Genomic DNA, 53,454 nt, shown 5'->3' on the forward strand with positions numbered 1-53,454 from the left:
ACGAGGCCCGTCCGGCCGCCGCCCGGTGAAACGCAGGGTCGATATAGTCGGGGCCGCTTTTGAAGGGCTGAACGGTCAGACCGTCCTCGGCCAATGCGCGCAACAGGCCCAGCATGACCGTGGTCTTGCCGGTACCCGATGACGGGGCCGAGATCAAAATGCCAGGGGGGGGGTTAGTCATCGCCGTGGCTCCAGCTTGACCAGGGGCTGTCTGCGCTTTGGGGGCGATATCGGCGGTCGTAGGTTTTGGAATAGAGGCAGCTTTCGTCAAAGCCGTCGCCCGCCAAAGCCGGGCCAACAAGAATCAAAGCGGTCCGAGAGATGCTCTCGTCCAAAGCATCCTTCAGAGAGTTCAAGGTCGCACGGACAATCCGTTCGTCCGGCCAGCTGGCCCGATAGACAACAGCCACCGGGCACTCCGCTCCGTAGGCGGGTGTGAGGTCTGCGATGACCTTGTCCAGATTGCCGATGGACAGGTGAATCGCCAGTGTTGCGCCGGTGCGCGCAAAGTTCTCCAAAGTCTCCCCTTCCGGCATCGAAGACGCACGACCGGGGGTTCGAGTCAGAACCACAGATTGCGCCAGTCCCGGCAAGGTCAATTCGGTGCCCAGTGCCGCTGCTGCTGCCGCAAATGAGGGTACACCGGGGGTCACGCTCACCGGTATGCCCATCTGTTTCAGACGGCGGATCTGCTCGCCCATCGCGGACCAGACCGACAGATCGCCGGAATGCAGCCGCGCTACATCCTGACCCGCCTCATGCGCAGCTTCGATCTCGGCCATGATCTGGTCCAGATCCATCGGCGCGGTGTTCACGATCTTTGCGTCTTTGGGGCAATGGCTCAGGATCTCTTCCGGCACCAATGAGCCCGCATACAGGCACACCGGGCAGGCGGCGATGATATCGCGCCCGCGCAAGGTCAGCAGGTCGGCAGCGCCCGGTCCGGCACCGATGAAATGAACGGTCATGTCTGTCCTCCGATGGCAATGGCGCAGGTGGCCAGCCGGTCGTCTGAGATATGTCTGGGTGAAAGCAACCGCGCGCCGGGACCGGCGGCGGCCAATGCCGAGGCCTCGGCCACGCTGCCCGTGCCATAGTTGGCACGACTGCGCGCCGAGCAGGTCAGAGTGCGTTGTCCGATGAGGTCGCCGGCGGCAACAAAGTATAACGGCAGGTCGGTGGTTGCAAGAAAAGCGGTCAATGCAACGTGACCGTCTTTGTCTGCGACAGTGGCCAGCGCATCCACGGAATGCGCCGAGGATGCCATGGCGTAGGCCGCATTCAAACTGTCCAGGGTGGCCTTGCTGGAAAATCCGAAACCGGCGACAATCATAGGCTCACGCTCCACTGCACGACCGGGTAGGCGGACTTCCAGCCGCGCCGCGGACCCAGCGGACCCGACTGCGCCAATTCGATCCGTAGTAGATCACCGCCCAGCTTTTCTTGCCACTGCGCCAGCAGTGCCTCGCTTTCCAGCGTTACGGCATTTGCGACCAGCCGCGTCCCCGACGGCAGATGATCGCGCAGCCAGACCAGCAAAGCCTCGGACAAACCGCCACCAATAAAAACCACATCCGGAGCAGCCAGGCCAGGCAAGGCATCCGGCGCGGTTCCGTGCACAACCTCCAAACGATCCTGGCCTAGTTTGTCCGCATTGCGCCGGATACGGTCTGCGCGGTCCGTCAAGGGTTCAATCGAAGTGGCGGTCAACGTCGGGTCGCACATCAGCCATTCGATGCTGATCGAGCCAGTGCCTGCGCCAATATCCCACAGATGTTCTCCACGTCGAGGCGCAAGAGCTGACAGGGTCAGCGCGCGAATCGGACGCTTGGTGATCTGACCATCGGTTTCAAAGATGTCGTCTGGTTTGCCGGACGCCTTCGGGAAGGCCGTGCCTTGGCCGGTCACCTCAAGTCCAACGCAAACCGGATGATCGAACGTGCCCAGCAACGCCTCAGTCAAAGTCACGGTCTGGGTGTTCTCTCGCGGTCCACCCAACGCTTGCATCACGTGCAAGGCGCTGTCGGCAAAGCCCGTCTCGGTCAGATATGTCGCCAGTTCAGCCACCGCTTTGCCATCGCGCAGCAGCAAAATGGCGCGCAACCCCGCCGCCAGATGTGGGCGCAACCGGGTCAGGGGGGCCGCGTGTAACCCGAAAGTCAACGTGCTTTCCAACGGCCAACCCAACCGGGCAGCTGCCAGCGAAAAGGTGGATTGTCCGGGCAGAGCGGTCCATTCACCGACATCAAGTGTCCGGGCAATCACCGATCCCGCGCCAAACCAGAACGGGTCGCCCGAGGCCAGCACCACCGTTGGTCGGCCGCGAAGCCCTGTCAAAAGCGGGATACCATCGGCAAACGGCACCGGCCATTCGATCCGCTGGGCCTGAGTTTCAGGGATCAAAGACAGATGGCGAGGTGGCCCCATGATCACCTCGGCCCGTTCCAGCACTTGACGACTTGCGGGCGGCAGGCCATCCAGTCCATCCTCACCCAGACCCAGAATGGTCAGCCACGGAGCCTCACTCATGCCCAACCTCCTGCTTCTTGGCGGCACGACCGAAGCCAATGCGCTGGCCCGCAGCCTTGCCGACAGGGGTGTTCCCGCAATCTACTCGTATGCCGGGCGCGTGGACACGCCTCGCCGACAACCTCTGCCAGTGCGCGTAGGGGGATTCGGAGGGGTCGATGGGTTGCGCCAATACATACGGGACAACGCAATTACCCACGTGGTCGACGCAACGCACCCCTTTGCCGCGCAGATGAGCCGGAATGCGATTTCCGCCTGCAAAAGCGCGCATGTTCCCCTTGTTGCGCTGACTCGCCCAGCCTGGAAACCGCAGAAGGGGGATTGCTGGCAACAGGTTCCAGATATCCAAGCGGCAGTCGCCGCGCTGGCCGGTCGGGCTCAACGCGTCTTTCTGGCCGTGGGTCGGATGCATGTGCCGGAATTTGCGGCCCACCCTCAGCACCACTATTTGCTGCGATTGGTCGACGAACCGGGCGCTCTGCCTTTGCCGAACGCCGAAGTTGTCGTCTCGCGCGGCCCGTTCACCTATGAGGATGACCTTGCTCTGATAAAGCGCCATGGCACCGACCTTGTGGTGTCCAAAAACGCGGGCGGCTCTGGCGCACGGGCCAAGCTGGATGCTGCGCGGGCGCTCGGCGTACCTGTGCTGATGATCGACCGTCCCAACCTGCCGCCCCGGCAGGAACTGTCGTCGGTGGATCAGGTTCTGGACTGGTTGCCTCATTCGTGACCCTCGGCCAGTGTGAACCTTGGTGTGTAGACGATAGGCGGGCCGTCCCTCTTGATGACGCGGGTCAGGGACGAGCCGACAATCACAACGGTTTGCATGTCGGCCATATCCGGCGTCGCATCAGCCAGCGTCGAAATCCGGATCGTCTCATCCGCCCGGCTCACGGCCCGCGCGAACAGGATCAGGCGTTCGGGTTCACACTCTTCACGCAGGATTTCCAGCGTCTTTACAAAGCCTTCCGGGCGCGATTTCGAGCGCGGATTGTAGAACGCCATGGCAAAATCGCCCTGCGCGGCCAGACGCAAACGCTTTTCGATCAAAGGCCACGGTTTGAGGTTGTCGCTGAGGTTTATGGCGCAGAAATCATGCCCCAAAGGGGCCCCCGCCCGCGCTGACGCAGCGAGCATCGCGGTGATGCCCGGAAGCACGTCCACTGCAGTATCGCGCCACTCAACGGGGCCGTGTTCCATGGCCTCGAACACCGCTGCTGCCATCGCAAACACACCCGGGTCCCCGGAAGAGACGACAACAACACGCTTGCCTTCCGATGCCATCTGCAGCGCGTGCCGAGACCGGTCGATCTCAACCCGGTTGTCACTGGCGTGAAGGGTCAGCCCCTCACGTTGCGCGACGCGCGCCACATACGGGATATAGCCAACGACGTCCGTTGCATCTGCTATGGCCGCCGTCGCTTCCGGCGTCACCAGCGCGTCGTCACCTGGCCCAAGGCCCGCAATCTTGACCCAACCGTTCATGGTCGCCGTCCTTGCCCGTGGACGATGATGATCGAAAAATACGGAGTAATCTTTTCGCAGGCCTCGGACAATTTCGTTACGGTCTGGTTGGGCATCTGGGCGAATTCAACGATCCACGCGCGGTCGTACAACCCGGCAGTTTTCAGCGCGCGTTTCACCTTGTCGATATTGCGCCCGATTTTCATAACCACCAAGGCGTCGGTTTGCGTCATGCGCTGCGCCAGATCGTCCTCAGGCAGAGTGCCGACCAATACGGTCAGCACATCATCGCCCCATGTTATGGGATCTCCGGTTGCCGTCCATGCCCCGGACATTCCCGTAATGGCAGGCACGACTTCTACATCAGATTCATCTCGCAACCGGCTGTAAAGATGCATGAATGACCCATAGAAAAATGGATCACCCTCGCACAGCACCACTACGTCCTCACCCTGATCAGACAGTGATTTCAGATGCTCTGCGCAGTCTTTGTAGAAGGCCGAGAGCAGTTCGTTATAGCGCGGATCGCTCAGCGGGATTTCTGTAGTGACGGGATATTCCATCGGGAATTCCACCGCACCTTCGGGGATCATGCCGTTGACGATCTTGCGCGCTTGACCGCTGCGCCCCGGCTTGCGAAAAAACGCCACATGGCGCGCGGTGCGCAGCAAGCGGTCGGCTCTGACGCTCATCAGGTCCGGGTCGCCGGGGCCGAGGCCCACGCCATATATCTTGCCCGCACTCATTCGGCGCGGCTCGCGATGGCGTTAATAGCTGCAACCGTGATGGCGCTGCCGCCGAGACGGCCTTTGACGATGCAGGACGGCACCGGCTGCGCCTCCCAAAGCGCGTCTTTGGATTCGACCGCCCCGACAAAGCCCACCGGGCAGCCAATGATGGCGGCGGGGCGCGGGCAGTCGGGGTCTTCCAGCATGTTCAGCAGGTGGAACAGGGCGGTCGGCGCGTTGCCGATGGCCACCACGGCGCCTTGCAGGTGCGGGCGCCATAGTTCAAGCGCGGCGGCGGACCGGGTGTTGCTCATCTCGGCAGCCAACGGACGCACACGTTCGTCATGCAGGGTGCAGATCACCTCGTTATCGGCGGGCAGGCGGAACCGGGTGACGCCCTCGCTGACCATGCGCGCATCGCACAGGATCGGCGCGCCATTCTCAAGCGCGGTGCGTGCCAAGGTCACAAAACCGGGCGAGAAATGCACGAACTCTTCCAGCCCGACCATACCAGCGGCATGGATCATCCGAACGGCGACTTGTTCCTCATCAGCGTTGAACCGGGCCAGATCGGCCTCGGACCGGATGGTGGCAAAGCTTTGTTTGTAGATCGCCGCGCCGTCGGTTTCGTATTCATAAGGCATCAGGTGAAGTCCATGGTCACAAGTGTTTCGGGGCTCAGCCCGCGCTGGATTGGCTCATCCCCCGCGCGGCCCTGTTTGACAAGATCAAATCGACCGTCCCGGCCGACCAGAGTGACATCGGCAGGACCCATCCGGGCGCAGCCCTTGGCACAGCCCGAGACATGCAGGTGGCCGGGAACGCGCCCTGCCAGCGCACGGGCGATTTCGCGGGTTTCCACCTGTGCCTGCGGGCAGAGCGGGGCCCCGGGGCAGGCGTCGGTGGTCATCAGCGGGTCGGTGCCATCGGTGACGAACGCCGGAGCGGGTATCGCCGCCCCGCCTTCCATCAGGAACTGCCGCCATGGGGTGACCCGCAGGGCAGAGGCACCGCAGGTCTCAATCAACTCCGCAAGCGCGCGCGATGGCAACTGACCGAATGCGGCACCGTACAGCGCGCCCAGGTCGCAGGCTCCGAGGTCCAGTGCGGCACCAACAGGAGCGGGGGCACGACCTTGCCAATCCACCAGCAGGTCTTGCGTTGCAATGACCCGCGCCATGCGGCGGGTCTCGGGTGTTTGACGGTCGGCAAACCACCCTGCCAACGCGATCAGGTGATCGATGGCGTCTGCTTCGGTCACAGACCGCCCGGTTTCGGCCCCGTCGGCGCGCAGGATCAGCCCGTCGCGGCCGGTTTCCAGACGGATATCCGCCGAATCCGCGGCCAGCAGGCGCTGAGGCCCGGTATCGATGGCAAAGCCGAACTTGGCGGGCAGGGTGGGCAGATCGGCCAAACGGTCGATCAGTTCCTGCGTCAGTCGCGCTGTCAGATCGCCGGATTTATAAAGCGGCGTGACCAGAATATTGCGCCGCACCTCTAGGCCCGGTTCTGCGTCCAGCAGGTTCAGCGCCGCAAGCTCGGCCAGCAACGCCTGATGATCGGCCTCTGCCACGCCGCGCAGTTGCAGATTGGCGCGGTTGGTCAGGTCGATGGTGCCATTGCCGAACCGCTGGGCCAACGCGCACAGACCCAGCACCTGCGCAGCCTCCAGCCGGGCCAGACGCGGGCGGACCCGCACAACCAGCCCGTCCCCTGACATCATCGGGCGATGGGCACCGGGGCACCAGCCCTGAACAACCGGCGCGCTCATCGCAACCCCTCCAGATCTGCGCGGATCGAGTTGCGGCGCGTATTCCACAGCCCGGCCTCAAGCAGCGCGCGGAACCGGTCCTGCATGGCCTGATGGGCCTGTGGGTTCTTCTCTTGCAGAAAGGCATCGACCTCGGCGTTGCCCAGCGTAGCATCATGGTAAAGGTCGAACAGATGCGGCGCGACCGTGCCCGACAGATGTGCGAACGAGGCCATGTGATCCAACGTCGCCGCGATTTCGGCGGCGCCGCGAAACCCATGCCGCTGCATGCCCGCGATCCAATTGGGATTGGCGGCGCGAGCATGCACCACGCGGCTGATTTCCTCGGGCAGGGTGCGGGCGCGCGGGGTGTCGGGGTTGGTATTGTCCAGATGGTACAGCTGCGCGGTGCCGCCGGTGATTTTCTTGGCGGCGGCGAACCCGGCTTCATGCGTGGCATAGTCATTGGCCAGCAGCAGATCGGTTTCGGTCAGGTCCTGCAGGTGTACGAAACTGTCGGCATGGGCGACGCGTTCGGTAATGCCATCGACATCCCGCGCGATATGCTCGCCTTCCAATGCAAAGGAACTGGCATCCAGCCAGGCTTGACCGGCCTGTTCGCGGGCCTCGTCGGTATATGTCTCGGACAGGTGTGTCATGTTCAGGCCATAGCTGCCGGGGGCCGGGCCATAGACCCGCGCCGCCGGTTCCTGACCCGCATAGGGGTTCCAGTCGGCGGCCTCGTCGCGCGCGGACAACGCCCGCACCGCCTGGCCATACAGCGCCGAAAGCGTCGGGAACACATCGCGAAACAGGCCCGAGACGCGCAAGGTCACATCCAGACGCGGGCGGCTGAGATCGGTGATCGGCAGAACCTCGATCCCCGAGACCCGTTCAGTACCCTTGTCCCAAACCGGCTTGACGCCCAGCAGGTGCAGGGCCATGGCAAATTCTTCGCCCGCCGTGCGCATCGTGGCCGAGCCCCACAGGTCAACGATCAGGCCTTTGGGGTAATCGCCTTCTTCTTGCAGATGTCGCCGCACCAGCTCTTCGGCCAGTTTCACGCCCTGCGCATAGGCGGCACGGGTCGGAACCGAGCGCGGATCGGTGGTGTAGAGGTTCCGTCCTGTCGGCAGCACGTCTGAGCGTCCGCGATAGGGGGAGCCGGAGGGGCCAGCCTCGATCCGTTTCCCGGCCAGTGCGTCCAGCAAGGCCGCGCGTTCGGCATGGGCCGAGGGCGCGGGGTCGAAATCGCCGGTCACCTGCGGCACGCGGCCATAGATATGTAGCCCGTCGCCGAACTGGCTTTCCTTGATGTCACAGACAAAGCGGTCGATACGGGTGATCGCCTCAGCCGTGCACGTGGCCTGATCCAGACCCAGATCATGTTCCAGCCCGATGGCCTGCGCCTCATCCCGGATGTCTTCCTGCAGCCGGTCGCGGCGCTTGGGGTCCAGCCCGTCGGCGTTCGAGAATTCATCCAGCAGCGATTCCAGCCGCACCATCCGGTCCGGTGTGTCGCTTGTGCGCATCGGGGGCGGGATATGGCCCAGCGTGACGGCCCCGATCCGGCGTTTGGCCTGCGCGGCCTCGCCGGGGTCATTGACGATAAAGGGGTAGATCACCGGTAGATCGCGCACCAACGCCTCTGGCCAGCAATTTGCCGATAATGCAACCGATTTGCCGGGGAGCCATTCCAGCGTGCCGTGGGCGCCGATATGGATCAGCGCATCTGCGCCAAGGCCTTTGCGAAGCCACAGATAGAAGGCGACATAGCTGTGGCGCGGGGTGCGCGACATATCGTGATAGTCGTCATCGCGCAGCTCGGGCGTGCCGCGTTCGGGCTGCAGCGCGATCAGCGCCTTGCCCCGGTTCAGGGCGGTAAAGTGGAAGGCACCATCGGCAAAAACCGGGTCATCTTCCGGATTGCCCCAAACGGATTGCAGATCGGTTTGCAGCTGCTCGGGCAGGTCCGCCAGTGCGGTCCGATAGGCCTCAAGCGGCCACGACAGTCGCGCATCCAAAAGAGTCTCGGCAATCGGCGCGCCGGGTGCGGTGTCATAGCCTTCGGTCTGCAGGTCGGTCAGCATCGCCTCGGCCGAGGCCAGCGCATCCAGACCCACCGCATGGGCCATTTGCCAATCCTTGCCGGGATAGGTGGACAGCACCAGCGCGGGTCTTTGATCGGCCCTAGGTTTGTCGGTCAGGCGTAGCCAGCCGTCCACCCGGTCAATGATCGCCTCGATCCGTTCCGGCTCGGCCCGGTGGGCGAAACGGGAATATTCCAGATGCGGGTCACGTTTGCCCGGTTCTTTGAACGAAGCAATGCCCGCTGAAATACGTCCATCCACCTCGGGCAGGACCACATGCATGGCGAGATCGGCAGGGGACAGCCCGCGTTCTGCCTCGGCCCAGGCCTTGCGGCGTGCGGTGGACAGGGCGACCTGAAACACCGGAACATTGGCGGCGTCCAGCGGGGACGTGCCCGAGGCGCCTTTGCCCGAAAAGGATGTGGCGTTGATGATGGCCGAGGGCGCCAGCGCCACGGCCTGCTCGCGCAACCAGTCAGCGGCAGCAGGGGCCTTGAGGGACGGGGCGAACAGACCGATGGCCTGGAACCCACGGGAACGCAGGCGATGGATCAGGGCCGCAACAGGTGCGGTATCAGCCGAGGTCAGATAGGCGCGATAGAAAGTGACCAAGATGCGCTTGGCATCACCGTCGAAAGCCGTGTCCGCAGGGATGATCCCCCGATCCGGGCACCACGCGCCGCATTCCGGGATCGTCTTGGCCCCCATCACGGGCCCGGCATACAGCCCCGCAGCCAGCGCCATTTGCGCCAACGCCGCTTGTGCGGCAACTTCTCCGCCTGTATCGCAGAGATGCGCCAACCGCCGCAGGGTCGAGACGGGCAGGGTGGAATAGTCATCCAGCCGCGTATCCTCGCGTCCATCGGCAGGCAGCACAGCCACGGCGATGCCCTTGGCCTGCGCCAGTGCCAGAACCTGCTGCAACCCGTAGGACCAGTAGGGCACGCCACCGATCAGACGGATCAGAATGCCTTTGGCCCCCTCCAGCGTCTGTTCGACATAGGTGTCGACCGACAGGGGGTGTTTCAGCGCCGTCAGATTGGCCAGCCGCAGGGTCGGCATCCGCCCATCCGGCCCGCCACCGCGATGCCAGCCTGCCGCGAAAGCGCCAAGGTCACTGTCGGAAAAGGACAGCACCACCAGATCCGCCGGGCTCTGGCCCAGATCGGTTGGGGTCTCCGTTTCCTCTAACCCGTGGCTTTCGCGGAAGACGACATGCATGGCTTACTCGGCGGCCTCGGTCACACCCACGAGGATTTCGCGGATTTCAGCCTCTTTGATGTCGTCATGCTCGGCGATGACCACCAGGCGCGAGCGTCGGTCTTCGCCGGACTCCCATGGGCGGTCATATTGGTGACGCACACGGGCACCAACGGCCTGTACTAGCAGGCGCATGGGTTTGCCGGCGACGGCGGCATAGCCTTTGACCCGCAGGATGTTCAGCTCATTGGCCAGCCGTTCGATATTGGCGACCAGTGCAGCCGGATCAGTCTGTTCCGGCAGCTCGACAATGATGCTTTCGAAATCATCGTGCTCGTGGTCATGGTGCCCATCGTGATGGCTGGGACGCGCGTCCATATCATCCTCGGCAGCGGCCTCAAGCCCCAGCACAACACGGACATCGACGGCGCCTTCGGCCACTTCGACCACGGGCAGCGGGCGCGGGGCCTCGGCCGCGATGATTTCCTTGGCCTTGGCGACACCCTCGGGACCCGCTAGATCGGGTTTGGTCAGCAGGATGATGTCGGCGCAGGAAATCTGATCCTCGAACACCTCGGACAGCGGCGTTTCGTGGTCAATCGAGTCATCGGCCAGGCGCTGGGCATCCACCGCTGCGACATTCGGAGCAAAGCGACCGGCGGCCACAGCCTCGGCATCAGCCAAAGCTATCACGCCGTCCACAGTGATTTTCGACCGGATATCGGGCCAGTCAAACGCTTTCAGCAGCGGCTTGGGCAGGGCCAGACCAGAGGTTTCGATCAGTATGTGATCGGGGCGCGGCTCCAGCGCCATCAGCGCCTCAATGGTCGGGATGAAATCATCGGCCACGGTGCAGCAGATGCAACCATTGGCCAGTTCCATGATGTTTTCAGCCGGGCAATCGGGGATCGCGCAGGATTTGAGGATATCGCCATCTACGCCCACATCGCCAAACTCGTTGACCACAATGGCCAGGCGTTTGCCCTGCGGGTTCTGCATCAGGTGACGTACCAGCGTGGTCTTGCCCGAGCCCAGAAAGCCGGTGATCACAGTGACGGGGAGTTTTTCGAGGTTGCTCATTTCAGGGCTCCAATCGGGGGAATGCGGGCCGCACAGTTTTTGCGGAAATGTTCAGGGCGTTCGCGCCATTTCACCAGACCATCCTCGGCGGCGAGATACTTTGTTGCGCCTTCAACGATGGTTTCGACATGGTCGGTTTCATTGAGGTGCTCATAGACAAAGGTCCAGCGCTCGGGCCCGCCACGCAGCACGATAGAACAACCCTGATCGCAGTTGGACAGGCATTCTACGGCCTTCAGCGTGACACCATCGGGCAATTCGGCCTGTTCCAGCGCCTTGTGCAACAACGCGCCGGGACGCAGCGCATCCTCTTCGACGGACAAGCCGCGACGGCAGGTGGTGCAAACCAGCAGCTCGACCGGTGTGGTCTCGGTCATGTCTCTCATCCCCCCAATCCTCTTTGTGGGGGACGGGGTTTCATGCGGGCCACGTATCGCGACATGGACCCGACACCGGAACACCCCGTCCGGTTTCATCTTCGGGCGTTGGCAGGTCTCCCGGCTTGCGGATGTCAGGGCGTTTGCCCTGTCGGATGTCCCGCCTTCCCGGCACTTGGCCAGTGGCATTGGGCACCCTCTCCGGTCACGGTCGCGGGGGCGGCTGCGTTTGACGGTTTGACCGCTGACGCATTCCCTTTTCATCTGTTCTTACAGACACCAACAGAAGGGACATGCGGCACGCGCAGGCAGCTTGTCAAGCGGGTTGCAGGGCTGACACGGGCAAGGGGATGAAAAGCGACCTGCCAGGGTCGCTGGGCGGCATGACGGTACCCTGGGCGGCATGGTTTCATGGCCGAAACACTCGCAGGGAGAAGCGATCTATGAAAGTTGGGTTCATCGGGCTGGGAAATGTGGGCGGAAAGCTCTCGGGGTCGCTGCTGCGCAATGGAATCGATCTGACGGTCCATGACCTGAATTCTGATCTGGTACGCGCGTTTGCAGACCAGGGGGCGAAACCCGCAGACAACCCGGCGCAGTTGATGCGCGATTGCGACGCCGTGATCACCTGCCTTCCCTCGCCTGCGGCCTCGGACGCGGTGATGCAAGAGATGCTGCCCGAGGTTGACCCCGGTAAGATCTGGATGGAGATGTCCACAACCGACGAGGCCGAGGTCAAGCGGTTGGGTGCTTTGGTTCTGGAGCGCGGAGGGGTAGCCGTTGATTGCCCTGTCTCGGGTGGTTGCCACCGCGCCGCGACGGGCAATATCTCGATCTTCGCGGGCTGCGACCGCGCAACATTCGAACGCATATTGCCGTTCCTGACCACAATGGGGCGCCGGGTTCTGCACACCGGAGAGCTGGGCTCGGCCTCGGTCCTGAAGGTTCTGACCAACTATCTGGCCACGGCCAACCTGATCACCTGCGCCGAGGCTCTGGTCACCGCCAAGGCGGCAGGCATGGATCTGAATACGACCTACGAAGCGATAAAGATTTCGTCCGGCACGTCTTTTGTCCATGAAACCGAAAGCCAGGTCATCCTGAACGGGTCGCGCGATATTTCCTTTACGATGGACCTTGTGAAAAAGGATATCGGATTGTTTCAGGACGTTGCAGACCGGGCCGGAGTTCCCCTGGAAATCAACCCGGTGATGATCAAAATCTTCGAAGATGGAATCGCCCGTTTTGGCGACCGCGAACTCTCCCCGAACATCATTAGGCGTCTGGAGGAGTCCACGGGCCTGGACGTCCGCGCGCCAGGTTTTCCACCGGAAATGCAGGACGATGAGCCAGAAGAGCCAGGGTATGAAGTCGTACCGCAGGGGCGTGTGTCAACTTAGGCCGTGTGTGCTACGGGCGGTTGAGAGTTTTGTTGTTATGGAGGCGAGTACCGGAATCGAACCGGTGTACACGGATTTGCAATCCGCTGCGTCACCACTCCGCCAACTCGCCTTTTCAAGTAAAATCAAATACTTGCCGTGGTGTGATGGGCGTTTTAGCAGCTTTCACAAGGGGCGTCCAGAGGATTGCTGTCGATTTTGACCTTCGGCTGAAGAATTGTGGGGCTTGTAGCCTATGCGATCTTGGTGTCAGTTGCGGGTTGCGGCATCACAGCCGTTGTCGATGGATGCAGACTGTGGCACAAGCCTGACATCCAGGGGAATGAGACGAGAGACCAAATGGCAGATTTCGCAGCCCGACGCCGCACTATGGTTGATACACAGGTTCGACCCTCTGATGTGACCAAGTTTCCGATCATCGATGCGATGCTTGTCGTTCCGCGCGAGCGGTTCGTGCCGGACGCACAGCGTGAAGCCGCCTATGTCGAGGGGCTGATCGAGCTTGGCAACAACCGGTGCATCCTTGAGCCACGTACATTGGCCAAGATGTTGGATTCACTGAACATTACGAAAGATGAGGTTGTTCTGGATATCGCTCCGGCCTTCGGCTATTCGACCGCTGTGGCCGCGCGGATGGCGCAACTGGTTGTCGGCGTGGAAGCTGACGAAGCCCTCGCTTCCGAAGCGCAGTCGGTGTTGACTGAGACCGATGTCGACAATGCAATCATTCACGTTGGGCCTATGGAACAAGGCGCGGCCGAACACGGACCTTATGACGTGATAATGGTGCAAGGTGGCGTGGAGCAGGTGCCCGACGCGCTACTGGCGCAGTTGAAGGATCAGGGACGGATCGCCTGCCTGTTCGTTGACGGGCAGTTGGGCACGGTTCGGGTCGGTCGGAAATCTGGCGATGTCGTAAGCTGGCGGGATGCATTCAATGCCAGCGCTCTGGTTCTGGATGGTTTTTCCAAAGAGAGTGCATTTTCGCTATAGTCCGCCGGTTGTTGAACCAGCTACCTTGATTAGTTGAAAACAAAGGCGCAAACTGCCGGAGAGGCAGTGTAATTTCGTTTTGAGAGGATTTGGTATGCGTGGAAAGACAGCAGAAAAGCTGGTCAAAGCGCTTGCGGTAACTGCGGGCATTGCCCTGAGTGCGCTTCCAGGGCGCATGGCGTGGGCAGACAACCTGACCGATGCGTTTATCGGGGCGTATAATACCAGCGGCTTGCTGGAACAGAACCGGGCGTTGTTGCGGGCCGCAGACGAGGATGTGGCGATCGCGATTGCTGCGCTGCGTCCGATCGTCAACTGGACCGTGCGTGTGCAGCAGGACTTCACCAGGTCAAGAACGTTTGGCGTCGTCTCGACAAACGAACCGGCAAACTTCTTTACCGGTTTGACCCTCAGTCAGTTGCTTTACGATGGCGGCGCTTCGGTATTGGTCAAGCAATCGGCGCAGGAAACGGTTTTGGCGACGCGCCAATCCCTGATCGATGTAGAACAGCAGGTTTTGTCGCGAGCAGCTATCGCCTACCTTAGCGTGCTGCTGCAGGAAGAGACGGTTCAAATTCGACAGAACAACGTTGATCTATCGAGCGAAGAGCTTCGCGCCTCGAATGACCGGTTTGATGTGGGTGAGGTCACCCGGACGGATGTGGCCCTGTCCGAGGCTCAGCTTGCCAGTTCGCGCGCAGACCTCGCTGATGCCAAGGGCGACCTGAGTACGGCGCAGGCCGAATATGTCAATGTCGTCGGGAAACTGCCGGGACGAACTGCCGGACAACCCAGCCTTCCCAATCTGCCGCGGTCTCAGTCCGAGGCAATCGGTTTGGCGCAACGCAATCATCCTGCAATTCTGTCGGCCCAGCATCAGGTTCGTGCACGCGACTTGATTGTTCAACAACAACGGGCGGGTTTGGGCCCCAATGTCAGCTTGAACGCTGATGCAGGCGTGACAGAAAGCTATGATAACGACAATTACGTGAACGACGCGACGATCTCGCTGAGCTTCAACCAGCCAATCTATGCAGGTGGACGTTTGGCCGCCAACGTGCGTCGTGCCATGGCGTCGCGGGATGCGTCGCGGGCAAATCTGTTGAACGTTCAAAAAGATATCACGCAGGGGGTGACGGATGCTTATGTCCGGTTTGAGACCGCCAGCGCGAGCCTGACAGCATCGACCGAGCGGGTGCGGGCCTCGCAAGTGGCATTTGACGGGATTCGCGAAGAGGCGACACTGGGCGCGCGGACAACGTTGGACGTTCTGACCGCTCAGCAGGATCTTCTGGATGCGCAACTGGCCGAAGTTGCCTCGCGGACAGAGCGCTCGCTGGCTGCCTATCAGTTGTTGCAGTCTCAGGGGCTTTTGACAGCCGAACGTCTTGGGTTGGCCGTTCAAATCTATGACCCGACGCTCTATTATAACTTGGTCAAAAAAGCGCCGGCACAGGTCAGTAAGCAAAGCAAAGACCTGGACCGCGTTCTCAAAGCCTTGCGGCGGGACTAACCCTCTATACTATCGGTTGTGAGGACCGGATTGTTTGGCTACACTCGGTCCTAAAGATAGAGCGGTAGAGAACAATGTCGGATAGTGTCGTAAACGCGGGGATCGAGGACGTTTTGTCTTCGGTAAAACGTCTGGTCAGCGAAGACGGTCGCAGACCGGATTCTGATGCCGCAACCGTTTCGCGCAAGCCTGGGCGTCTGGTCCTGACAGACGCCCTTCGCGTCAACACTCCTGCGAAATCCGAAAGGGCCCAAGGGCCTCTAAAGCTGGAAAACAAATACAGTGCTAAGGTTTCGGCCAAGCCGATGCTGTTGCGGGCCAGTGATATTGTGCAGCCGGGCGCCGCCAACGAAGATAAAGCGGACATGTCCAACATGACGCAGGATGCGCCGGAGCAATTGGAGAAGGCGAAACCGGATGAGCTTACGGACAGCCTGAGCGCCAAGATAGAAGCGTTGGAAGCAGCGATTGCGCGAACCGAAGATCAATGGGAGCCTGACGGGGACAGCAACGATGCGTATTCCGGCACCCCGACACAGGCGCTGTTTTGGGCCAGCGGACATGCGTTTCAGGAACTGGATCACTTCGAACAGATTGTGGAAAGCTCGGATGTGTCTCTAACGGGCGCTGGCGCGGAATTCAGTGATCCGGTAGAAGACGCTCCCCAGCCTGTTGCCACTTTTGTTCGGCATGTGGGTGTATCTGCTCCTCAACAGCCAAAGGACGCGTCACCTGCGGACGAGACCTTGTCCAAGACCGAAGAAGCCGAAGTCGGAGATGTTGGTCTAACCCCGTCCGAGGAAGAAGCCCTGCGCGACATGATCGCCGAAGTGGTGCGGGAAGAGCTTCAGGGCGCGTTGGGTGAACGTATTACCCGCAATTTGCGCAAAATGGTCCGGCGAGAGATTCATCGGGCATTGGCCGCGCGGGAACTGAAGTAAGTATTCAGCTCCGCTGCGGTGACTGTGCCAAATCCAGCAAAAGGTCCAGACTCATAGCCAGTTCCAGATGATCTGCCAAATCATCCAGTGCCCGCTCGACACCGTCTTCATAAGCGGTCTCAGAGGTTGCGCCCAACGTCGACAGATATTGCGCGCGGAAAGCATCGGACGAGAAAATGCCGTGCAGGTAGCTTCCCAATATGCGCCCGTTTTCACTGGCGGCTCCTTCCGGACGACCGTCGACCTCTAGCCATGCCCGTGCGCAGTCCGGCCCTTCTGTGCGTCCCATGTGAATCTCGTACCCGCTTACGGGTTCGCGATTGGGCAGGGCGCAGGCCTGGGTCAGAGTCACCTGCTTTTTCCCGGCCATTGTAGTGTGCACGTCCAGTAGACCCAAACCTTCAACAGTGCCCGGGCGACCATCTACCCCGTCCGGATCGGCAATTGTTTTGCCCAGCATTTGATATCCGCCACACAGGCCCAGAACGTGTCCGCCTCGGCGCACATGCGCAAAAAGGTCAATGTCCCAGCCTTGCTTCCGGAAATAGGCCAGATCGCCAATGGTCGATTTGCTACCGGGCAGCAGTACAAGATCCGCATCACCGGGCAGAGCGCGGCCTGCCGGGACGATCTCGACACTGATGCCGGGTTCTGCGGACAGCGGATCCAAGTCATCGAAATTGGCCATCCGCTCCAGCTGGGGCACAACGATCTTGCACGCTCCTCCGGTGTGCGAACGAATGTCCATCATATCCTCGGCCGGCAGTTTCCATGCGTCGTGGAACCAGGGCACGACGCCCAGGCAGGGCCATCCCGTACGCGCCGCAATGTCGTCGCGACCTTCGTCGAACAAGGATACGTCGCCCTTGAAGCGGTTCACGACGAAGCCGCGGATCATGGCCAGATCACCTGCGTCCAACACCGCCCGAGTGCCCACAATCTGGGCGATCACGCCCCCGCGGTGGATGTCGCCGACCAGAACCACGGGAACCCCGGCGGCGCAGGCAAAACCCATATTGGCGATGTCACCTGGGCGCAGGTTGGTTTCCGCCGGGCTACCGGCCCCTTCGACTAGCACCAGGTCAGCGTCGCTGCACAGACGGCCAAAGCTCTCCAGTGCAGCTCCCAGCAGTTTGGACTTGTCCTTGCGGTAATCGCCCGCCTTCATTGTGCCGGCGCGCTGGCCCTGCACGATGATCTGCGCGCCTGTATCTGTTTCCGGCTTCAGAAGGATGGGATTCATATCCGTGTGGGCGGGACGGTTCGCAGCCCGCGCCTGAAGGGCCTGCGCGCGTCCGATCTCGCCACCGTTTTCGGTGACAGCGGCGTTATTGGACATGTTTTGAGGTTTGAACGGAGCCACCCGAAGCCCGCGCCGTGTGAACGCGCGCGCAAGCCCGGCCACCAGAACCGATTTGCCGACATTGCTGCCGGTGCCTTGAATCATGATGGCGCGAACCATGGTCGTCTCCTATACCTTGAGGGGCAGATGACCTGATTTGGCACCAAAGGGAAAGCCCCTGATGAACACGCCTGCGCATCTTTTGATAGGGGCTGCAGCCTTCGCGCGACCGGCACGTGGGCGCGTTCTGTGGGCCGCAGTGACGGGTTCCCTTTTGCCGGACCTTTCACTGTATGTGATGGCAGGCACATCGCTCTACATTCTTGGAATTCCGCCGCATGTGGTGTTTGACGAGCTCTATTTTTCGCCCGTCTGGCAGACTGTGTTTGCCATCGACAATTCTTTCATCCTGTGGGGGGTGGCGCTGACGCTCGGGCTCTGGCGGGGCTGGCGGTTTCTAACGGTGGCCGCATCCGCAGCATTGCTGCATCTATCGATGGATTTCGGGCTTCATGCGGGTGACGGGCGGCCTCAATTCTGGCCTCTGTCGGATTGGGTTTTTCACAGCCCGGTCAGCTATTGGGACAGCACACATCATGCGCTTTGGGTGATGCCGGTTTCGGTTTCTCTTTGCGCGGGCTCTTACGTGGTTCTCTTGAACAGGGGGTTGTCCGCCTCTGGGAAGCTATTCTTCGCCATCCTTCTGGCAGCCGAAATCTGGGTCGCCCGCCAGTGGCTGTTGTTTTTCTGACCGCGCAAAAGAAAAACGCGCCCCGAAGGTCGGGCACGCGTTTTTTCTTTGCGAATGTGCCTTGGATCAGGCGGCTTCGGCTTGCTGAGCGGCATTGCGACGCTCGCTTTCTTCGCGCGACAATGCGACCGAGGTTCGCACGCCACGGCCAACGAAGTCCATCAATCCGCTGACTACCCGCTCATTCGGGTCGATACCCGCGCAGGACAAAACCTCGCGCCCATCGCGCGAACGCGCCCAACGGGCGATTTGTTCGGGGCCATTGCCGTATTTCTTGTCATCGGCGATGGCATCATCAAGTGCAGCCAACACAACGGCCGCGAAAAGTTTGCGTGCACGATTGCCTTGCTCGTTGTTAAAGGCAGTGCCGTCAACGAAATCTCTCATCTCGTCTTCCTTGTTGTTCTTGCTCTTGCATTTTCGGCGTGACGGCTCTTATGACCTATTAGCTGCGATTCGGATACAGCTAAAATGCATAGTTGCGTTGCGTCACTTGCATGGCTCGCTGCATGTGCAGCACTAGGTGTCGTTGTCTTGTCAGGTGTGATCCCGCCAGATATAGGGACGGGAACTGACGCATCAACCGTTTGTGAAGGATTTATGTAATGCCCAAGATAAATGGGAACGAAATTCGCCCCGGCAACGTGCTTGAGCATAACGACGGGCTGTGGGCTGCCGTAAAAGTCGATCACGTAAAGCCCGGTAAAGGTGGTGCTTTTGCCCAGGTCGAGCTGCGCAACCTGCGCAACGGCTCAAAGCTGAACGAACGGTTCCGCTCGGCGGACAAGGTCGAGCGTGTGCGGCTTGAGCAGAAGGATCAGCAATTCCTGTACGAATCCGATGGTATGTTGGTGTTCATGGATTCCGAAACCTATGAACAGATCGAATTGCCGTCGGAACTGCTGGGTGAACGTCGTCCGTTTCTGCAGGACGGCATGACCATTGTGGTCGAATTCTACGACAGCGAAGCACTGAACGCGACGCTGCCACAGAAGGTCACGTGCCAGATCGTTGAGACCGAGCCTGTGGTCAAAGGTCAGACCGCGGCAAACTCGTTCAAACCGGCGGTTCTGGACAACGGCGTCAAGGTCATGGTGCCGCCCTTCATCGGCCAGGACGAGATGATCGTCGTGAACACCGAGACCATGGAATATTCCGAACGCGCCTAGTGCATCGCTCCTACCGTTTTCCACAAGACTGCGCAGCGACAGGCAAGCGCGGTCTTTTTATGTGCGCAGCCGATATCGCGCCGGATCGGGACCAAAGAGTTCCAGCATAAGTTCATATTTGATGCGGTTGGCGCTGACCTGCCGGTAGAACGCGATCAGGAAGGCGGTCGGGCCCTGTATGCGTGTCAAACCGCTGGTGGCAGCAACAACCGTGCCAACATCCGTGCGACCCTGAAGCACCAACCAGCCACCCAGCATCAGTACGCCGACTGTGCCTGCGCCATTGATCACGCTCAGCAGGAACTTGGCAGAGAGTTTCCACAGGAACATCTGACGACGGGTTTCGTATATCTCATCGAATAGGGCGTTGATGTCCTGCTCGACGGCATCGATCTCTTCGGTGGTCAGTTGGTCGGTCGCACTGCGCAGGATACGGACACGTTCGGCCACGAAGACATTCACTTTGCGCTGCGACACCAGGACAATGATGATCTGCGGGACAATCATGGAGAAAGCGATAAGGCCCAGCCCCGGTTGGGTCGACGAGATATAGCCGATCACGCTGATCAATGTGCCAATCTGAACCACAGGGTCCGAGTACGCACCGCCAGCAAATTTTCCCAACTCTTCGGCCTCGGCCGAGATTGCGGTGGTCATTGTGCCTTTTCGGACGTTCTCACCGGTCTCAGTGATGTCTGACGACCGCCAAAGCAGCCGGTTGCGGATCAGACGGATCATGTCTTCTCCCAACGTCCCCGCGCGATAGCCCAGCACCCATTTCAACGCGAGGCTCAACAGTATCACCGCCATCATGCCCAGACCCAGCAGGATCAGCCGTTCGGTTTCTACATCGCCCGAGGTCAGGTGATTGATGATGTCGCGCTGAAACTCCAGCGGAACCGCGGCCAGCGCGGCCACGGCCAGCGACAGAGCGATGAGGATGATTTGCCGCCCGGCACTGGCGCGCCAGATCGCGGAATAAAGTCGGAACATGCGGGCATCCGTGTTGTTCGAATACCCGCACTGTGGCAGCCGAAGTGCCACGGTTCAAAGGGTCCGTGGTGTCGCCGCCAAATGCACGTGCCGAATTGGCAACAAGCGTCAGTCGACCAAGCGGATTGTCGCTCCGTCGGCTTGCATGTCATTCCCTGCACGATCCAGGCGCAGATAGGCAATTGCGTGACCACCCGATTGGGTGAACAGGGTGCCCGCAGGTTTGCCGTTCGATAGAATCGCGCTGCCGATAGGGGCGGCTCCGTCGATGGCAACCCGCCGTAATCCTTTGCGCAGTTCAGTTTTGTGCTTCATTCGCGCGGTGACTTCCTGACCCACATAGCACCCCTTTTTGAAATCAACGCCGTTTAGCGTTTCAAACCCGGATTCCAGAATGTAGCTGTCCGTTGTCAGTTCGATGCCGGTTTCAGGAATACAATGACGTACACGAATGGCATCCCAGTCGGTTCCATCGTCGCTTTCTGGGTGCGGTTTGTAGTGACGCCACCCCATATCCGCATGGCGCGGATCGGGCAGGGCACCCTCGGGGGCCGCGCCAGAGCCACGGTGAAGGCTCAAGCCCGAGTCCTCGATCGTCACGTCCGCGCGCAGCTTGTACAGACTCAATCGTTTGAACAAATCGTCGGCCAAGTTTTCAGCCACGTCCAGCAGTACCCCATCGTCCTCACGCGTCAGGAAGAAATCGGCCAGGTACTTGCCCTGAGGGGTCAACAGCGCGGCGTAAACCAGTCCTGTATCCAGCCCGCCGATGTCGTTGGTGATCAGATCCTGCAAGAAGCTCTCGGTATCCGAGCCGGTCAGGCGCAGAATGCGGCGGGTGGGCATGGCTTGGTCCTCGTCATTACCTCTGGCCTCGTGATATAGGAAGTTCCGCCGCCAAGACCAGAGGTTATCAAACGTGCCTGCCCCGATCAGCATCGTGATCCCGACACTGAACGCAGAACATGCATTGCCCGCGTGCCTTCAGGCTTTGATGGAGGGGCTTCATGCCGGTCTGGTCCGCGAGTTGATCATCAGCGATGGCGGCTCGACCGATCGGACCCTTGTGATCGCCGAAGAAGCCGGGGCCGAGGTGATTGACGGGCGCGCATCGCGTGGTGGACAGTTGCGTCGGGGCTGTGCGCGGGCCAAGGGCGATTGGCTGCTGGTTCTACATGCGGATACGGTGCTGCAGCCGGGATGGACAACCACAGTTGCGGATCACATCCCTTCCAAGGCCCCCGCAGCCTTCAGGCTGGCCTTTCGGTCCAGCGGCATCGCTCCGCGCTGGGTTGCAGGCTGGGCCAACCTGCGCAGCCGTGTGTTCAGTTTGCCTTATGGAGATCAGGGTTTGCTGCTGCCACGTGCCCTCTATATCCGTGTCGGAGAATACGCGGATCAACCACTGATGGAGGATGTCGCGCTGGCGCGTGCGCTCCCTCGCATCACGTTGTTGGACGCTCAGGCTGTCACGAGTGCGGAACGCTATGAGAGGGCGGGTTGGCTGAGGCGGGGCGGTCGGAATTTGTGGACTCTGACGCGGTATCTTCTTGGGAGCGATCCGGAACATCTGGCGCAGGTCTATCGTCGATAAGGGTGGTGCGTAGTTCGACAATGGATTTTCCCAGCCGGAACGGGGCGGCAAAGCTGACCAGGCACAAGGCCACGATCTGCAAGACTAGAATATGTGCATTGGCCTGCAAATACTCCCACTCGTCCTGCAGTTTGCCCACCTGTTCGATCAACTCGTCATAGCTTTGCGCCAATATCAGGTAGTCGCCCGCAATTGCAGGCACCTTGCGCCGCATATTGTCGATGGCGGTCTGCGTTTCTTCATCCAATGATGTAAAAACCAGAAACTGATCAATGTCGAATGCATTGGCCTTGGCAGCCATCCCCTCCATTTCAACCTTCTCCTGCCGTCCAAACAGGAAATGCAACCCTTGGAGGGGCGCGACCTCGTTTGTCACGGCAATGAACAATGGCAGGTCGGCATTGCTGGCGGTCGAAGCCGAAAGAAATTCGACCTTTTCGCACAGTACATTTGTGTCGGGATCGTAAGCAGGATCGCAGAACCGAAGTCGAAACCGCGCCGCATCCCGGTCAAAGGCAGATGAGGCCGCATAGGCCACATCAATCTGCCGGTCCAGCCGCGAACTGTCCGCCGTATAGAGCCCGGCCAGAACCGCCACGAGGGCGCCAATACCACCCAGCACGACCCAGACCAGATCAGCCAGCTTCCAGGCCCTGTGCCCCGCCGGTTTGCGGAACAAAAAACCTGTTCCTAGCGATCCGATCAGGAAGAACAGGATCAACAGAGGCAGCTGGTTCTCGGTCACAAAAGTCATGAGATCAAGTTTAGGTGGTCCACCCTGTTGCGCAACCGGGATCACGCGCAGTTGTTTCGTCTTACAGGATGCTCATACTGATTGTGCAAAAGCCGGAGGTTTTCATGGCCAAAGACATAGTTTTGATCCACGGCGCGTTTGCGGGCCCTTGGTGTATGGAGGACTACGCGCAATTCTTTCGCGATCGCGGTTGGAGCGTTCATACCCCGGCGCTGCGATATCACGGTGGTGACCCAAAGGCTGAACCGGACCCAGGCCTGACTGACACCAGTGTAGCGGACTATGCGGACGATATCGCAGCCTTCGTTCAAGGGCTGGGCGGCAAACCGGTCCTGCTGGGTCACGCGATTGCTGGGGTGGTGGCGCAGCAGGTGGCGTCTCGTGGTCTGGCCAGCGCGCTTGTCCTGATCAACCCGAACGCCCCTTGGGGCACGCTGCCGGAAACGGACGATGAACGCGCCGTACCACGTGCCTTGATGGAGGGCGGGGCCTTCTGGAAACACCCCATGCGCGTTGAATTCGACCTGATGGCGCCGTTCGCGCTCAACAAAATGCCCGAAGCGCAGCAACATGCGGTGTTCGACCGCTTGGGTGCAGAAAGCGGGCGCGTCATGTTCGAGATGTTCTTCTGGATGTTCGACGACCACCACGCGATGAAGGTCGATATCGACAAGGTCGACTGCCCGGTGCTGATCGTCTCGGGCACCGAGGACCGGGCGGTGAACCCCGACACCTGCCGCGCGCTTGCGAAGCTCTACGGAGACCGGGCGACCTTTCTGCCCGTTGAAAACCACGCGCATTTCCTGTTCATGGAGCCGGGGTGGCAAAAGCCCGCCGTTCAAATCGCCAACTGGCTGCAGGAAACGCTGGAATAGATCGCGCCTTGCCGGGATCCCGTATTGAGCTTGCCCAACCGCTGTGCAAACTGCGCGATTGACCCAATCAGGGCCAAGACTCAACGCGGAAGGCGCAAGCGTGACCCTGTTCGTCATACTCATCATTCTCACGGCGGCCCTGCTGCATGCGGTGTGGAACGCGATTGTGAAAACAGCCGCGGACCGGACGACAACGCTGGGCCTTGTTGCGCTGGGGCACGTCATCCCGGCCTCAGGGATGATCCTGCTGCTGCCGCTGCCCAGTGCCGAGAGCTTTGTCTACATCGCGCTGTCGACCGTTGTGCATTTCGGGTACTACTACATGCTGGGCAAAGCCTACCAGCATGGCGATCTGAGCGTGGTCTACCCCATCGCACGCGGCATCGTACCCGCGCTGGTCTCGCTCTGGGCCATGGTGCTGGTGGGCGAGGTTCTGCCCTTGCAGGCCTGGGGCGGGATCGCGCTGATCGCTTTGGGCATTCAGCTCAGCAGTTGGAGCGCGCTGCGCTCAGGCGTCGGGCGCAGCGCGCTGGGTTTCGCGCTGGGCACGGGGTTTTGCATCTCGATCTATTCGGTGGTCGACGGGATCGGGGTGCGGCTGTCGGGCAATACGCTCAGCTACTGGGCCTGGGGCGCGTTTTTGCACCTGTTCATCGCGGGGTTCGTTGGGGTGCGCAAGCGGGACACGTTGGCCGCCCTGCGTCCCAAGGTCTGGATGATCGGCATCCTTGGCGGGCTTGTGTCGATGACGGCCTACGGTCTTGTGCTCTATGCCAAGAATTTCGCCCCGCTGGGCGCGGTCTCGGCGCTGCGCGAAACATCCGTCATCTTCGCCGCCCTGATCGGGTTCATCTTCCTGCACGAGGGCAACTGGATGCGCCGCTTGGGCGCGGCGGTCCTGATGGCGGGCGGAGTAGCCTTGATCGGGTTGTCCGTCTGATCAGGGCGCAGGTCTCAGTTATTGGTCGAGAACGTGCTCTGCGGCTTCCATTTCAGCGTGCCGTCATTGTCGCGATGGCAACGCAGCAAGCGTTCCTGAACCGTGGTGACCGTGTTGGTGACGGTGTTGTCGCCGACCATCAGGACAAAGGCGTCTTCGGAATAGGCCATGCCGTCATAGTAGCAGAACCGCGTCTCGGCCCCGTCTGGAATGGGGGATGCGGTGCTGAGCATCTGCTGTGCGGGGGCTGCCGTGGCCAGCAGGGTCAGGGCCAACCCGAGGGTGAGTGTTTTCATGTCGTCCTCCCGTTCGGAAAATTGTTCGTGGTTAAATTGGGTCTTGGACGCTCGGAACCTCAAATGTCGTTCTTGGATGACGGATTGAGGGTAAGTGTGAACAGGATCAACGGGTTAGGCAAGGGGGCTGGTTTAGTTTATGCTGGAAAAGTGGATTCTCCCAGTTCGATTCCTTCTTGCTCAGCCACTAATCTAACGTAACCGCGTAGCATTGGATCATCGAATTCGTACCAGCCAGACTTTCCCTTTCTAAGAAATTTACGCTTGTACAAGCTTTCGAGGGCGTTTCGAAGATCTTGGCCATTGTTCTTATCGACATCATATCCAAGCCGACTGGGCCTTAACTCCATTATCTTTTTATAATCGTCGGCTATATCTTTGAATTGTTTTGATAAATGCGGTCCATCAGCGAGGGCGAACAAGACCTCAACATATCTGTCTGTCCCCTTCTTTATGGCTGAATCATAAGCAGTTCTTAAGCGTGTTGCTGCTTTTTCGGCAGAACGTTTCAAAGCATCGTCGAAAATTTCCTTTGAGACATCCTTTGATTTCTCTTTACGTTCGAACATGGACAGTAGTGAATACTTAAGGATCAAGTGAGCAAAGTGAGGATAGCCGCAGGAGATTTGGCTAATTCGCATGCGCTGGCCGCGATGAAAGCTAACTTGGAACTCTTCTTCTATGTCATCGATAATCTCCCAAACCGCATTTGCCGTAAGGGGTTTTAGTTCAACACCTTGAACATAGCGATCTACAGATTCATGAGCGCTAAGAAGGTCGTCCAAATCGCGAGTGACGCCACAGAATATGAACTTGACCGGCACCGCACTTACCGACATTTGCTTAAGCATGTCGGCAATGTGTTGAAAGGTTTCATCATTTGATAGACGATCAAATTCATCTACTATGACACACGGTACTTTATCAATATCCGAAGGTTGAATTACTTGCTTAACAATTGAACAAGCTTGGTTGGGACTGACTGCTTCAGAGACACTGAGTAGATCGCCAGTTTCTCCTGTAAGGGTTACACCCAAAAACTTGAGCTGTGCGCGGACCTTTTTGCCCTTCAGAAGAGAAGGCTGACGCTCAAACACATCGTTAACGATGTCTTGAAGCAACGAGCGGAAGTTAGTTTCTGTTCCGCATCCGACTGCCGCGCATAGTTCAACCTCATCATCCCAGACACCACAGGCAGTGTGTCCAACTGACGTTTTTCCGATGCCACGGGCGCCCCAAATGAAGGGATGTGCTCCAGAGGTTTCAAATGCGTCCAACATTTCGTTTATGGCTTTCGTACGTCCTTTCAACTGGGTTGAAAGCTCGATGTGCCTTGAAGGATGCAATAAGAAATCTAGACGACTGCGAAATTGTTTGCGGTCGTCACCAATCGAATTAATCTCAAACATCCAATTCCTCCACGAACCGCGCGTTCTCCTGAATATACTGGAACCGCAGTTCGGGTTTCTTACCCATCAAGCGCTCGACCAGATCGCCGGTTTCGCCGGGTTCGTCCTCATCTATGGTGACGCGGATCAGTTTGCGGGATGCCGGGTCCATCGTGGTCTCTTTCAGGTCCTTGGCGTCCATTTCGCCCAGACCTTTGAAGCGCGAGACATCGATCTTGCCTTTGCCGCCCAGACCTTTTTCCAGCCACCCATCCCGTTCAGCCTCGTCCAGACAATAGACGCGTTTAGCGCCTTGGGTCAGGCGATAGAGGGGCGGGCAGGCGAGGTAGAGGTGGCCCGCGTCAATCATGGGCCGCATCTGGGTGAAGAAGAACGTCATCAGCAGCGCCGCGATATGCGCGCCGTCAACATCCGCGTCGGTCATGATGATGATCTTGTCATAGCGCAGGTCGTCGACGTTGAATTTGGTGCCAAGCCCCACACCCAGCGCCTGGGTCAGGTCGTTGATTTCGGCATTGGTGCCCAGCTTGGAACTGGCCGCGCCCAGCACGTTCAGGATCTTGCCGCGCAGGGGCAGCAAGGCCTGTGTCTTGCGGTTGCGGCCCATCTTGGCCGAACCGCCGGCCGAATCGCCCTCGACAATGAACAGTTCGGTGCCGTCCCGTGTTGAACTAGAGCAGTCCACCAGCTTGCCGGGGAGACGAAGTTTCTTAGTGGCGGACTTGCGTTGTGTTTCCTTCTCGGCCCGTCGGCGTAGACGTTCCTCGGACCTCAGAATGAGGAAATCGAGAATGGCGCCAGCGGATTTCGTATCAGCAGCCAGCCAGTTGTCGAAATGGTCGCGGACCGAGTTTTCCACCAGCCGCTGTGCCTCGACCGTGGCAAGGCGGTCTTTGGTCTGGCCGACAAATTCGGGCTCGCTGATGAAACAGGACACCAGGGCGCAGCCGCCGGTGATCAGGTCCTCGCGGGTGATCTGCGCGGCCTTTTTGTTGTTGATCAACTCGCCATAAGCTTTGATGCCCTTGAGGACGGCGGCCCAGAATCCGGCCACATGGGTGCCGCCTTCGGGCGTGGGGACGGTGTTACAGTAGGATTGGATGAACCCGTCGCGCGAGGGCGTCCAGTTGATCGCCCATTCGACCTTGCCGGCGGTGCCGAATTTCTCGCGGAAATCCACGGTGCCGGCAAAGGGCTGATCGGCGTATGTGGACGAGCCGTTCATCGTCTCGTTGAGGTAATCCGACAAGCCACCGGGGAAGTGGAACGTCGCCTCGGTTGGTGTTTCCCCATCGTCGATGGCGGTTTTCCACCGGATTTCCACGCCCGAGAACAGGTAGGCCTTGGAGCGGATGGACTTGAACAGCCGCGCGGGTTTGAATTTATGGTGGCCAAAGATTTCAGCGTCGGCATGGAAGGTCACCGTGGTGCCGCGCCGGTTTGGGGCCGCGCCGACCTTTTCGACCGGGCCCAGCGGGACACCGCGCGAGAACCGTTGTTCGAACAGCGTCTTGTCGCGCGCCACCTGAACGACCATCGAATCCGACAAGGCGTTCACGACCGACGCGCCCACACCGTGTAAACCGCCCGAGGTCTGATAGGCCTTGCCCGAGAATTTACCGCCCGCGTGCAGGGTACACAGGATGACCTCCAGTGCGGATTTGTCGGGAAATTTGGGGTGCGGGTCGATCGGAATGCCGCGCCCGTTGTCGCGCACCGTCAGGGCGTAATCCGCGTGCAGCTCAACCTCGATCCGGTTGGCGTGGCCCGCGACCGCTTCGTCCATCGAGTTGTCGAGGATTTCAGCCACCATATGGTGCAGCGCGCGCTCATCCGTGCCGCCGATATACATGCCTGGGCGTTTGCGAACAGGTTCAAGACCTTCGAGCACCTCGATGGAGGATGCGTCATAGGTATTGGTCGCTTCGGGCGTCAACAGATCGTCGGGCATATGGGCTGCTCTTGTTTTTAGGTTTCCTTCATTATGGCAGGTGATGTGGTGCGGGGGAAGAGGGGCGCGAGGTGTTGTGTCCCTTCTTCAGCGGAATCAGTCTATTTTTTGAAAGACGGATCTGGTGTTCCGACATAACAGTTCATGATCCAGGGATAAGACGAGGTGACGTAGTAGCCGTATTGACCGTCAACCGTCATGCCGTTGCATTCGTCCAGATCGCCCTTTCCGGTGAATCTGTAGTCATCGATATATGTGCCATCCGGTTTGCCGCCGGGGCCGTTCGGCGGTGAAGGGCGATCTTCGGTTTTCAACTCATACCCGGATATTGCCGCCCGGATTGTGCCGGTCGAATCCTTGAAGATCGAGCCGAAGATTGGAAATCCGTCAGAAGCGAAGCCAATGACGGGCGAGGGCTCGGTAAACTCGCGGTCGACAAACAATGCATTGGGGTTCGAGTGGTAGTGATAGCGGCCGTCCGGCTGCGTGTGGGCGTTGTGAAGATCAACGCCGAAATACTTGTCGTATGAGGGCGGATCGATCAGCCACGGGTCGCGGATCGTGCACCCTGCCAGAACGTTGCCGTTCTTGTCGGCCCGCCGACCGTTGGGGCGGTAGCACCCCGCAGATAGCAGATCGACGGGCACACCGTTGAACAATATGGCGTTATACGCCCGTTGGCCTAATGGGGTTGTCTGGGCAGCCTTTCGGGGGGTTCTGGGAACCTGAAATTCGGACAGCACGGGTTTGAAATCATTTGCAAACCGCGCAGTTGACCCGTTGAAGTCGTGATTGGGGGTGCCATTGGAAGCGATTGTACAAGTCTCGTCATCGGCCACGATTCTGACCTGAGACTGATACCGGGTCTGTTTCTGGATGTCCTCGACCGTAGCCGAATAGTCACCAACATAGTGCGCGCAATCGCCCGAGCGGCTGGTCAGAATGGCATTCGTAATATCCGTTCCTGTGCTTTGCTGCGCGTAGATGGGCACGGTCAGCAACGGCGCCAGGATCGAGAGAGTTCCGGTAAATTTGAGCATCTGGAGCGCCCCCCATTTTTTGCAATCTCGGCTCAAGGTTATCTGACCTGGAATGTCACGCAAGCTTGGGCTTGACGGTTCAGGGTGGCGCGGATGAACTGGACACGCAATTTTAGATGAAAGACTTCAATGAGCTGGATCAAAACCGTTCCTGTTGATGCCGCGACCGGCAGGCTGAAAACACTCTATGACCGGGTGAGCGGACCTGACAACACTGTCGACAACATCATGATGACCCATTCCCTGCGTCCGCATTCGATGGAAGGTCACATGGCGCTCTACAAAAATGTACTGCACCATTCCGGGAACAAGATACCCAAATGGTTTCTCGAGGTTCTGGGGGTTTGGGTCAGTGCGCTGAACCGGTGCGGCTATTGTGTCGAGCATCATTTCAGCGGGTTGCAGCGATTACTGGGGGATAGTGCGCGCGGGGATGCTATCCGCGCGGCTATCGAGGCGCGTCGGCCCGGAGATGCACCGCTCGACGCGGCCCAGATCGTGGCGATGGGCTATGCGCGCAAACTGACCGAGGCACCTGCGGATTTGCTTGAAACGGATGTGATCGCCTTGCGCGACGCAGGTTGGGATGATGGAGAGATTCTGGAGATCAATCAGGTCTGCGCGTATTTTTCCTACGCCAACCGAACGGTGCTTGGATTGGGGTGTTCGACGGATGGGGACGTTTTGGGATTGTCGCCCAACAACTCGGACAAACCAGACGATTGGGGCCATCGATAGCAAGCGACCTAAGGGCGTGTGGCTCCGTCGGGATTGGAGTTGCCCAGAAACCTGCCGATCATGATGGATTTCACGTTGAAAACTTGGGTTTCCGGGCCTCGGTTTGATCCCCATCAAGGCAAAATGGCGCTGAATCTGCTAGCCGTCCCAGCGGACAGTGAGAAAGGACCCAATGTATGGTAGCCATTGCGCAAACAGAACCACCCAAGCCAGAAATCCAAATTGTTGCAGACAAGACACCAAGCGTTCCCAGCCACGAAAAGATTCGGCAGGCGTTTGAAAGCGGTAAGTACCCCTATGGCCGCAAAATGGCGCGCCCGACCTATGAGGCGCAAAAGGCGCAGTTGCAGGCTGAACTGCTCAAGGTTCAGCTGTGGGCGCAGGAGACAGGGCAGCGGTTTGTTCTGCTGTTCGAAGGCCGCGATGCCGCCGGCAAGGGCGGTACGATCAAACGGTTTATGGAGCATCTGAACCCCCGACAGGCGCGTGTTGTGGCGTTGAACAAGCCGACATGGGAAGAAAAGGGGCAATGGTATTACCAACGCTACGTGCAGGAATTGCCGACCGTTGGTGAAATGGTGTTTTATGACCGATCCTGGTATAACCGCGCGGGCGTTGAACGGGTTATGGGGTTCTGCACGCCCAACGAATACCTGGAATTCATGCGGCAGACACCGGATCTGGAACGGATGCTGGCGCGTTCGGGTATCCAGCTTTACAAATACTGGTTCTCGGTGACGCAGGAAGAACAGCAACGCCGCTTCAAAAGTCGAGAGACGGATCCTCTGAAACAGTGGAAGCTGTCACCAATCGACAAAGCCAGCCTGGATAAGTGGGATGACTACACCGAGGCGAAAGAGGCAATGTTCTTCTATACCGACACCGCTGATGCGCCCTGGACCATCGTCAAATCGAACGACAAGAAACGCGCGCGCCTGAATTGCATGCGCCATTTCCTTTCGACGCTGGACTATCCCGGGAAAGATCACGATGTGGTCGGGGAACCTGATCCGCTTATCGTCGGACAGGCGCATCACGTGATCCATCGCTCGGAACATATTCTGGGCACTGCCCTGCATCCCGAGGCTCGCTGAAGCATCGAAACCGCCGCAGCACCGCATTTGAATTGCGGCGGTTGGATTGTCGGGCTCCTTGTCTCACTTTGAAATTTTTCTGATCCGCTCTTGCCGGGACTGCGGGCCGGGCATATGGCTTGGGAAATGACAAAGGTGATGACATATCCCGGCCATTTCCGCGCCATAGCCGTGCTGGGTCTGCCGTTGATCGGCGGGCATCTGGCACAGTTTGCAATCGGTCTGACCGATACGGTCATGTTGGGCTGGTACGGGGTCGAAGCTCTGGCAGCGGTGACGCTGGCAGGCAGCTACTACTTTGTGTTGTTTCTGTTCGGGGCCGGCTTTGGTTGGGCTGTGATGCCGATGGTGGCGACGGCTGCGGCAGAAGATGACGAGACCAGTATTCGTCGCTCGACCCGCATGGGGCTGTGGCTTTCCTTGCTGTACGCCACGCTGGTCATGCCTTTGCTTTGGTGGTCCTATCCGGTCCTGATCGCCTTGAAGCAAGAGCCGCAAGTGGCTGAAACTGCATCCGAATACCTGCGTGTCGCCGGTTGGGGGCTGTTTCCGGCGCTGCTGGTGATGGTCTTGAAATCTTATCTGGCGGCGCTGGAACGCACGCAGATTGTTCTGTGGATCACGGTTGTGGCGGCGGCTGTTAACGGGATCACCAACTATGCGCTGATCTTTGGCAACTGGGGCGCACCGGAACTGGGCGTTCTGGGTGCGGCCATTGCATCCATCGTGACTCAGGTCGTATCGCTGATTGCTGTCGTCATTTATGCAGTGCGCGTGTTGCCGGAACATAGCCTGTTTCGCCGATTCTGGCGTCCGGATTGGGAGATGTTCGGTCGTGTTCTGCGATTGGGTGTGCCGATTGGTTTGACCACTTTGGCCGAAGTAACCCTATTCGCGACATCTGCCATCATGATGGGATGGCTGGGGCAGGTGCCCTTGGCCGCGCATGGCATCGCGTTGAACCTGGCCTCGGCCACCTTCATGGTTCATCTGGGTCTGTCGAACGCGGCCACCATCCGCGCGGGCAATGCGTTGGGCCGACGGGACCGGGCACACCTGGAGCGCGGCGCAATTGCCGTGACGGGAATGTCTCTGGTGGTCTCGGTCCTGACGATCATCCTGTTCCTGACCTGTGCCGAGCCGCTGATTTCGCTGTTTATGGAAGCCGATAGTGAACAACGCGGCCAAATTCTGGCAATCGGGACCGGGTTGCTGGCGATGGCGGCGCTGTTCCAACTGGTCGATGGAGCTCAGGTGATAGCGCTGGGTCTGCTGCGCGGATTGCAGGATGCCAAGGTCCCTATGGTTATGGCCGCGCTCAGCTATTGGGTGGTGGGAATACCCGCATCCTACTATTTTGGGTTCGTCCGCGAGATGGACGGCATCGGTGTCTGGCTGGGTCTTGTTCTGGGGCTGGCATGCGCCGCCGTTCTTCTGATGGCTCGTTTCTGGATGCGGTCGGTCCGCGAGGTCGGGGTTCCGGCAGAATAGCCGTTAGTCCTGTCTCAACCGATCGGCCTTCTTGCGCACCAGAACCGAGCGCAAGTCGTGCATTGCCATCAGCAGTCGGTCGGTCACATCCTCAAGTTGGTCGTCCGAGGCCTTTGATTGCGCCCATTGGGTTGTCAGGTTCAGGTAGTCAATCGCACGGTGGATATCATCGATGTCCCGCTGGGCCAGCAGGGCCTTGCGCGCTTCCATCCAGCGTGCGATTTCGGCGGTTTCGGCCTCGGTCAGGCTGCGTTGGCCGTGCGGTTTGACCTCGCCATTGCGAATATTGATGACCGCAATCTGATCCATCTCGATCCGGCGTTGCCGGTTCTCGGTATCGATCTTGAACACCACCGCTCCGTTTTCTCGAATGCGGAAATAGTATTCTGGAAGCTCGGCGGTCATGTGTGTCTCCGGTCAGGTCAACGAGGCGCAGAAGCGTTGGATGCGGCTGCAGGCCTCGGTCAGCGCTTCGTCCGAGGTCGCGTAGCTGACCCGGAAGTTTGGTGACAGGCCAAAGGCCGCGCCGAAGACAACGGCGACGTCTTGTTCTTCCAGTAGGGCGGTTGCGAAGGCCTCATCCGAATCGATCAGCGTACCCGCGGGTGTGGTTTTCCCGATCAAGCCTGCAATCGAGGGATAAACGTAGAATGCGCCTTCGGGTGTGGGGCAGGTGACCCCGTCAATCGCGTTCAACATACCCAGGACCAGATCGCGGCGACGTTTGAAGGTCTCGTTGTTCGGGGCCAGAAACGCCTGCGTTCCGTTCAAGGCCTCGACTGCCGCCCATTGGCTGATCGAGCAGGGGTTTGAGGTGGACTGAGACTGAATTTTGCGCATCGCGGTAATGATCTCGACCGGACCGGCGGCATAGCCAATCCGCCACCCTGTCATCGCGTAGGCTTTCGAGACCCCGTTGCACGTCAACGTCCGATCGTAAAGACCGGGCTCAACCTCGGCGGGTGTACAGAATTCGAAACCGTCATAGGCAAGGTGTTCGTACATGTCATCTGACATGATCCAGACTTGCGGGTGGCGCATCAGAACGTCGGTCAGGGCCTTCAATTCGTCCCGGCTGTAGCCTGCACCTGTGGGGTTCGACGGCGAGTTGAAGATGAACCACTTGGTCTTGGGCGTAATCGCGGCCTCAAGCTGATCGGCTGTCAGTTTGAAGCTGTTCTCAAGCGTGGTTTCGACGACCACGGGTGTTCCGCCTGCCAGCAGAACCATATCGGGATAGCTGACCCAGTAGGGCGCGGGAATGATCACCTCATCGCCCTCGTTCATGGTCGCCATCAGCGCGTTATACAGCGTCTGCTTGCCGCCGGTCCCAACCGAAATCTGCGCGGGCGTGTAGTCCAGACCATGATCGCGTTTCATCTTGGCGCAGGCGGCCTGTTTCAGCTCGGCAATGCCATCGGGCGCGGTATATTTGGTCTTGCCCGCCGCAATGGCGGCGACAGCTGCATCCTTGATATTCTGAGGCGTGTCGAAATCGGGTTCACCCGCACTCAGGGCTATGACATCGCGACCGGCGGCTTTCAGCTCGGCGGCTTTTGCTGTCATTGCGACGGTCGGAGAAGGTTTTACGCGTGACAGTGTCGCAGACAGGAAACTCATGGTCGGCCTCGGTTTGTATGTTCAATCTGTCTGTCATAGGGTGCGCCCGAATGACGATCAAGCCGTATGAATTTATAAACTGGAGACCCCGATGAACGACGAAACCGACTGGTATGGGCCAGAATCCGCGACGTTCGGGGATCGCTTGGCAGGAGCACGAGAGGCGGCCGGGATGACCCAGGCACAGCTTGCGCGGCGTCTGGGTGTCAAAAAGGCGACGATTGCGGCCTGGGAGAATGACCTGTCCGAGCCGCGTGCCAACCGTCTGTCGATGATGGCAGGTATGATCAATGTCTCGATCATGTGGTTGCTGACCGGTGAGGGTGAGGGCATGGAGGCGCCTGCCGAAGACAGCGAGGCCAATCTTGAACTGACGGATGCTGTGGCTGAATTGCGCGCCATTCGCGGCGAGATGCGTGCCAGCGCCGAACGGGCGGCGCGGTTGGAAAAGAAGCTGCGTTTGATGCTGGAGCGGGGATAGTGGCCGAGACACGGGACGTCCGGATCAAGCGCATGCAGATGCGCTCGATGCGACGTGGGATAAAAGAAATGGACCTGATCCTGTCCGCCTATGCCGAGCGGAACCTGGGCGCGATGGATACGGCAGGTCTCGATCTTTATGATGCGCTGTTGAACGAAAACGATCAGGATCTGTATCAGTGGGTTACGGGACAGGCGCAAGCACCCCAAGCGTTCACGGACTTGATTGCGGATATCGCGCAAACTTTCCAAAAATAAAAGAAAATCAGACTTAACCGATTTTTCGGAAATTCAGGTCATCGTGTCTGAAACGACACGACTGAATCGGAGGGTCGGATGAGTATGGAAATGCAGGTTTCCGGGTCAGGAGCCAAAGGGTTCATGATCAGTTATCTTGAGGCGCTGGCCCTTGTGGAACGGTTGCACCGCCTGTTGCTGGACGTCATCAAGGATGAGTTTGAGCGGGTGGGTGTGCTTGAGATCAACGCGGTACAGGCCTTGTTGCTGTTCAATATCGGTGATCATGAGGTGACGGCTGGTGAGTTGAAAAGCCGTGGTTACTACCAAGGCAGCAATGTCAGCTACAATCTCAAGAAGCTGGTAGAGACAGGCTATATGCACCACCAGCGCTGTGAGATAGACCGGCGCTCGGTACGGGTGCGCCTGACGCCAAGGGGTCGTGAGATTCGCGATATCGTCTCCGAGTTGTTCTCACGCCATGCCGAAGGGTTGCAAAACCGGGGTGTATTGGGGTTGGAGGGTATCGAGGATATCACCGGGTCTTTGCGCCGGGTCGAGCGGTACTGGACAGACCAAATCCGCTACATTTACTGATCAAGGGCGGGCTTCCGAGAAAACCAGCCCGTCCAATTCCCGGATCAGTTTCCGTGTCATTGCGTCCTCATAGGCTTCGAACCCCAGCGCGACTTCGACGAAAGCGTCAGGGCCCAGGATGACCCATGCTTTGTAGTAGGCGGACAGTTCGCCAACCTGGACGAAGCGTCGATCTCCGTTGCCCGGATCGTCGGCACCGATGACCAGCCCGTTAATGGTCATACCGGTGTTTTCCAGCATGGCTTTGGCGGTACGCGGATGAAGACCAAGATTGTGCTTGCCGTCCCCGGACAAATCCAGCGTCCGTTTCCAGCACTTCTTTTGTTGTGACAGGAGTTCCGCGCCAAAGAGCATGGCCGCACCGACGGCAGTGCCTTGCGGGGACGCACTGCGTTTGACGAGACCCAGTTGCGCCACGATCCGGTCAAGGTCAGCGTTCGTGCGAATCTCCGTCCAGTCCAACAGCATACGTTGATGCCCGGGTTCGCTCCATTCGAAGACTGACAGGCGAATGAGGTTGGCGGGGATTGACAAAACAAGGCTGCGAATTTCAGATCGGTCAAGAGCCGCCGCCAAACCTCTGATCTGGAGCCTGTATTCGGAACTGTCCACCGACCCGGATACATCCAGTCCCAGCGCCAGCGCCTGCCGACACTGTGCCGTAGCCGGACCGGCCAACACGCATAGCAGAATGGCAAGCCAGCGGATCATCTGCCCTCAGCCCGCTGCAGTGCGCCAATCTGCAGGCCGCTCAACTCCCGTTCCAGTTTCCGGCGCATGGCGCGTTCGAAATCCTCGAAGCCTTGTGCGACTTCGAGAAAGGCACCTGGCCCGTGCAGGACGTTGTTTTCGAAAAAGGGAATCAGAAACAGTTCGCCTTCGAAATCGGCGGCATTGATCACAAGCCCATTCACCACAACATCGTCGAAAGGAAAATGCCTGTAGGCGATCTGCGGGCCGTAGCCATCATTGTTCGAACCGTCCCCGGATAGATCGATGGTCTGAAAGAGGCAGGCAGGCGCGTCCTGCAGCAAAGACGCCCCAAACGCCAGCGCATGCCCCATCGCCGTAGCAGACCCGGCATCCGAGCGTTTCGACTGGCTGATCCGCGTTGCAGCGGCCAGCAGGTCGCCCTCGTTTTCGACTACTCGCCAAGGTAAGACAACGTGCTGGGTGGACCGACCGCTCCACTCATAGACCGCCAGCGCCACTGGCATCGGGGACGAGAAAAAAGCCTCTTGAACCTCGGGTGCAATCAACGCGGCAGCCAGGCCTTGGCGTTGCAACGTGTCTTCGTCCTGATCGACTGAAACCGAGATATCCAGCGCCAAGGCCAGCGCAAGGCGGCAGGCCTCTGCCTGCGCAGGGCTGGCCAACCCGGCCAACCCCAATGCTATCAGTGCACGGATCACCAGTGGCCAGTGCTCTCCATGCTGGTCCAGGGTTCCGCAGGTTCCAGCGCCTCGCCGTTTTGTAGCAATTCGACCGAGATATTGTCGGGAGAGCGGATGAATGCCATCCGTCCGTCACGCGGCGGACGGTTGATCACAACGCCATTGTCTTGCAGGTGCCGGCAGGTTTCATAGATGTTGTCGACACCATAGGCGAGGTGCCCGAAATGGCGGCTGTCGCTGGGCAGAGCATCATCACCATCCCAGTTGTAGGTCAGTTCAAGCGGGCGATCTTCCTGCCCCGGAGGGGCCATGAAGATCAGAGTGAACCGACCCTGTTCGCTTTCGTAGCGACGTGTTTCCTTCAAACCGAGCAACTCGTAAAACGCCATCGATTTCTCAAGATCCTTCACCCGGACCATGGTGTGCAAATATGTCAGCGCCATCTCGGCTTTCCTTTTGTCAGTTGTTTTCTGAGCAGCTTAGCGCGGTTGCGGAGCGTGTCGAGAGGGGCGGCGGGGTCGAATTCCAGACTGACAGAACATGCGGCAGATATAGCGGTTCCAGTGCTGCGATTGGCGATATATAGTGGGCCTCGACTCATTCTTGGAAAGGAAAAATTCATGCCTCTGTCTGCCGACCAACTGGCCGAGATCGAAGCGCAGCGCGCGCAATCGCATCCCACTCGCCGCGTTGTTGCACCGGGCATGGAAGACCATTTGTATACGGCCCACCAGGTGCTGGATCACGGGTTTGTCCGCGTGATTGACTATATGGGTGATGACGCGGCCATATGTCAGGCGGCACGCGTATCCTACGGCAAGGGCACCAAATCGGTTCAGAACGACGAAGGCCTGATCCGCTACCTGATGCGCCATTGGCATTCGACCCCGTTCGAAATGTGCGAGGTCAAGCTGCATGTCAAACTACCGGTTTTTGTTGCGCGTCAGTGGATTCGGCACCGGACGGCCAATGTAAACGAATACTCGGCCCGGTATTCCATTCTGGACCGAGAGTTCTACATCCCCGCCCCCGACCACGTCGCGGCGCAGTCCGAAGTGAACAATCAGGGCCGAGGCTCTGCGCTGGAAGGGGAAGAGGCAGCGAAAGTACTGGAGATTCTCAAGGCCGACAGCGCCCGGTGCTATGACAACTATGAGACGATGATCAGCCAGGACGGGCAGCAGGGTTTGGCGCGTGAATTGGCGCGGATGAATCTGCCGGCGAATATCTACACGCAATGGTACTGGAAGGTCGACCTGCACAATCTATTCCACTTCCTGCGTCTGCGGGCCGATCCGCATGCCCAGTACGAGATCCGGGTCTATGCGGACATGATGTGCAAGATCGTTGCCGACTGGGTGCCATTTGCCTACAAAGCGTTCGAAGATTACCGACTGGGTGCAGTCAACCTGTCTGCCCAGATGGTCGACAGCCTGCGTCGGATGCTGGCAGGTGAAGCCGTGACCCAGGAAAGCTCGGGCATGACGGCACGGGAGTGGCGCGAGTTTGAGGCTGTCATCCGCAAGGACTGATCGCCAAAAGCATATCGTTTGTCTATACGTTTTGTCATGAAGCTGTTACATTGGTTTCATGACTTATGCTTCGTGTATTGCTTCTTTGTGTCTTGTTCTAGCCTTGCCAGCGCAGGCCAAATCTCCGATCGCCGAAGTGTTGTGCGAGGCGACGCCACGTCTTCATGACAAACTGATCCGGCAATTTGGCGCGCACCGGGTGGCAACCGGTATGCGCGGGCCTGAACAGATCATGGAAGTCTGGAGCAGCGACCAAGGCGACTGGACCATGGTTGTCACCTATGCAACGGGCACGTCATGCATCGTTGCGATGGGACAAGACTGGCATGCCCATGCCGATGAAAAGCCGACACGTGGATAAAACGGATGCCGTTTCGGGGGAGCGACTGACGGCCGAAAATTGGCCGTCAATCATTATCGAGACCCCCGCGCCCAACGGGGTGAATATTATAACGGCTTCAAATCAGCCGCCATTTGGCGACCGTCGCGTCCGTCCTGCAGCTCGTACGAGACCTTTTGGTTGTCCGCGAGCCCGGTAAGGCCGGATCGTTCTACGGCCGAGATGTGAACAAAGACATCCTTGCCCCCTTCATCAGGGGCAATAAACCCATAACCTTTGGTGGTATTGAACCATTTCACGGTGCCGGTTGGCATGTCCCGTGTCTCCTTCTACTTACGAATTGTCCCACAAATTGGTGGGGGCTGTGGTCGACGCTGCAACACACCGAACCGTTTTCCGTCTCAGAGACAGTCCGATATGCATGTTTCGTCTTTTTCAACATTGCACGGTGAAGTAAAAAATCAAGAATTACCGCTGGAAACTGATAAGTTTGCCCAAAAAACAGACAAGTGCAGGAGCAGTCAGACATGCGCCTTTATGGTTTGAAAACCTGTGATACGTGCCGTAAGGCTTTGAAATCACTTCCGGAAGCCGAATTTGTAGATGTACGCAGCGATGGCGTACCCAAAGCGACCCTATCGCAAGCTTTTGCCACCTTCGGCGAGGCTTTGCTCAACACCCGGTCCACGACGTGGCGCGGGTTGGATGAGGCCGAACGTGCCCGGCCGCCCCTGAATCTGTTGGCTGATCATCCGACATTGATGAAACGTCCACTCATCGAAGAAGATGGTGCGCTCTGGCTGGGCTGGACCGCAGAAACACGGGCCGCACTTGGTGTTTGATGATTGCGTGCTTATCTGCTGACACGCACAGTTGAGGATCGTTTATGCGTAACGCTGCTATGATTTTGGGCGTCATCGCCGGTTTGATCGGTATGATCGTTGGGTTTTTCGGATATGGCTACGTGGAAGCCATCAAACATTTTGGCGATATCGAGGGGATTGCCGAACAGGTGGACAACCCTGACCTGATTCAGGCGGCCTCGATACTGGCGCCGTTGCTGGCGATTGCGGGTGGTGCCATGGCCCATGCGCGGGCGTTGATCGCGGGTGTATTGCTTTTGGCGTCTGCGGCGGGAATGTATTACGCCTTTGGCTTTGGCGTTTTCACCATGTTCCCCATTGCCTTCGCGGCAGTGGCCGGGGTGTTTGGGCTCGCCGCAGGAAAACCGGACGAGCCCAAAGCGCATTTCTAGACTATTTCAGTCGCAAAAGGCGGTCCAACGATAAAGGGCCTGCGCCGTTGACCACCAGCACCAGAAACAGAAACGTCCACAGGGTGCGCTGATCCATGATGTCAGGAGCCGCATTGAACAGATTGCCCAGTTTCACGCCATGGCCCGTGACGTCGACCATTGTTTGCACCCAGACAAATCCGATCATGCCCAGTGCGGCCAAACGGGTGAACAAGCCGACCAGAATCAGCGCGGGCAGCACGAACTCGGATACGGTGCCGATGAAGATTACGATGCGCTGGAAAAAGGTCATCTTCGAGACGTCCCACAACACCGCTTCGGCCGCTTTTGGGAAAATCTGCCCGAACGCGCCGCTGGAGGGTGAAAAGATCGAACCGTCTATTTTAAGCATTGCCGAGTTCCAGTAGTAGACCAGCAACACTGCAATGAAGACGAGCCGAGCAAGGGTGGGCGTCAGCCACCCCGAGGCGTGGTCCACCTTTCCCAAGGCGTTGTTGTGGATTGAGATCAGGGCAGTCATGTCTCCAGCCTTTCGATAGTCACAGAAGTTATTGCACCGCCCTGCAAAAGCAGTGCCAGAGTGGTTCCAAGGTCAAACTCGGGTGTGTCGGCAGCGGTTTTTTCAAACGCATTGCCGATGGTCTCGCCCGCTTCCAGTTGCGCGATCCAGTTTGCACCACCGGGGGGCAGCAAATGCGGAGCAGGATCATATTCGGGACGGGTGATCAGAACGTCTTCGGCCTGAGCGACGGGTTTTGGGGCATCCGGTTCAGAGTTGTAGCGCCAGATCGCATGGATCGGCCATTCCGATCGAATGACGCGCATCGCTGGGGCAAATTGCAGCCGCGCGCGCAGGACGTCTTCGGGGGCGACGGCAAGAGCATCCGCAGGGACGGCTTGGCTGTCAGCGGCATGATATGAGTGGCGCAGCGCAAGTTCCAGCCGGGCTATATCGGCAAGATAGCCCAGGTGAGACAACTGGGGCATTCCGGCTAGAAACCCCGGAAATTCTTCGCCATAGAACATCATCAGCGGCGAGGACGGAGTATGCTGGCGCAGGAAAATACCCGACAGACCATCCATGTTTTGCGGACCCAGCAGTTTTGAAATCACAGGAAAAGCCTGCTGCATAGCTTCGGTAAGTGAGACTGCGACGTTGTTGCGGTAGACGCTGAACCGCCGACCGGCAGGCTGGTTGCCGGCATCCAGCAACCCATTGGGAACAGGGGCAGAGGCGTCCAGCAGGGCGGCACGGAACTCTGTCTGCGAAACACTCATGACGGGACCCGTTCCAGCGCCTTTTGCGCGCGCACGGCTTCATCCCGCAAGACCGGCCAATCGGGAACATCCGTGTCCCACTCGACCAGCAGTGGCTTGGGCCCGGACCGGTCCAGTACGTAGTCCAGCAGTGCCCAGACCGGGTCAACCACCGCGCGCCCATGGCTGTCGATCAGCAAGGGTTTGCCATGGTCATCTTCGTCCTCATCGTGACCACCCAGATGAATCTCGCCAACTTTTTCAAGTGGGTAGGCGTCTATGTAGCCCTGAGGCGAGAAATCCAGATTTGTGGCCGAGACGAAGACGTTGTTGACATCCAGCAACAGGCCGCAACCAGTGCGCTTGGATATCTCACGCAGAAACTCTGGCTCGGACCACGTGCTTTCTTCGAAGGCGAGATAGCTCGAGGGGTTCTCGAGCAGCATCTGCTGCCCAACGGTATCCTGCACCTGATCGATATGCGAACAGATGCGAGTCAACGTGGCGTCGGTGTAGGGCAAAGGCAGAAGGTCGTTTAGAAAATGACTGTCATGGGTCGACCAGGCCAGATGTTCGGAAAAGCTGGCCGGGTTCAGCCACCCGACCAGATGTTTCAGTCGCGCCAGATGATCTTTGTCCAGCGGGCCCTCGCCACCAATGGACAGGCCAACGCCATGGACTGAGATTGGAAATTGTTCAGAAAGGTGACGCAGTTGGGCCAGCGGGCGGCCACCGTCACCCATGTAGTTCTCAGCGTGGATTTCCAGCCAAGCCACTGGCTTGGCCTGGTCCAGGATCTGCGCGAAATGCTGCGGTTTATACCCAACACCCGGTGCTGCGGGCAGGCGATTTGACCTGCGTGCGTCGTCCAGCATATGTCAGCTCCTTGCTCGCGAAAAAAGGGGCGGGCGAAGCGGCCCGCCCCCTTTCAACCATTCGGTAGACCTTATGCCGGCAGGTCGCGCTTCAGCTCTTCCAGCGAGCCTTTGCGCGGTGTGCCGTCTGCCTCAGCGGGCAGTTCGATATCGGCGCAGGTGCCAGCATCGACCAGAGTCCATGCATTGCCCTGATAATCAACGGTCGAGGTGCCCGCGCAGGTGGTGCCGGGGCCTGCCGCACAGTCATTCTGACCGGCCAGCGAAACGCCATAGCACTTTTCTTTGGCCTGAGCGGTTGCGGTGGTGGCAGCACCCGACACGGCGGCTGCGACTGCGGTTGCGATAACCAGGGATTTGGCTGTGTTCGACATCTCGGTAATCCTCTTGATGACTGGGTATGTCTGCTTGTGACATTGATAAAGGTAACGACTAGTGAGCCACAGTTAAATTCACGAGGCCGTGTCTCACAAGCGCGTCAGGCTTTGTCATGGCCTCTTGCAGGTTAACAAATTGTTTTTGAATTGAAAAATGGAAAATGTTTCAATCCGGCCCCGTGTGTGGAGCCGGATTTCGGGCGATATGACGCCGAATGTTACAGCTGGTCAGGCGGGGTCGCCGCCTTTGACAGATCATTTGTTACAGCCTCAAGCGATTGAACCTGTGTTTGTTTCTCACCCAGTCGTCGGACGCTGACGGTGCGGTCTTCGACTTCACGATGACCAACGGCCAGAATCACGGGGACTTTGCCCACCGAGTGTTCGCGGACCTTGTAGTTGATCTTTTCGTTGCGGATATCCGCCTCAGCCCGCACACCGGCGGCCTGTAGCTCGGAAACAACCTCATTGACGTAGTCATCTGCATCAGAGGTGATCGAGGCAACAACAACCTGACGCGGGGCCAGCCAGAAGGGCAGTTTGCCCGCGTGTTCTTCGATCATGATGCCGACGAACCGCTCGAACGAGCCCAGGCAGGCACGGTGCAACATATAGGGGCGCTGCTTGCTGCCATCTGCGGCGATATAGGTCGCCCCCAGGCGTTCGGGCAGGTTCGGGTCAACCTGGAATGTACCGCACTGCCAGACACGGCCGATTGCATCGGTCAGATAGAAATCCAGCTTGGGTCCGTAAAACGCACCATCGCCGGGTTCCAGAGTGAAGTCCCGACCCGTGGCTTTGATTGCGGATTCCAGCGCGCCTTCGACATGATCCCAGCTTTCGTCGCTGCCGACGCGCTTTTCCGGACGGGTGGCGAACTTGATCTCGAACTTTTTAAACCCGAGGTCGGTATAGACATCCGCGAGGTAATTGATGAACTTGGCGCATTCATCCTGAATCTGATCTTCGGTACAGAAGATGTGCCCGTCATCCTGGGTGAATCCGCGCACGCGCATGATGCCGTGCAACGCACCCGAGGGTTCGTAGCGCGAGCATGAACCGAATTCGGCCAGCCGCAAAGGCAGATCGCGATAGGATTTCAGGCCCTGATTGAAAATCTGCACGTGGCAGGGGCAGTTCATCGGCTTGAGCGCGTTGACCGCCTTTTCCTTGGCATGTTCTTCTTCGACTTCGACGATGAACATGTGCTCTTGATACTTGTCCCAGTGGCCCGAGGCTTCCCAGAGCTTACGGTCAACGACTTGCGGGGTATTGATCTCTTTGTAGCCGCCTGCGCGTTGTTTGCGACGCATATAGTCCTGCAGTTCGGTATAGATGGTCCAGCCATTTGGGTGCCAAAACACCTGACCGGGGGCCTCTTCCTGCATGTGGAACAGATCCATTTCGCGGCCCAGCTTGCGGTGGTCGCGCTTGGCGGCCTCTTCCAGCATGTGCAGATGCGCCTTGAGCTTTTCCTTGCCGGTGAAGGCCACGCCATAGATGCGCTGCAGCATCGCGCGGTCGCTGTCGCCGCGCCAATAGGCCCCCGCGATCGACATCAGCTTGAACGCGTCCCCCGGCACCTGGCCGGTATGTTGCAAATGCGGCCCGCGGCACAGGTCCTGCCATTCGCCATGCCAGTACATCCGCAGCGGCTCGTCACCTGGGATGGCGTCGATCAGCTCGACCTTATAGGGCTCGTTGTTTTCGGTGTAGAAGTCGATCGCGCGCTGACGGTCCCAAACCTCGGTGGTCACAGCGTCGCGCTTGTTGATGATTTCCTTCATCTTTTTCTCGATGGCCCCGAGGTCTTCGGGTGTGAACGGCTCGGCCCGGTCAAAATCGTAGTACCAGCCGTTTTCTATAACGGGGCCGATGGTGACCTTGGTGTCGGGCCAGATTTCCTGCACCGCACGCGCCATGATATGCGCCAGATCGTGGCGGATCAGCTCATTGGCCTGATCTTCGTCTTTCATGGTATGGATGGCGATCTGCGCGTCAGCCTTGATGGGCCATTGCAGGTCCCAATGCTGGCCGTCGACCGTGGCCGAGATGGCTTTCTTCGCCAGCGAGGTCGAGATATCGGCCGCTACCTGCGCAGGCGTGACGCCAGCGTCATAGGATCGTGCATTGCCATCGGGAAAGGTGAGTGAGACGGATTTTGAATCCAGGGCCATGGTTTGGCTCTCCTCGTCGGTTTGGCGCCCACTGAACGCCCGGTTGCGGGTTATGGTATTCGGGTCGTTTGGCAGGTGGATGTGCGCGTGTCAAGGGCGCGTGCGCGGGGTCAGCCTCGCCGCCGGCACCGCGTGAAACCATGGCGCATCAATGGTGGCTTTGCGGGATTTCTCGGACCAGTTAAAGGGAATACCGGGAATTGCGGTCAGTGCTGTGACATGCATGATACCGGAAACACAAACGAGGATTTCATGGCAGCGACGAGTTTTCTGGAGACAGAGCAGGGGCGGCGATTGGCCTACCACAAAAGCGAAGGTGCGGGGCCGACCATCGTTTTTCTGGGTGGCTTGAAGTCGGATATGGAGGGCACCAAGGCGGTGCATCTCGAAGCCTGGGCGCAGGCGCGCGGGCAAGCTTTCTTGCGGTTTGACTATTCCGGCCACGGAGAGAGTTCCGAAGCGTTTACAGACGGTTGTATAGGAGATTGGCATCAGGACACCATTGCGGCCGTGACCTCCTTGACCGAGGGGCCTTTGATCGTAGTCGGGTCATCCATGGGCGGGTGGCAGGCGCTGCTGTTGGCCAAGGCCATGCCGGACCGGATTGCAGGGATGATCACAATCGCGGCTGCGCCCGATTTCACTGAGGATGGATATTGGGCTTCGTTCAGTGATGCCCAAAAGGCGGCGTTGGATACCGTGGGGCATGTCGAACTGCCTTCGGATTACATGGAGCCATATATCATCACAAAACGGATGATCGAAGACGGGCGGCAACGGCTGGTGTTACGGGATGATTTGACGCTGCCATTCCCGGTACGCTGTCTGCAAGGCACGGCGGATACAGCGGTTTCGACCGAGACAGCCGTACGTCTGCTTGAGCATGCCACCGGGCCGGACATCCGTTTGCTACTGGTCAAGGAAGCGGATCATCGGTTCTCGGATGGTCCTTGTCTGGGGCTGATCGAAGATGCCGTTCTGGACGTGATGGGGGGCCGCTGATGCAGCGTTTAGGATGGATTCTGGGTCGGGTCCTGATCGCGCTGCTCGCAGTTGGCGCCCTGATCTACTGGTTCGGGCCGCGCGAAGAGGTGAATTTCAACCCGACTTTTGACGCACGTAAGTTTGGCGAGGGCGTTCAGGTCTATTTCGAAAGCACCGAGTCCGCCTTTGACGACATTGTGCCCGGGGTCGAAAAGCGCGTGATCTGGCAGGAAGGGTTTAAGGAACAACGCACGCCGTATTCGGTATTGTATGTTCATGGTTTCTCGGCAAGTTCCGAGGAAATCCGTCCGGTCCCCGACCGGGTGGCTGACGCGCTGGGGGCCAATTTGGTCTATACCCGTCTGCAAGGGCACGGTCGTGACGGGGCTGCAATGGGGGATGCAACTGCCTCTGGCTGGATGCAGGACATGGCCGAAGGGTTGGCCGCAGCCAAGGCGGTGGGCGACAAGGTTGTGGTCATCTCAACTTCGACCGGTGGCACTCTGTCTGCGGCAGCGGCCTTGAACCCTGAGCTGAGCGAGGATGTGGCGGCCATGGTGTTTGTGTCCCCCAATTTTGGGGTGAACACACCCGGCGCGTTCATACCCGGCCTGCCCTGGGCGCGCGATTGGTTGCCGATGCTGATGGGGGCGGAACGGGATGTATCGGGACCCGATCCCGAGAAGAACAAATATTGGACTGCCGTTTACCCATGGGAGGCTGTGGTGCCGATGACGGTTCTGGTCGAAACGGTCTACGGCCTTGATTTCTCGCAAGTCTTGGTTCCGGCGCTGTTCTGGTTTTCGGATGATGATCAGGTGGTTCGACCGGACAAAACCCACAAAGTGGCCGAGGCCTGGGGTGCTCCGGCAACGGTCGAACTGGTGAGGATGGGGCCGGGTGATGACCCCATGTCGCATGTCATTGCGGGTCGCTTGATGTCGCCGGGGCAGACTGATGCCGCAGTGACCGGGATATTGGAATGGCTGAAAAAACTGGGCGTGGAATGACCTGTGGATCAGAGGCATAGCGATGCGTAAGCCGGGCAGCATGTGGAGCCTTGAGACCCTGGGTCGTGTCCGCCTGTCCCGGCACTTTTTCATGCGCGATTTTCTCTATTCCGAGATCGGGAATTTTCATCAAAAGCAGAACATCCCCGAAAATCCCGACCTCGCGATCGAAACAGGCAGCGCCTTTTGCCAGATCTTGCTGGACCCGCTGGAGGAAACCTTTGGCCGGATCGCCGTGCGGTCGGGCTATCGGTCACCCTCTCTGAACGCGTTTGGGAATGAAAACCGGCTGAACTGTGCACGCAATGACAACCCGCTGGAATGTCACATCTGGGATTGGGGCGAAGGCGAGGCGCAGGTCGCTGGGGCATCGATTGTGATCCCGTGGTTTGCGGATCGCTACGCACAGGGACGAGACTGGCGTGATCTGGCGTGGTGGATGCACGATCATCTGACCTATTCCGAGATTTGGTTTTTCCCAAAACTCAGCGCGTTCAACCTGGTCTGGCGCCCCTCGCCGCGGCGCCGGATCGACAGCTATATCGCGCCTCGTGGATGTCTGTTGCGACCAGGTGCCGAGCCCGAGGAAAGCCTGACCGACCGGCAAGCACGCTATGCTGATTTCCCGCCGTTCAGAGGGATCGCCTACCCTTAAAGTTTTGCTTGCCGGGCCGGCCCAAAACTCTCATCCTTTGAGGAAAGCAAAGGACTCGGTCAACCGAGCAGAAGGAGGCCCCGTGTGATTGAGCCGCTGGTGTTGTTGCCGGGTTTCATGTGCGACGCCCGCCTGTTTCATCCCCAGATAGATGTCTTCTCGCGGCAACGCGCTGTCGTCGTTGCGCCAATCGGTCGAGGAGAGCGTATTGAAGAGATTGCCTCGGGTCTGCTGGATCAGTTGCCTCATCGGTTTGCTCTGGCCGGACATGGTTTGGGCGGTGCGGTGGCCCTGGAACTGATCCGCCGGGCACCGGACAGGATGTCTCGGCTGTGTCTCATCGCCACGAACGCGCAGGCCGACACACCGCAGATCGCTGCGGGCCGCGAAGACCTGATTATAGGCGCGCAGGCCGGACGGTTGGAGGAGGTCATGCGCAAGGTTGTCGGATCGGATGCATTGGCTCCGGGGCCACAGCGCATGCCTGTGCTCAACTGTTTGATGGCGATGGCCATGGATTTGGGACCCGAGGTTTTTTGTCTCTCAGATGCGTGCGTTGCAGCGGAGATCGGATCAACATGGAACGCTGCGCCGGATAAAGGGGCCCAGCCTGATCCTTTGTGGTGTTCACGATACGCTGACACCTGTTCGCAAACACGCCTTCATGGCAGATATGATACCGAATGCCACCTTCCATGCCATTGAAGATGCAGGATATCTGCCGACACTCGAAGCACCTGACCACGTGAGAGAGGTGATGCAGAATTGGTTGGATGAACCGTCGCGGCCGGACTATGGATAAAGCGCCGCCCGTTCCTCTTTGCCGATCACGGTCGGCGTGACCACAGGCTCATAGGTCTGCGAATCGAAAAACGGCGTGTGCTTCCATCTGCCCGATAGACGCGATTTGGCGACACGTCGCAGCAGCCCAATAACCGCAGGGGTCAGGTTTTCGTGTTTCTGCTTTCCATTGGGCTGGGTTATGAAACCCCGAGTTGTGATCGGACCAAGGCGCTCTGGCTCAGCAAATCTGACGGCGATGAATCCTGCAAACGGGAATTTGGCGGTTCGGGGTGTCGTGGCCAGCGGCGCGTTGCAGCATTTGGCGTACCAGCGCAGCATGCCTTTGGGGCTGAGCGTCATGACCGCAAGCTGATCCGCGCCGGTGTCCAGCACCACTTCGTCGGGCGAGATCTGAAAGACTTCTACCGGTCCCGGGGCGGGATCCGGTTGCCCGAAATACAGCTGCGCTGCCCGACAGTCATGGCAGAAACAGACCGCGTGGGTGCCAAGTCGGGCACCCTCGGGCGAGACACGCCCCGTCAACGTCCCGCACGTGCATGAGAAGGCGAGGTCAGTATGATCCGCCCCGCCCATTGGCCTTAGGCCACCTTGTTGGTATTGGCGGCGCGGCGTTTGGATTTGCGGCTGTTTTCGTTCATGAAGTCAATGACCAGCGGGCGGATATTGTCGCGCCAGCTGCGGCCTGCGAAAATCCCATAGTGGCCCGCACCCGGTTCGACATGACTGGCCTTTTTGCTGTCCGGCAAGCCTGTGCAGAGGTCCAAAGCGGCGATACATTGACCTGGGGCCGAGATATCGTCATTTGCGCCTTCAACGGTTTTTACGGCCACATTTGTGATCTTGCCGATATCAACTTTGTGCCCTGCAACAACAAACTCATTCCGGGCAATCTCGCGGTTTTTGAACACACGCTCAACCGTGGACAGATAGAATTCCGCGGTCATGTCCATCACGGCGAGATATTCGTCGTAAAAGCGGTTATGGGCATCGTGGTCCGAAGCTTCGCCCCGGATCACGCGCTGTATCTGGTCCGAGAAGGCGCCCGAGTGACGCTCGGCATTCATCGACATGAACGACGCCAGCTGCAACAGGCCAGGATAGACCATGCGCCCGACGCCTTTGTATTTGAAGCCGACGCGCTGGATCATTGTCTCTTCCAGCTGGCCCATGGTGACACGGCGACCAAAATCGGTGACATCCGTCGGCGTGGCGTCCGGATCGACCGGACCACCGATCAGGGTCAGGGTGCTGGGTTGTGCCTTGGGCTCGACCTCAGCCAGATAGGCTGTGGCTGCCAGTGTCAGTGGTGCAGGTTGGCATATTGCGACGACATGCGTGTCCGGCCCCAGCTCTTTCATAAAATCGACAAGGTACAGAGTGTAGTCTTCGACATCGAATTTGCCGGCGGACACAGGAATATCACGCGCGTTATGCCAATCGGTGACGTAAACCTCACAATTGACCAGCAGGCTTTTGACCGTCGAACGCAGCAAAGTCGCATAGTGCCCCGACATCGGTGCCACCAGCAAAACCTTGCGTGGTTGCTTTTCGCGCCCGTTTACCTTGAAATGGACAAGATCGCCAAAAGGGCGTTCCAGAACCGTGGTAATGTCGACAAGATGATCTTTGCCGTCTTCGCAGGTGAATGTACGAATGCCCCAGTCAGGTTTAACAACCATGCGCTGGAAGGTTCGTTCGGTCACTTCGCCCCAGGCCGCCATCCAGCTGAACGTTGGGTTCGGAACCATCGAAAAAAGTGGGTAGGAAGCCATCGCGCTTGCTGTCGAACCAAGCCATTGGTTCGTGTTGCGGATGGTTTCCATCAGGTCGTAGGTCATCATGTAGCGCATCGAAGGGACCTCCGGAGTATCAGCCTAAGAGTTCGGACCATTCGTCGCTTTGCCCCCCGACACCCACGACGTTATTCTGCATAGCAGCGAGATTAGGGTGGAATTGTTAAAATGACAACAAGTGAAGACCAGATGGCCGAAGTCACTGAAGAACATATTGAACGCCTTAAGGAAAATATGGACAAGGTCGAGACACTGTCCAAGCGTCTGATCGAGATTATGGCGACGAAAAAGTCGCACACACCCGCTCTGGATGCCCCGAATCAAGAGCTTTTCGCACGAGCAGCAACAGCATATTGGGCCGATGCGTTCCAGAACCCTGCCAAGCTGCTGGAACAACAGATCGAGTTCTGGGGGAAGTCGGTTCTGAACTTCGCCGAGGCGCAGCAGGCGCTGACAAAAGGTGAGGTTGACGAAGAAGGCAGCAAACCCACCGACAAGCGCTTTTCGAACCCTATGTGGGAAACCAACCCTTACTTTCGCCTGATCCGCCAGCAGTACCAGACCAATGCACAGGCGATCTCGCAAGCCGTTGCGTCAGTCGAGGATCTGGATGCCAAGGACAAGCAGAGACTGAATTACTTTTCGCAGCAGATCATCGACATGATGGCCCCCACCAATTTTCTGGCGACCAACCCGGATGCGCTGCAGAAAGCGGTCGAGACGGAAGGACAATCGCTGATCCAGGGTCTTGAGAACCTGGTGTCCGACCTTGAGGCCAATGACGGGGAACTGGTCGTCAAACTGGCTGATGAAAACGCCTTTGAAGTTGGCGGCAACTTGGCCACCTCGCCGGGAGAGGTCGTCTACCGCAACCGCATGATGGAACTGATCCAATACAAACCTGCAACGGAGACGGTGTATGAAACGCCCGTTATTCTGTTCCCGCCCTGGATCAACAAATTCTACATTCTCGACCTGAAGGCCCAGAACAGCCTGATCAAGTGGGTCACTGAGCAAGGCTATACTCTATTTGTCGTAAGTTGGGTCAACCCGGACGAGACCTATGCCGAGACCGGAATGGAAGACTACATTCAGGAAGGTTTTCTGACTGCGATTGAGCAGGCCAAAGCAATCTGCAAGGTCAAGCAGGTCAACGCGATCGGCTACTGCATCGCAGGCACGACGCTGAGCCTGACCCTGTCCCTGCTGAAGCAGCGCGGCGATAAATCCGTGAAATCAGCCACTTTGTTCACGGCACTGACGGACTTTTCCGAGCAGGGTGAGTTCACTCCTTTCCTGCAAAACGATTTCATTGACGGGATCGAAGAAGAAGTCACGAAAGAGGGCGTCCTGCGTTCGTGGATCATGGCCCGCACGATGTCTTTCCTGCGGTCGCGCGATCTTGTCTATGGGCCCGCGATCCGCAGTTATATGATGGGCGAGGTTCCACCAGCTTTTGATCTGCTTTACTGGAATGGCGATGGTGCCAACCTTCCGGCGAAAATGGCCGTACAGTATCTGCGCGGTCTGTGCCAGCGCAATGAGTTCGCCACCGACGGGTTCGAGCTGTTTGGGCACAAGTTGAAAGTCGGCGATGTGGATGTGCCCTTGATGGCGATCACCTGTGAAACCGATCATATCGCAGCCTGGAAGGACTGCTATCGGGGCGTGCAGAAGATGGGGTCTCGGTCGAAGACCTTTGTGGTATCTGAATCTGGCCATATCGCGGGGATCGTGAACCCGCCCAGCAAGAAGAAATACGGCCATTACACCAACCCCGATTTGAAGTCTGACGCGGACAGATGGCTGAAAGAGGCAGACTTCCACGAAGGCTCTTGGTGGCCCATGTGGGATGCTTGGCTGAAGAAGCGCTCGGGCAAGCAAATTCCGGCGCGCGAAATCGGCGATTCGGATCATCCCAGCCTTGCACCTGCTCCCGGCACCTATGTTGTGGCCAACCCAAACGCCTGATTTCATTTTGAAACCAGAGTTTTTCTGCGTTGCAGCAAGAAAAAACTTGCAATGCTGCAGCGCAGCGATCATATTGTCCTCAAGCTGATGAAAGCCGGGGTGGGCCCGGTTCGGCAAAAAGGATTAAGACAATGGCAAAGACTCAAGACTTTTCCGCTATCATGAAAGACGTCATGGGTGCATTTCCGGTCGACACCACCGCGATGGAAGGTGCTTTCAAATCGACCGCCGCTCTGAACGAAAAGCTGTCGGGCGTTGCTCTGGACGCAGCTGAGAAATCGGCAGAGATTTCGAACAAATGGACCAAAGACACTCTGGCCAAACTGACCGAGATGTCGAAAGCCAAGGCAGAGCCTGCTGACTATGCCAAAGCCGCAACCGACTTCGCAAGCGCGTCGGCTGAAGTTGCAGCTGAAAACCTGGCTGCTTTCGCAGAAATCGCGAAAAAAGTTCAGTCCGAAACCGTCGAGCTGCTGATGGCCGCTGGCAAAGACGCTGCTGAAGAAGCAACCGCAGCTGTCAAGAAAGCCACCAACGACGTGACAACTGCCGCCAAAAAAGCAGCAGCTGCCAAGTAAGAACGACGCGCGAGGCGCACCCATCCTCCCATCTGGTGCCACCGCGCTGGGCAGGTCGATTGACCTGCCCTTTCTTTTTGTGCTGCAGTCGCATAACCTGTGCTGCAACGCATCATCCTTGGGGAGGGTACCCGGTGTCGGACCAAGAAAAACCGCTGTTGATCAAGCGTTATGCCAGCCGTCGGCTGTATAACACCGAGACCAGCGACTACGTGACGCTCGAAGATATTGCGGGCTTTATCCGCGACGGGCGCGAAGTGCAGATTATCGATCTGAAAACCGGCGATGACCTGACGCGCCAGTACCTTCTGCAAATCATTGCCGAACACGAAAGCCGGGGTGAAAACGTCCTGCCGGTGAATGTGCTGAACGATCTGGTGCGCAGCTACATGATCCCTGGCGGCGGGATGATGCCTCAATTCCTGCAAAGTTCCTTCGAGATGCTGCGCGAAAGCCAAAGCAAGATGATGGAAAACATGAACGCCATGAACCCGATGTCTCAGATACCGGGGTTCGAGGCGATGCAAGCGCAGCAAAAGGCTTTCCTCAAGGCAATGACCGGGGGTCTGTCCGGTGGCTGGTCCGGGCCCGGCAAGGAAGAGGAAGCGTCCGAACCAAAAGAGGATCTGGACGATATCAAGAAGCAACTCGCCGAGTTGCAACAAAAGCTGTCAAAACTGAACTAGACCGCGCTGTGATGCGCTGGCTGGTTCTGTGTCTTACCACGCTGTTGTTGGGTCAGCCGCTTTGGGCGCAGGGTCAGTTTGTGGACACATGGTCTTCTGTCTGCACACTTGGCACGGATACGACGGCAGGCTGCAAGGACATTCGGGCGCGGGAGGCTCTTAATGCCTCGACGGAACCATGGCGGGCGATCGGGCGCGTCAACTTTGCCAGCCGGGACCAGCGCGCGCATTGTACTGGGGTCCTGATCTCTGACAGGCTTGCGCTCACAGCTGCGCACTGCCTGTACAATGCGGCCCGCAAACGTTGGATTCCACCGTCGAGCATTCGTT

General features: G+C 58.7%; 60 protein-coding genes, 1 tRNA gene, 1 pseudogene and 1 riboswitch (2 of these 63 only partly in view). Of the genes and pseudogenes, 28 read left to right on the top strand and 34 right to left on the bottom strand.

Annotation, left to right across the window (positions count from 1 at the left end; genetic code table 11):
- The 4 genes in view from ACR0L4_RS10945 to cbiE are tightly spaced (each overlapping or abutting the next) and all read right to left on the bottom strand, a layout consistent with a single transcriptional unit that may run on beyond the window.
- Window positions 1-181, bottom strand: the beginning of a protein-coding gene (locus ACR0L4_RS10945) for a cobyrinic acid a,c-diamide synthase CobB (protein ID WP_480512893.1). Its footprint begins 1,139 nt before the window's first position; 181 of the gene's 1,320 nt are visible here — the first part of the coding sequence; the start codon lies at window positions 179-181; its stop codon lies off the left edge, out of view.
- Entirely contained in the window at window positions 174-968 is a 795-nt protein-coding gene (gene cobM / locus ACR0L4_RS10950; RefSeq protein ID WP_480512895.1) for a precorrin-4 C(11)-methyltransferase, read from the bottom strand. Before cobM ends, ACR0L4_RS10945 begins: the two co-directional genes overlap by 8 nt.
- A complete protein-coding gene (locus tag ACR0L4_RS10955; protein WP_480512897.1) occupies window positions 965-1,333 on the bottom strand; it encodes a cobalamin biosynthesis protein in 369 nt (122 codons plus the stop codon). Before ACR0L4_RS10955 ends, cobM begins: the two co-directional genes overlap by 4 nt.
- On the bottom strand, window positions 1,330-2,529 hold the full coding sequence (cbiE, locus tag ACR0L4_RS10960; protein ID WP_480512898.1) for a precorrin-6y C5,15-methyltransferase (decarboxylating) subunit CbiE: 1,200 nt from the start codon (window positions 2,527-2,529) through the stop codon (window positions 1,330-1,332). The genes ACR0L4_RS10955 and cbiE overlap by 4 nt, the downstream gene beginning before the upstream one ends.
- Between cbiE and ACR0L4_RS10965 the strand changes: the two genes are divergently transcribed.
- Entirely contained in the window at window positions 2,528-3,259 is a 732-nt protein-coding gene (locus tag ACR0L4_RS10965; RefSeq protein WP_480512900.1) for a cobalt-precorrin-6A reductase, read from the top strand. The genes cbiE and ACR0L4_RS10965 overlap by 2 nt on opposite strands.
- Here ACR0L4_RS10965 and cobJ read toward each other — a convergent pair.
- From cobJ to ACR0L4_RS11000, 7 genes are read right to left on the bottom strand one after another with little or no spacing between them, the layout of a single operon-like run.
- Entirely contained in the window at window positions 3,250-4,014 is a 765-nt protein-coding gene (gene cobJ / locus ACR0L4_RS10970) for a precorrin-3B C(17)-methyltransferase (protein ID WP_480512902.1), read from the bottom strand. The two genes, ACR0L4_RS10965 and cobJ, sit on opposite strands and share 10 nt — an antisense overlap.
- Window positions 4,011-4,739 (bottom strand): precorrin-2 C(20)-methyltransferase, encoded by a 729-nt coding sequence (locus ACR0L4_RS10975; protein WP_480512904.1) that lies wholly within the window; start codon window positions 4,737-4,739, stop codon window positions 4,011-4,013. Before ACR0L4_RS10975 ends, cobJ begins: the two co-directional genes overlap by 4 nt.
- Entirely contained in the window at window positions 4,736-5,365 is a 630-nt protein-coding gene (locus ACR0L4_RS10980; RefSeq protein WP_480512906.1) for a precorrin-8X methylmutase, read from the bottom strand. Before ACR0L4_RS10980 ends, ACR0L4_RS10975 begins: the two co-directional genes overlap by 4 nt.
- The gene (gene cobG, locus ACR0L4_RS10985) at window positions 5,365-6,492 is read right to left on the bottom strand and encodes a precorrin-3B synthase (protein WP_480512908.1); all 1,128 of its coding nucleotides are present in this window, start codon (window positions 6,490-6,492) and stop codon (window positions 5,365-5,367) included. Before cobG ends, ACR0L4_RS10980 begins: the two co-directional genes overlap by 1 nt.
- Window positions 6,489-9,782, bottom strand: coding sequence for a cobaltochelatase subunit CobN (gene cobN / locus ACR0L4_RS10990; protein ID WP_480512910.1), 3,294 nt, complete (start codon window positions 9,780-9,782; stop codon window positions 6,489-6,491). Before cobN ends, cobG begins: the two co-directional genes overlap by 4 nt.
- A 3-nt stretch (window positions 9,783-9,785) precedes the next feature.
- Window positions 9,786-10,841 (bottom strand): cobalamin biosynthesis protein CobW, encoded by a 1,056-nt coding sequence (gene cobW / locus ACR0L4_RS10995; RefSeq protein ID WP_480512912.1) that lies wholly within the window; start codon window positions 10,839-10,841, stop codon window positions 9,786-9,788.
- Window positions 10,838-11,218, bottom strand: coding sequence for a DUF1636 family protein (locus tag ACR0L4_RS11000; protein ID WP_170751103.1), 381 nt, complete (start codon window positions 11,216-11,218; stop codon window positions 10,838-10,840). The genes cobW and ACR0L4_RS11000 overlap by 4 nt, the downstream gene beginning before the upstream one ends.
- A gap of 93 nt (window positions 11,219-11,311) precedes the next feature.
- A riboswitch (cobalamin riboswitch) is annotated at window positions 11,312-11,517 on the bottom strand.
- An 84-nt stretch (window positions 11,518-11,601) separates the two neighbouring features.
- On the opposite strand from ACR0L4_RS11000, the gene ACR0L4_RS11005 reads away from it, so the two are divergent.
- Window positions 11,602-12,618, top strand: coding sequence for an NAD(P)-dependent oxidoreductase (locus ACR0L4_RS11005; protein ID WP_480513222.1), 1,017 nt, complete (start codon window positions 11,602-11,604; stop codon window positions 12,616-12,618).
- Window positions 12,619-12,656: 38 nt separating this feature from the next.
- Here ACR0L4_RS11005 and ACR0L4_RS11010 read toward each other — a convergent pair.
- Window positions 12,657-12,730 (bottom strand) — tRNA-Cys (locus ACR0L4_RS11010).
- A 227-nt stretch (window positions 12,731-12,957) separates the two neighbouring features.
- Here ACR0L4_RS11010 and ACR0L4_RS11015 point away from each other — a divergent pair.
- The 3 genes from ACR0L4_RS11015 (at window position 12,958) to ACR0L4_RS11025 (ending at window position 16,065) form a co-directional block, all read left to right on the top strand.
- Complete coding sequence (locus tag ACR0L4_RS11015; RefSeq protein ID WP_170751099.1) at window positions 12,958-13,611, top strand: protein-L-isoaspartate O-methyltransferase; 654 nt, start codon at window positions 12,958-12,960, stop codon at window positions 13,609-13,611.
- Between the two features lie 94 nt (window positions 13,612-13,705).
- Entirely contained in the window at window positions 13,706-15,124 is a 1,419-nt protein-coding gene (locus tag ACR0L4_RS11020; RefSeq protein WP_480512914.1) for a TolC family outer membrane protein, read from the top strand.
- Window positions 15,125-15,198: 74 nt separating this feature from the next.
- Window positions 15,199-16,065: a hypothetical protein gene (locus tag ACR0L4_RS11025; protein ID WP_170751095.1), complete on the top strand. Its 867-nt coding sequence runs from the start codon at window positions 15,199-15,201 to the stop codon at window positions 16,063-16,065.
- Between the two features lie 4 nt (window positions 16,066-16,069).
- Here ACR0L4_RS11025 and ACR0L4_RS11030 read toward each other — a convergent pair whose 3' ends face one another.
- Window positions 16,070-17,527: a cobyric acid synthase gene (locus tag ACR0L4_RS11030; protein WP_480512916.1), complete on the bottom strand. Its 1,458-nt coding sequence runs from the start codon at window positions 17,525-17,527 to the stop codon at window positions 16,070-16,072.
- 61 nt (window positions 17,528-17,588) lie between these two features.
- On the opposite strand from ACR0L4_RS11030, the gene ACR0L4_RS11035 reads away from it, so the two are divergent.
- Complete coding sequence (locus tag ACR0L4_RS11035; RefSeq protein WP_480512918.1) at window positions 17,589-18,158, top strand: cobalamin biosynthesis protein CobQ; 570 nt, start codon at window positions 17,589-17,591, stop codon at window positions 18,156-18,158.
- Window positions 18,159-18,224: 66 nt separating this feature from the next.
- Here ACR0L4_RS11035 and ACR0L4_RS11040 read toward each other — a convergent pair whose 3' ends face one another.
- Window positions 18,225-18,545: a DUF6280 family protein gene (locus ACR0L4_RS11040; protein WP_108785849.1), complete on the bottom strand. Its 321-nt coding sequence runs from the start codon at window positions 18,543-18,545 to the stop codon at window positions 18,225-18,227.
- Window positions 18,546-18,763: 218 nt separating this feature from the next.
- Here ACR0L4_RS11040 and efp point away from each other — a divergent pair, with 218 nt between their 5' ends.
- On the top strand, window positions 18,764-19,327 hold the full coding sequence (efp, locus tag ACR0L4_RS11045) for an elongation factor P (RefSeq protein WP_170751089.1): 564 nt from the start codon (window positions 18,764-18,766) through the stop codon (window positions 19,325-19,327).
- Window positions 19,328-19,384: 57 nt separating this feature from the next.
- Here the strand turns inward: efp and ACR0L4_RS11050 are convergent, their stop codons facing one another.
- Window positions 19,385-20,320, bottom strand: coding sequence for an ABC transporter transmembrane domain-containing protein (locus ACR0L4_RS11050; protein WP_480512921.1), 936 nt, complete (start codon window positions 20,318-20,320; stop codon window positions 19,385-19,387).
- A gap of 108 nt (window positions 20,321-20,428) precedes the next feature.
- Window positions 20,429-21,166: a CAF17-like 4Fe-4S cluster assembly/insertion protein YgfZ gene (gene ygfZ, locus ACR0L4_RS11055; RefSeq protein ID WP_170751087.1), complete on the bottom strand. Its 738-nt coding sequence runs from the start codon at window positions 21,164-21,166 to the stop codon at window positions 20,429-20,431.
- A 73-nt stretch (window positions 21,167-21,239) separates the two neighbouring features.
- On the opposite strand from ygfZ, the gene ACR0L4_RS11060 reads away from it, so the two are divergent.
- Window positions 21,240-21,914 carry a TIGR04283 family arsenosugar biosynthesis glycosyltransferase gene (locus tag ACR0L4_RS11060; protein ID WP_480512924.1) on the top strand — a complete coding sequence of 225 codons (675 nt, stop codon included), beginning with the start codon at window positions 21,240-21,242 and terminating at the stop codon, window positions 21,912-21,914.
- Between the two features lie 7 nt (window positions 21,915-21,921).
- On the opposite strand, the pseudogene ACR0L4_RS11065 reads toward ACR0L4_RS11060, so the two are convergent.
- A pseudogene (locus ACR0L4_RS11065) lies at window positions 21,922-22,668 on the bottom strand (hypothetical protein); the annotation flags it as partial.
- 104 nt (window positions 22,669-22,772) lie between these two features.
- Here ACR0L4_RS11065 and ACR0L4_RS11070 point away from each other — a divergent pair.
- Entirely contained in the window at window positions 22,773-23,543 is a 771-nt protein-coding gene (locus tag ACR0L4_RS11070; protein WP_480512926.1) for an alpha/beta hydrolase, read from the top strand.
- 100 nt (window positions 23,544-23,643) lie between these two features.
- Window positions 23,644-24,483 carry an EamA family transporter gene (locus ACR0L4_RS11075; RefSeq protein WP_170751081.1) on the top strand — a complete coding sequence of 280 codons (840 nt, stop codon included), beginning with the start codon at window positions 23,644-23,646 and terminating at the stop codon, window positions 24,481-24,483.
- 14 nt (window positions 24,484-24,497) lie between these two features.
- On the opposite strand, the gene ACR0L4_RS11080 is transcribed toward ACR0L4_RS11075, so the two are convergent.
- From ACR0L4_RS11080 to ACR0L4_RS11095, 4 genes are all read right to left on the bottom strand, one after another.
- A complete protein-coding gene (locus ACR0L4_RS11080) occupies window positions 24,498-24,779 on the bottom strand; it encodes a hypothetical protein (RefSeq protein WP_170751079.1) in 282 nt (93 codons plus the stop codon).
- A 137-nt stretch (window positions 24,780-24,916) separates the two neighbouring features.
- A complete protein-coding gene (locus ACR0L4_RS11085; RefSeq protein ID WP_480512928.1) occupies window positions 24,917-26,188 on the bottom strand; it encodes an ATP-binding protein in 1,272 nt (423 codons plus the stop codon).
- On the bottom strand, window positions 26,181-28,139 hold the full coding sequence (parE, locus tag ACR0L4_RS11090) for a DNA topoisomerase IV subunit B (RefSeq protein WP_480512930.1): 1,959 nt from the start codon (window positions 28,137-28,139) through the stop codon (window positions 26,181-26,183). The genes ACR0L4_RS11085 and parE overlap by 8 nt, the downstream gene beginning before the upstream one ends.
- Before the next feature lie 101 nt (window positions 28,140-28,240).
- Entirely contained in the window at window positions 28,241-29,179 is a 939-nt protein-coding gene (locus tag ACR0L4_RS11095; protein ID WP_480512932.1) for a YHYH protein, read from the bottom strand.
- Between the two features lie 129 nt (window positions 29,180-29,308).
- Here ACR0L4_RS11095 and ACR0L4_RS11100 point away from each other — a divergent pair, with 129 nt between their 5' ends.
- From ACR0L4_RS11100 to ACR0L4_RS11110, 3 genes are all read left to right on the top strand, one after another.
- Window positions 29,309-29,917, top strand: coding sequence for a carboxymuconolactone decarboxylase family protein (locus ACR0L4_RS11100; RefSeq protein ID WP_480512934.1), 609 nt, complete (start codon window positions 29,309-29,311; stop codon window positions 29,915-29,917).
- A 176-nt stretch (window positions 29,918-30,093) separates the two neighbouring features.
- Window positions 30,094-31,011: a polyphosphate kinase 2 gene (gene ppk2, locus ACR0L4_RS11105; RefSeq protein WP_480512936.1), complete on the top strand. Its 918-nt coding sequence runs from the start codon at window positions 30,094-30,096 to the stop codon at window positions 31,009-31,011.
- Between the two features lie 90 nt (window positions 31,012-31,101).
- Entirely contained in the window at window positions 31,102-32,502 is a 1,401-nt protein-coding gene (locus ACR0L4_RS11110) for an MATE family efflux transporter (protein ID WP_480512938.1), read from the top strand.
- A gap of 3 nt (window positions 32,503-32,505) precedes the next feature.
- Here the strand turns inward: ACR0L4_RS11110 and ACR0L4_RS11115 are convergent, their stop codons facing one another.
- Entirely contained in the window at window positions 32,506-32,907 is a 402-nt protein-coding gene (locus tag ACR0L4_RS11115; protein WP_480512940.1) for a hypothetical protein, read from the bottom strand.
- Window positions 32,908-32,919: 12 nt separating this feature from the next.
- Window positions 32,920-34,122, bottom strand: coding sequence for a pyridoxal phosphate-dependent aminotransferase (locus ACR0L4_RS11120; protein ID WP_480512942.1), 1,203 nt, complete (start codon window positions 34,120-34,122; stop codon window positions 32,920-32,922).
- Between the two features lie 91 nt (window positions 34,123-34,213).
- Here ACR0L4_RS11120 and ACR0L4_RS11125 point away from each other — a divergent pair, with 91 nt between their 5' ends.
- The 3 genes from ACR0L4_RS11125 to ACR0L4_RS11135 all read left to right on the top strand — a co-directional run bounded on the left by ACR0L4_RS11125 (window position 34,214) and on the right by ACR0L4_RS11135 (window position 35,436).
- Window positions 34,214-34,603, top strand: coding sequence for a helix-turn-helix domain-containing protein (locus ACR0L4_RS11125; RefSeq protein WP_170751060.1), 390 nt, complete (start codon window positions 34,214-34,216; stop codon window positions 34,601-34,603).
- A 32-nt stretch (window positions 34,604-34,635) separates the two neighbouring features.
- Entirely contained in the window at window positions 34,636-34,860 is a 225-nt protein-coding gene (locus ACR0L4_RS11130; RefSeq protein WP_480513224.1) for a succinate dehydrogenase assembly factor 2, read from the top strand.
- 78 nt (window positions 34,861-34,938) lie between these two features.
- Window positions 34,939-35,436, top strand: coding sequence for a winged helix DNA-binding protein (locus ACR0L4_RS11135; protein ID WP_170751057.1), 498 nt, complete (start codon window positions 34,939-34,941; stop codon window positions 35,434-35,436).
- On the opposite strand, the gene ACR0L4_RS11140 is transcribed toward ACR0L4_RS11135, so the two are convergent.
- From ACR0L4_RS11140 to ACR0L4_RS11150, 3 genes are read right to left on the bottom strand one after another with little or no spacing between them, the layout of a single operon-like run.
- Window positions 35,437-36,147 (bottom strand): DUF1194 domain-containing protein, encoded by a 711-nt coding sequence (locus ACR0L4_RS11140; protein ID WP_480512945.1) that lies wholly within the window; start codon window positions 36,145-36,147, stop codon window positions 35,437-35,439.
- On the bottom strand, window positions 36,144-36,848 hold the full coding sequence (locus ACR0L4_RS11145) for a DUF1194 domain-containing protein (protein WP_480512947.1): 705 nt from the start codon (window positions 36,846-36,848) through the stop codon (window positions 36,144-36,146). Before ACR0L4_RS11145 ends, ACR0L4_RS11140 begins: the two co-directional genes overlap by 4 nt.
- Complete coding sequence (locus tag ACR0L4_RS11150) at window positions 36,845-37,273, bottom strand: VOC family protein (protein WP_170751051.1); 429 nt, start codon at window positions 37,271-37,273, stop codon at window positions 36,845-36,847. The genes ACR0L4_RS11145 and ACR0L4_RS11150 overlap by 4 nt, the downstream gene beginning before the upstream one ends.
- Window positions 37,274-37,450: 177 nt before the next feature.
- On the opposite strand from ACR0L4_RS11150, the gene thyX reads away from it, so the two are divergent.
- Window positions 37,451-38,362: an FAD-dependent thymidylate synthase gene (gene thyX / locus ACR0L4_RS11155; protein WP_480512949.1), complete on the top strand. Its 912-nt coding sequence runs from the start codon at window positions 37,451-37,453 to the stop codon at window positions 38,360-38,362.
- Window positions 38,363-38,420: 58 nt separating this feature from the next.
- On the top strand, window positions 38,421-38,723 hold the full coding sequence (locus ACR0L4_RS11160; protein WP_480512951.1) for a hypothetical protein: 303 nt from the start codon (window positions 38,421-38,423) through the stop codon (window positions 38,721-38,723).
- An 86-nt stretch (window positions 38,724-38,809) separates the two neighbouring features.
- On the opposite strand, the gene ACR0L4_RS11165 is transcribed toward ACR0L4_RS11160, so the two are convergent.
- Window positions 38,810-39,016, bottom strand: coding sequence for a cold-shock protein (locus ACR0L4_RS11165; RefSeq protein WP_008758035.1), 207 nt, complete (start codon window positions 39,014-39,016; stop codon window positions 38,810-38,812).
- A 213-nt stretch (window positions 39,017-39,229) separates the two neighbouring features.
- Here ACR0L4_RS11165 and ACR0L4_RS11170 point away from each other — a divergent pair, with 213 nt between their 5' ends.
- Together ACR0L4_RS11170 and ACR0L4_RS11175 are read left to right on the top strand one after the other, a co-directional pair.
- Complete coding sequence (locus tag ACR0L4_RS11170; protein ID WP_170751045.1) at window positions 39,230-39,544, top strand: ArsC/Spx/MgsR family protein; 315 nt, start codon at window positions 39,230-39,232, stop codon at window positions 39,542-39,544.
- Between the two features lie 44 nt (window positions 39,545-39,588).
- Window positions 39,589-39,957: a hypothetical protein gene (locus ACR0L4_RS11175; protein WP_170751043.1), complete on the top strand. Its 369-nt coding sequence runs from the start codon at window positions 39,589-39,591 to the stop codon at window positions 39,955-39,957.
- 1 nt (window position 39,958) lies between these two features.
- Here ACR0L4_RS11175 and ACR0L4_RS11180 read toward each other — a convergent pair whose 3' ends face one another.
- The 5 genes from ACR0L4_RS11180 to thrS form a co-directional block, all read right to left on the bottom strand.
- Window positions 39,959-40,477, bottom strand: a complete 519-nt coding sequence (locus ACR0L4_RS11180) for a DoxX family protein (protein ID WP_480512954.1) — start codon at window positions 40,475-40,477, stop codon at window positions 39,959-39,961.
- The gene (locus ACR0L4_RS11185) at window positions 40,474-41,235 is read right to left on the bottom strand and encodes an HvfC/BufC family peptide modification chaperone (RefSeq protein WP_480512956.1); all 762 of its coding nucleotides are present in this window, start codon (window positions 41,233-41,235) and stop codon (window positions 40,474-40,476) included. The genes ACR0L4_RS11180 and ACR0L4_RS11185 overlap by 4 nt, the downstream gene beginning before the upstream one ends.
- Complete coding sequence (gene bufB / locus ACR0L4_RS11190; RefSeq protein WP_480512958.1) at window positions 41,232-42,089, bottom strand: MNIO family bufferin maturase; 858 nt, start codon at window positions 42,087-42,089, stop codon at window positions 41,232-41,234. Before bufB ends, ACR0L4_RS11185 begins: the two co-directional genes overlap by 4 nt.
- 71 nt (window positions 42,090-42,160) lie before the next feature.
- The gene (locus ACR0L4_RS11195; RefSeq protein ID WP_170751035.1) at window positions 42,161-42,463 is read right to left on the bottom strand and encodes a BufA1 family periplasmic bufferin-type metallophore; all 303 of its coding nucleotides are present in this window, start codon (window positions 42,461-42,463) and stop codon (window positions 42,161-42,163) included.
- A gap of 221 nt (window positions 42,464-42,684) precedes the next feature.
- Window positions 42,685-44,643 carry a threonine--tRNA ligase gene (gene thrS, locus ACR0L4_RS11200; RefSeq protein WP_480512960.1) on the bottom strand — a complete coding sequence of 653 codons (1,959 nt, stop codon included), beginning with the start codon at window positions 44,641-44,643 and terminating at the stop codon, window positions 42,685-42,687.
- Between the two features lie 252 nt (window positions 44,644-44,895).
- Between thrS and ACR0L4_RS11205 the strand changes: the two genes are divergently transcribed.
- The 4 genes from ACR0L4_RS11205 (at window position 44,896) to ACR0L4_RS11220 (ending at window position 47,997) form a co-directional block, all read left to right on the top strand.
- Window positions 44,896-45,645, top strand: a complete 750-nt coding sequence (locus tag ACR0L4_RS11205) for an alpha/beta hydrolase (protein WP_480512962.1) — start codon at window positions 44,896-44,898, stop codon at window positions 45,643-45,645.
- Complete coding sequence (locus tag ACR0L4_RS11210) at window positions 45,645-46,637, top strand: alpha/beta hydrolase (protein WP_480512964.1); 993 nt, start codon at window positions 45,645-45,647, stop codon at window positions 46,635-46,637. The genes ACR0L4_RS11205 and ACR0L4_RS11210 overlap by 1 nt, the downstream gene beginning before the upstream one ends.
- A gap of 40 nt (window positions 46,638-46,677) precedes the next feature.
- On the top strand, window positions 46,678-47,292 hold the full coding sequence (locus ACR0L4_RS11215) for a hypothetical protein (RefSeq protein WP_480513226.1): 615 nt from the start codon (window positions 46,678-46,680) through the stop codon (window positions 47,290-47,292).
- Window positions 47,293-47,376: 84 nt separating this feature from the next.
- Window positions 47,377-47,997 carry an alpha/beta fold hydrolase gene (locus ACR0L4_RS11220; protein ID WP_480512966.1) on the top strand — a complete coding sequence of 207 codons (621 nt, stop codon included), beginning with the start codon at window positions 47,377-47,379 and terminating at the stop codon, window positions 47,995-47,997.
- An 87-nt stretch (window positions 47,998-48,084) separates the two neighbouring features.
- Here the strand turns inward: ACR0L4_RS11220 and ACR0L4_RS11225 are convergent, their stop codons facing one another.
- Both ACR0L4_RS11225 and phaZ read right to left on the bottom strand, forming a co-directional pair.
- Entirely contained in the window at window positions 48,085-48,669 is a 585-nt protein-coding gene (locus ACR0L4_RS11225) for a DUF6151 family protein (protein WP_170751025.1), read from the bottom strand.
- A gap of 5 nt (window positions 48,670-48,674) precedes the next feature.
- The gene (gene phaZ / locus ACR0L4_RS11230) at window positions 48,675-49,946 is read right to left on the bottom strand and encodes a polyhydroxyalkanoate depolymerase (RefSeq protein WP_170751023.1); all 1,272 of its coding nucleotides are present in this window, start codon (window positions 49,944-49,946) and stop codon (window positions 48,675-48,677) included.
- Window positions 49,947-50,057: 111 nt separating this feature from the next.
- On the opposite strand from phaZ, the gene ACR0L4_RS11235 reads away from it, so the two are divergent.
- The 4 genes from ACR0L4_RS11235 to ACR0L4_RS11250 all read left to right on the top strand — a co-directional run.
- Window positions 50,058-51,860, top strand: coding sequence for a PHA/PHB synthase family protein (locus tag ACR0L4_RS11235; RefSeq protein ID WP_480512969.1), 1,803 nt, complete (start codon window positions 50,058-50,060; stop codon window positions 51,858-51,860).
- A gap of 131 nt (window positions 51,861-51,991) precedes the next feature.
- Window positions 51,992-52,438, top strand: a complete 447-nt coding sequence (locus ACR0L4_RS11240) for a phasin family protein (RefSeq protein WP_170751019.1) — start codon at window positions 51,992-51,994, stop codon at window positions 52,436-52,438.
- 134 nt (window positions 52,439-52,572) lie between these two features.
- Window positions 52,573-53,124, top strand: coding sequence for a polyhydroxyalkanoate synthesis repressor PhaR (gene phaR, locus ACR0L4_RS11245; protein ID WP_170751017.1), 552 nt, complete (start codon window positions 52,573-52,575; stop codon window positions 53,122-53,124).
- An 11-nt stretch (window positions 53,125-53,135) separates the two neighbouring features.
- On the top strand, window positions 53,136-53,454 hold the 5' portion of the coding sequence (locus ACR0L4_RS11250) for a trypsin-like serine peptidase (RefSeq protein WP_480513228.1). It continues 449 nt past the right edge of the window; 319 of the gene's 768 nt are visible here — the first part of the coding sequence; it begins with the start codon at window positions 53,136-53,138; its stop codon lies beyond the right edge, outside the window.

It is taken from the genome of Ruegeria sp. AB5, assembly GCF_056542645.1.

What these genes read in the sequence shown, in the direction of transcription:
- ACR0L4_RS11050 (WP_480512921.1), bottom strand. Translation starts at nt 20,320, where the DNA reads ATGTTCCGACTTTATTCCGCGATCTGGCGCGCCAGTGCCGGGCGGCAA.
- ACR0L4_RS11030 (WP_480512916.1), bottom strand. Translation starts at nt 17,527, where the DNA reads ATGGTTCGCGCCATCATGATTCAAGGCACCGGCAGCAATGTCGGCAAA.
- parE (WP_480512930.1), bottom strand. Translation starts at nt 28,139, where the DNA reads ATGCCCGACGATCTGTTGACGCCCGAAGCGACCAATACCTATGACGCA.
- ACR0L4_RS11130 (WP_480513224.1), top strand. Translation starts at nt 34,636, where the DNA reads ATGCAGATGCGCTCGATGCGACGTGGGATAAAAGAAATGGACCTGATC.
- ACR0L4_RS11080 (WP_170751079.1), bottom strand. Translation starts at nt 24,779, where the DNA reads ATGAAAACACTCACCCTCGGGTTGGCCCTGACCCTGCTGGCCACGGCA.
- ACR0L4_RS11235 (WP_480512969.1), top strand. Translation starts at nt 50,058, where the DNA reads ATGACAACAAGTGAAGACCAGATGGCCGAAGTCACTGAAGAACATATT.
- cobM (WP_480512895.1), bottom strand. Translation starts at nt 968, where the DNA reads ATGACCGTTCATTTCATCGGTGCCGGACCGGGCGCTGCCGACCTGCTG.
- cobG (WP_480512908.1), bottom strand. Translation starts at nt 6,492, where the DNA reads ATGAGCGCGCCGGTTGTTCAGGGCTGGTGCCCCGGTGCCCATCGCCCG.
- ACR0L4_RS11070 (WP_480512926.1), top strand. Translation starts at nt 22,773, where the DNA reads ATGGCCAAAGACATAGTTTTGATCCACGGCGCGTTTGCGGGCCCTTGG.
- thrS (WP_480512960.1), bottom strand. Translation starts at nt 44,643, where the DNA reads ATGGCCCTGGATTCAAAATCCGTCTCACTCACCTTTCCCGATGGCAAT.
- ACR0L4_RS11135 (WP_170751057.1), top strand. Translation starts at nt 34,939, where the DNA reads ATGAGTATGGAAATGCAGGTTTCCGGGTCAGGAGCCAAAGGGTTCATG.
- ACR0L4_RS11225 (WP_170751025.1), bottom strand. Translation starts at nt 48,669, where the DNA reads ATGGGCGGGGCGGATCATACTGACCTCGCCTTCTCATGCACGTGCGGG.
- ACR0L4_RS11025 (WP_170751095.1), top strand. Translation starts at nt 15,199, where the DNA reads ATGTCGGATAGTGTCGTAAACGCGGGGATCGAGGACGTTTTGTCTTCG.
- ppk2 (WP_480512936.1), top strand. Translation starts at nt 30,094, where the DNA reads ATGGTAGCCATTGCGCAAACAGAACCACCCAAGCCAGAAATCCAAATT.
- cobW (WP_480512912.1), bottom strand. Translation starts at nt 10,841, where the DNA reads ATGAGCAACCTCGAAAAACTCCCCGTCACTGTGATCACCGGCTTTCTG.
- ACR0L4_RS11005 (WP_480513222.1), top strand. Translation starts at nt 11,602, where the DNA reads ATGACGGTACCCTGGGCGGCATGGTTTCATGGCCGAAACACTCGCAGG.
- ACR0L4_RS10955 (WP_480512897.1), bottom strand. Translation starts at nt 1,333, where the DNA reads ATGATTGTCGCCGGTTTCGGATTTTCCAGCAAGGCCACCCTGGACAGT.
- efp (WP_170751089.1), top strand. Translation starts at nt 18,764, where the DNA reads ATGCCCAAGATAAATGGGAACGAAATTCGCCCCGGCAACGTGCTTGAG.
- ACR0L4_RS11120 (WP_480512942.1), bottom strand. Translation starts at nt 34,122, where the DNA reads ATGAGTTTCCTGTCTGCGACACTGTCACGCGTAAAACCTTCTCCGACC.
- ACR0L4_RS11185 (WP_480512956.1), bottom strand. Translation starts at nt 41,235, where the DNA reads ATGAGTGTTTCGCAGACAGAGTTCCGTGCCGCCCTGCTGGACGCCTCT.
- ACR0L4_RS11210 (WP_480512964.1), top strand. Translation starts at nt 45,645, where the DNA reads ATGCAGCGTTTAGGATGGATTCTGGGTCGGGTCCTGATCGCGCTGCTC.
- ACR0L4_RS11170 (WP_170751045.1), top strand. Translation starts at nt 39,230, where the DNA reads ATGCGCCTTTATGGTTTGAAAACCTGTGATACGTGCCGTAAGGCTTTG.
- ACR0L4_RS11100 (WP_480512934.1), top strand. Translation starts at nt 29,309, where the DNA reads ATGAGCTGGATCAAAACCGTTCCTGTTGATGCCGCGACCGGCAGGCTG.
- ACR0L4_RS11035 (WP_480512918.1), top strand. Translation starts at nt 17,589, where the DNA reads ATGAACACGCCTGCGCATCTTTTGATAGGGGCTGCAGCCTTCGCGCGA.
- ACR0L4_RS11020 (WP_480512914.1), top strand. Translation starts at nt 13,706, where the DNA reads ATGCGTGGAAAGACAGCAGAAAAGCTGGTCAAAGCGCTTGCGGTAACT.
- thyX (WP_480512949.1), top strand. Translation starts at nt 37,451, where the DNA reads ATGCCTCTGTCTGCCGACCAACTGGCCGAGATCGAAGCGCAGCGCGCG.
- ygfZ (WP_170751087.1), bottom strand. Translation starts at nt 21,166, where the DNA reads ATGCCCACCCGCCGCATTCTGCGCCTGACCGGCTCGGATACCGAGAGC.
- ACR0L4_RS11125 (WP_170751060.1), top strand. Translation starts at nt 34,214, where the DNA reads ATGAACGACGAAACCGACTGGTATGGGCCAGAATCCGCGACGTTCGGG.
- ACR0L4_RS11175 (WP_170751043.1), top strand. Translation starts at nt 39,589, where the DNA reads ATGCGTAACGCTGCTATGATTTTGGGCGTCATCGCCGGTTTGATCGGT.
- ACR0L4_RS11215 (WP_480513226.1), top strand. Translation starts at nt 46,678, where the DNA reads ATGTGGAGCCTTGAGACCCTGGGTCGTGTCCGCCTGTCCCGGCACTTT.
- ACR0L4_RS11040 (WP_108785849.1), bottom strand. Translation starts at nt 18,545, where the DNA reads ATGAGAGATTTCGTTGACGGCACTGCCTTTAACAACGAGCAAGGCAAT.
- ACR0L4_RS11165 (WP_008758035.1), bottom strand. Translation starts at nt 39,016, where the DNA reads ATGCCAACCGGCACCGTGAAATGGTTCAATACCACCAAAGGTTATGGG.
- cobN (WP_480512910.1), bottom strand. Translation starts at nt 9,782, where the DNA reads ATGCATGTCGTCTTCCGCGAAAGCCACGGGTTAGAGGAAACGGAGACC.
- ACR0L4_RS11085 (WP_480512928.1), bottom strand. Translation starts at nt 26,188, where the DNA reads ATGTTTGAGATTAATTCGATTGGTGACGACCGCAAACAATTTCGCAGT.
- ACR0L4_RS11015 (WP_170751099.1), top strand. Translation starts at nt 12,958, where the DNA reads ATGGCAGATTTCGCAGCCCGACGCCGCACTATGGTTGATACACAGGTT.
- ACR0L4_RS11095 (WP_480512932.1), bottom strand. Translation starts at nt 29,179, where the DNA reads ATGCTCAAATTTACCGGAACTCTCTCGATCCTGGCGCCGTTGCTGACC.
- cobJ (WP_480512902.1), bottom strand. Translation starts at nt 4,014, where the DNA reads ATGAACGGTTGGGTCAAGATTGCGGGCCTTGGGCCAGGTGACGACGCG.
- ACR0L4_RS10980 (WP_480512906.1), bottom strand. Translation starts at nt 5,365, where the DNA reads ATGCCTTATGAATACGAAACCGACGGCGCGGCGATCTACAAACAAAGC.
- phaZ (WP_170751023.1), bottom strand. Translation starts at nt 49,946, where the DNA reads ATGCGCTACATGATGACCTACGACCTGATGGAAACCATCCGCAACACG.
- cbiE (WP_480512898.1), bottom strand. Translation starts at nt 2,529, where the DNA reads ATGAGTGAGGCTCCGTGGCTGACCATTCTGGGTCTGGGTGAGGATGGA.
- ACR0L4_RS11180 (WP_480512954.1), bottom strand. Translation starts at nt 40,477, where the DNA reads ATGACTGCCCTGATCTCAATCCACAACAACGCCTTGGGAAAGGTGGAC.
- bufB (WP_480512958.1), bottom strand. Translation starts at nt 42,089, where the DNA reads ATGCTGGACGACGCACGCAGGTCAAATCGCCTGCCCGCAGCACCGGGT.
- ACR0L4_RS11195 (WP_170751035.1), bottom strand. Translation starts at nt 42,463, where the DNA reads ATGTCGAACACAGCCAAATCCCTGGTTATCGCAACCGCAGTCGCAGCC.
- ACR0L4_RS11115 (WP_480512940.1), bottom strand. Translation starts at nt 32,907, where the DNA reads ATGACCGCCGAGCTTCCAGAATACTATTTCCGCATTCGAGAAAACGGA.
- ACR0L4_RS11160 (WP_480512951.1), top strand. Translation starts at nt 38,421, where the DNA reads ATGACTTATGCTTCGTGTATTGCTTCTTTGTGTCTTGTTCTAGCCTTG.
- ACR0L4_RS10965 (WP_480512900.1), top strand. Translation starts at nt 2,528, where the DNA reads ATGCCCAACCTCCTGCTTCTTGGCGGCACGACCGAAGCCAATGCGCTG.
- ACR0L4_RS11000 (WP_170751103.1), bottom strand. Translation starts at nt 11,218, where the DNA reads ATGACCGAGACCACACCGGTCGAGCTGCTGGTTTGCACCACCTGCCGT.
- ACR0L4_RS11240 (WP_170751019.1), top strand. Translation starts at nt 51,992, where the DNA reads ATGGCAAAGACTCAAGACTTTTCCGCTATCATGAAAGACGTCATGGGT.
- ACR0L4_RS10975 (WP_480512904.1), bottom strand. Translation starts at nt 4,739, where the DNA reads ATGAGTGCGGGCAAGATATATGGCGTGGGCCTCGGCCCCGGCGACCCG.
- ACR0L4_RS11150 (WP_170751051.1), bottom strand. Translation starts at nt 37,273, where the DNA reads ATGGCGCTGACATATTTGCACACCATGGTCCGGGTGAAGGATCTTGAG.
- ACR0L4_RS11140 (WP_480512945.1), bottom strand. Translation starts at nt 36,147, where the DNA reads ATGATCCGCTGGCTTGCCATTCTGCTATGCGTGTTGGCCGGTCCGGCT.
- ACR0L4_RS11205 (WP_480512962.1), top strand. Translation starts at nt 44,896, where the DNA reads ATGGCAGCGACGAGTTTTCTGGAGACAGAGCAGGGGCGGCGATTGGCC.